General features: G+C 70.3%; 49 protein-coding genes (2 of these 49 cut by a window edge). 29 read left to right on the forward strand and 20 right to left on the reverse strand.

The genetic code is table 11. From position 1 onward, the window contains the following. Positions 1–45, forward strand: partial view of an aminomethyl-transferring glycine dehydrogenase gene (gene gcvP, locus E3O32_RS14800; RefSeq protein WP_134510598.1) — the final stretch only. The gene continues 2,850 nt to the left of window position 1, outside the view; only the last 45 of its 2,895 coding nucleotides appear in the window; the start codon falls outside the window, past its left edge; it ends in the stop codon at positions 43–45. A gap of 99 nt (positions 46–144) precedes the next feature. On the opposite strand, the gene E3O32_RS14805 is transcribed toward gcvP, so the two are convergent. Both E3O32_RS14805 and E3O32_RS14810 read right to left on the reverse strand, forming a co-directional pair. Beyond that, on the reverse strand, positions 145–948 hold the full coding sequence (locus tag E3O32_RS14805) for a CPBP family intramembrane glutamic endopeptidase (protein ID WP_134510599.1): 804 nt from the start codon (positions 946–948) through the stop codon (positions 145–147). Beyond that, entirely contained in the window at positions 945–1,337 is a 393-nt protein-coding gene (locus E3O32_RS14810; protein WP_134510600.1) for a thiol-disulfide oxidoreductase DCC family protein, read from the reverse strand. Before E3O32_RS14810 ends, E3O32_RS14805 begins: the two co-directional genes overlap by 4 nt. A 226-nt stretch (positions 1,338–1,563) precedes the next feature. Here E3O32_RS14810 and E3O32_RS14815 point away from each other — a divergent pair, with 226 nt between their 5' ends. The 12 genes from E3O32_RS14815 (at position 1,564) to E3O32_RS14870 (ending at position 18,259) form a co-directional block, all read left to right on the forward strand. Further along, positions 1,564–3,180 carry a peptide ABC transporter substrate-binding protein gene (locus E3O32_RS14815; protein ID WP_134510601.1) on the forward strand — a complete coding sequence of 539 codons (1,617 nt, stop codon included), beginning with the start codon at positions 1,564–1,566 and terminating at the stop codon, positions 3,178–3,180. Positions 3,181–3,277: 97 nt separating this feature from the next. Continuing rightward, the gene (locus tag E3O32_RS14820) at positions 3,278–4,891 is read left to right on the forward strand and encodes a peptide ABC transporter substrate-binding protein (protein WP_134510602.1); all 1,614 of its coding nucleotides are present in this window, start codon (positions 3,278–3,280) and stop codon (positions 4,889–4,891) included. Positions 4,892–5,089: 198 nt separating this feature from the next. After that, entirely contained in the window at positions 5,090–6,019 is a 930-nt protein-coding gene (locus E3O32_RS14825) for an ABC transporter permease (protein WP_134510603.1), read from the forward strand. Further along, positions 6,009–6,995 carry an ABC transporter permease gene (locus tag E3O32_RS14830; protein ID WP_134510604.1) on the forward strand — a complete coding sequence of 329 codons (987 nt, stop codon included), beginning with the start codon at positions 6,009–6,011 and terminating at the stop codon, positions 6,993–6,995. Before E3O32_RS14825 ends, E3O32_RS14830 begins: the two co-directional genes overlap by 11 nt. After that, on the forward strand, positions 6,992–8,737 hold the full coding sequence (locus E3O32_RS14835; RefSeq protein WP_134510605.1) for a dipeptide ABC transporter ATP-binding protein: 1,746 nt from the start codon (positions 6,992–6,994) through the stop codon (positions 8,735–8,737). The genes E3O32_RS14830 and E3O32_RS14835 overlap by 4 nt, the downstream gene beginning before the upstream one ends. Positions 8,738–8,799: 62 nt before the next feature. Beyond that, on the forward strand, positions 8,800–9,423 hold the full coding sequence (locus E3O32_RS14840) for a PH domain-containing protein (RefSeq protein ID WP_134510606.1): 624 nt from the start codon (positions 8,800–8,802) through the stop codon (positions 9,421–9,423). A 274-nt stretch (positions 9,424–9,697) separates the two neighbouring features. Continuing rightward, positions 9,698–10,681 carry an ABC transporter permease gene (locus E3O32_RS14845; RefSeq protein ID WP_134510607.1) on the forward strand — a complete coding sequence of 328 codons (984 nt, stop codon included), beginning with the start codon at positions 9,698–9,700 and terminating at the stop codon, positions 10,679–10,681. Position 10,682: 1 nt separating this feature from the next. After that, on the forward strand, positions 10,683–11,633 hold the full coding sequence (locus tag E3O32_RS14850; protein WP_134510608.1) for an ABC transporter permease: 951 nt from the start codon (positions 10,683–10,685) through the stop codon (positions 11,631–11,633). Next, positions 11,626–13,809, forward strand: a complete 2,184-nt coding sequence (locus E3O32_RS14855) for an ABC transporter ATP-binding protein (protein WP_134510609.1) — start codon at positions 11,626–11,628, stop codon at positions 13,807–13,809. The genes E3O32_RS14850 and E3O32_RS14855 overlap by 8 nt, the downstream gene beginning before the upstream one ends. Before the next feature lie 98 nt (positions 13,810–13,907). Then, the gene (locus E3O32_RS14860) at positions 13,908–15,572 is read left to right on the forward strand and encodes an ABC transporter family substrate-binding protein (protein WP_134510610.1); all 1,665 of its coding nucleotides are present in this window, start codon (positions 13,908–13,910) and stop codon (positions 15,570–15,572) included. A 201-nt stretch (positions 15,573–15,773) separates the two neighbouring features. Beyond that, positions 15,774–17,684, forward strand: coding sequence for a translational GTPase TypA (gene typA / locus E3O32_RS14865; RefSeq protein WP_134510611.1), 1,911 nt, complete (start codon positions 15,774–15,776; stop codon positions 17,682–17,684). A gap of 113 nt (positions 17,685–17,797) precedes the next feature. Further along, complete coding sequence (locus tag E3O32_RS14870; protein WP_134510612.1) at positions 17,798–18,259, forward strand: hypothetical protein; 462 nt, start codon at positions 17,798–17,800, stop codon at positions 18,257–18,259. A 26-nt stretch (positions 18,260–18,285) separates the two neighbouring features. Here E3O32_RS14870 and efeB read toward each other — a convergent pair whose 3' ends face one another. Genes efeB through efeU form a run of 3 tightly spaced genes read right to left on the reverse strand, consistent with a single transcriptional unit; the run spans position 18,286 to position 21,688 of the window. Further along, a complete protein-coding gene (efeB, locus tag E3O32_RS14875; protein WP_134510646.1) occupies positions 18,286–19,611 on the reverse strand; it encodes an iron uptake transporter deferrochelatase/peroxidase subunit in 1,326 nt (441 codons plus the stop codon). Then, positions 19,611–20,780, reverse strand: coding sequence for an iron uptake system protein EfeO (gene efeO / locus E3O32_RS14880; protein WP_174776523.1), 1,170 nt, complete (start codon positions 20,778–20,780; stop codon positions 19,611–19,613). The genes efeB and efeO overlap by 1 nt, the downstream gene beginning before the upstream one ends. A gap of 50 nt (positions 20,781–20,830) precedes the next feature. Then, positions 20,831–21,688: an iron uptake transporter permease EfeU gene (gene efeU / locus E3O32_RS14885; protein ID WP_134510614.1), complete on the reverse strand. Its 858-nt coding sequence runs from the start codon at positions 21,686–21,688 to the stop codon at positions 20,831–20,833. A gap of 147 nt (positions 21,689–21,835) precedes the next feature. Here efeU and E3O32_RS17660 point away from each other — a divergent pair, with 147 nt between their 5' ends. The 4 genes from E3O32_RS17660 (at position 21,836) to E3O32_RS14905 (ending at position 25,833) form a co-directional block, all read left to right on the forward strand. Further along, positions 21,836–22,843 (forward strand): hypothetical protein, encoded by a 1,008-nt coding sequence (locus E3O32_RS17660; RefSeq protein WP_241974995.1) that lies wholly within the window; start codon positions 21,836–21,838, stop codon positions 22,841–22,843. Positions 22,844–22,879: 36 nt separating this feature from the next. Beyond that, positions 22,880–23,197: a ferredoxin gene (gene fdxA, locus E3O32_RS14895; RefSeq protein ID WP_134510615.1), complete on the forward strand. Its 318-nt coding sequence runs from the start codon at positions 22,880–22,882 to the stop codon at positions 23,195–23,197. A 7-nt stretch (positions 23,198–23,204) separates the two neighbouring features. After that, on the forward strand, positions 23,205–24,308 hold the full coding sequence (gene dapC / locus E3O32_RS14900) for a succinyldiaminopimelate transaminase (protein WP_277612773.1): 1,104 nt from the start codon (positions 23,205–23,207) through the stop codon (positions 24,306–24,308). Positions 24,309–24,522: 214 nt separating this feature from the next. Continuing rightward, on the forward strand, positions 24,523–25,833 hold the full coding sequence (locus tag E3O32_RS14905; protein WP_134510616.1) for a citrate synthase: 1,311 nt from the start codon (positions 24,523–24,525) through the stop codon (positions 25,831–25,833). 50 nt (positions 25,834–25,883) lie between these two features. On the opposite strand, the gene E3O32_RS14910 is transcribed toward E3O32_RS14905, so the two are convergent. After that, on the reverse strand, positions 25,884–28,484 hold the full coding sequence (locus E3O32_RS14910; RefSeq protein ID WP_134510617.1) for a penicillin acylase family protein: 2,601 nt from the start codon (positions 28,482–28,484) through the stop codon (positions 25,884–25,886). A gap of 44 nt (positions 28,485–28,528) precedes the next feature. Next, a complete protein-coding gene (dapD, locus tag E3O32_RS14915; RefSeq protein ID WP_134510618.1) occupies positions 28,529–29,509 on the reverse strand; it encodes a 2,3,4,5-tetrahydropyridine-2,6-dicarboxylate N-succinyltransferase in 981 nt (326 codons plus the stop codon). A 17-nt stretch (positions 29,510–29,526) separates the two neighbouring features. Between dapD and dapE the strand changes: the two genes are divergently transcribed. From dapE to E3O32_RS14930, 3 genes are all read left to right on the forward strand, one after another. Then, positions 29,527–30,621 (forward strand): succinyl-diaminopimelate desuccinylase, encoded by a 1,095-nt coding sequence (gene dapE, locus E3O32_RS14920; RefSeq protein ID WP_134510619.1) that lies wholly within the window; start codon positions 29,527–29,529, stop codon positions 30,619–30,621. Beyond that, positions 30,597–31,835, forward strand: coding sequence for a mannosyltransferase family protein (locus E3O32_RS14925; protein WP_241974996.1), 1,239 nt, complete (start codon positions 30,597–30,599; stop codon positions 31,833–31,835). The genes dapE and E3O32_RS14925 overlap by 25 nt, the downstream gene beginning before the upstream one ends. A gap of 63 nt (positions 31,836–31,898) precedes the next feature. Continuing rightward, complete coding sequence (locus E3O32_RS14930) at positions 31,899–32,075, forward strand: DUF3117 domain-containing protein (protein WP_134510620.1); 177 nt, start codon at positions 31,899–31,901, stop codon at positions 32,073–32,075. A 137-nt stretch (positions 32,076–32,212) separates the two neighbouring features. Here E3O32_RS14930 and E3O32_RS14935 read toward each other — a convergent pair whose 3' ends face one another. Beyond that, positions 32,213–32,845, reverse strand: coding sequence for an O-methyltransferase (locus E3O32_RS14935; protein WP_134510621.1), 633 nt, complete (start codon positions 32,843–32,845; stop codon positions 32,213–32,215). Positions 32,846–32,931: 86 nt separating this feature from the next. Here E3O32_RS14935 and E3O32_RS14940 point away from each other — a divergent pair, with 86 nt between their 5' ends. Further along, complete coding sequence (locus tag E3O32_RS14940) at positions 32,932–33,324, forward strand: twin-arginine translocase TatA/TatE family subunit (protein ID WP_134510622.1); 393 nt, start codon at positions 32,932–32,934, stop codon at positions 33,322–33,324. A 6-nt stretch (positions 33,325–33,330) separates the two neighbouring features. On the opposite strand, the gene E3O32_RS14945 is transcribed toward E3O32_RS14940, so the two are convergent. After that, positions 33,331–34,098 (reverse strand): IclR family transcriptional regulator, encoded by a 768-nt coding sequence (locus E3O32_RS14945; protein WP_134510623.1) that lies wholly within the window; start codon positions 34,096–34,098, stop codon positions 33,331–33,333. A 159-nt stretch (positions 34,099–34,257) separates the two neighbouring features. Here E3O32_RS14945 and ppk2 point away from each other — a divergent pair, with 159 nt between their 5' ends. Beyond that, complete coding sequence (gene ppk2 / locus E3O32_RS14950) at positions 34,258–35,175, forward strand: polyphosphate kinase 2 (protein WP_134510624.1); 918 nt, start codon at positions 34,258–34,260, stop codon at positions 35,173–35,175. Here the strand turns inward: ppk2 and E3O32_RS14955 are convergent. Genes E3O32_RS14955 through E3O32_RS14975 form a run of 5 tightly spaced genes read right to left on the reverse strand, consistent with a single transcriptional unit; the run spans position 35,172 to position 40,864 of the window. Continuing rightward, complete coding sequence (locus E3O32_RS14955) at positions 35,172–36,722, reverse strand: succinic semialdehyde dehydrogenase (RefSeq protein WP_134510625.1); 1,551 nt, start codon at positions 36,720–36,722, stop codon at positions 35,172–35,174. The two genes, ppk2 and E3O32_RS14955, sit on opposite strands and share 4 nt — an antisense overlap. A 21-nt stretch (positions 36,723–36,743) precedes the next feature. Continuing rightward, entirely contained in the window at positions 36,744–37,766 is a 1,023-nt protein-coding gene (locus tag E3O32_RS14960; protein WP_134510626.1) for a hypothetical protein, read from the reverse strand. 3 nt (positions 37,767–37,769) lie between these two features. Then, the gene (locus tag E3O32_RS14965; protein WP_241974997.1) at positions 37,770–38,939 is read right to left on the reverse strand and encodes an Mrp/NBP35 family ATP-binding protein; all 1,170 of its coding nucleotides are present in this window, start codon (positions 38,937–38,939) and stop codon (positions 37,770–37,772) included. Then, complete coding sequence (locus E3O32_RS14970) at positions 38,932–39,546, reverse strand: DUF1003 domain-containing protein (protein ID WP_134510627.1); 615 nt, start codon at positions 39,544–39,546, stop codon at positions 38,932–38,934. Before E3O32_RS14970 ends, E3O32_RS14965 begins: the two co-directional genes overlap by 8 nt. Continuing rightward, positions 39,533–40,864 (reverse strand): magnesium transporter MgtE N-terminal domain-containing protein, encoded by a 1,332-nt coding sequence (locus E3O32_RS14975; protein WP_134510628.1) that lies wholly within the window; start codon positions 40,862–40,864, stop codon positions 39,533–39,535. The genes E3O32_RS14970 and E3O32_RS14975 overlap by 14 nt, the downstream gene beginning before the upstream one ends. Before the next feature lie 54 nt (positions 40,865–40,918). On the opposite strand from E3O32_RS14975, the gene E3O32_RS14980 reads away from it, so the two are divergent. Next, on the forward strand, positions 40,919–41,506 hold the full coding sequence (locus tag E3O32_RS14980; RefSeq protein WP_134510629.1) for a YflT domain-containing protein: 588 nt from the start codon (positions 40,919–40,921) through the stop codon (positions 41,504–41,506). Positions 41,507–41,623: 117 nt separating this feature from the next. Here E3O32_RS14980 and E3O32_RS14985 read toward each other — a convergent pair whose 3' ends face one another. Beyond that, complete coding sequence (locus E3O32_RS14985) at positions 41,624–43,165, reverse strand: aminopeptidase P family protein (RefSeq protein WP_174776524.1); 1,542 nt, start codon at positions 43,163–43,165, stop codon at positions 41,624–41,626. 55 nt (positions 43,166–43,220) lie between these two features. After that, positions 43,221–44,267, reverse strand: coding sequence for an endonuclease/exonuclease/phosphatase family protein (locus E3O32_RS14990; RefSeq protein ID WP_174774779.1), 1,047 nt, complete (start codon positions 44,265–44,267; stop codon positions 43,221–43,223). A 64-nt stretch (positions 44,268–44,331) separates the two neighbouring features. Here E3O32_RS14990 and E3O32_RS14995 point away from each other — a divergent pair, with 64 nt between their 5' ends. Next, positions 44,332–45,201, forward strand: a complete 870-nt coding sequence (locus E3O32_RS14995; protein WP_134510631.1) for a PHP domain-containing protein — start codon at positions 44,332–44,334, stop codon at positions 45,199–45,201. 50 nt (positions 45,202–45,251) lie between these two features. Here E3O32_RS14995 and E3O32_RS15000 read toward each other — a convergent pair whose 3' ends face one another. Continuing rightward, positions 45,252–46,862, reverse strand: a complete 1,611-nt coding sequence (locus E3O32_RS15000) for a DEAD/DEAH box helicase (RefSeq protein ID WP_134510632.1) — start codon at positions 46,860–46,862, stop codon at positions 45,252–45,254. A 162-nt stretch (positions 46,863–47,024) separates the two neighbouring features. On the opposite strand from E3O32_RS15000, the gene E3O32_RS15005 reads away from it, so the two are divergent. Continuing rightward, the gene (locus tag E3O32_RS15005) at positions 47,025–47,795 is read left to right on the forward strand and encodes a ferritin-like fold-containing protein (RefSeq protein ID WP_241974998.1); all 771 of its coding nucleotides are present in this window, start codon (positions 47,025–47,027) and stop codon (positions 47,793–47,795) included. 69 nt (positions 47,796–47,864) lie between these two features. Here the strand turns inward: E3O32_RS15005 and E3O32_RS15010 are convergent, their stop codons facing one another. Together E3O32_RS15010 and E3O32_RS15015 are read right to left on the reverse strand one after the other, a co-directional pair. Next, positions 47,865–48,173 carry a hypothetical protein gene (locus E3O32_RS15010; protein ID WP_134510633.1) on the reverse strand — a complete coding sequence of 103 codons (309 nt, stop codon included), beginning with the start codon at positions 48,171–48,173 and terminating at the stop codon, positions 47,865–47,867. A gap of 6 nt (positions 48,174–48,179) precedes the next feature. Beyond that, entirely contained in the window at positions 48,180–48,404 is a 225-nt protein-coding gene (locus E3O32_RS15015) for a DUF3107 domain-containing protein (protein ID WP_134510634.1), read from the reverse strand. Positions 48,405–48,502: 98 nt separating this feature from the next. Between E3O32_RS15015 and E3O32_RS15020 the strand changes: the two genes are divergently transcribed. After that, on the forward strand, positions 48,503–51,862 hold the full coding sequence (locus E3O32_RS15020; RefSeq protein WP_134510635.1) for an ATP-dependent helicase: 3,360 nt from the start codon (positions 48,503–48,505) through the stop codon (positions 51,860–51,862). Further along, entirely contained in the window at positions 51,859–55,290 is a 3,432-nt protein-coding gene (locus E3O32_RS15025) for an ATP-dependent helicase (protein WP_134510636.1), read from the forward strand. Before E3O32_RS15020 ends, E3O32_RS15025 begins: the two co-directional genes overlap by 4 nt. Here the strand turns inward: E3O32_RS15025 and E3O32_RS15030 are convergent. Continuing rightward, complete coding sequence (locus E3O32_RS15030) at positions 55,230–56,471, reverse strand: phosphotransferase (RefSeq protein ID WP_134510637.1); 1,242 nt, start codon at positions 56,469–56,471, stop codon at positions 55,230–55,232. The two genes, E3O32_RS15025 and E3O32_RS15030, sit on opposite strands and share 61 nt — an antisense overlap. Before the next feature lie 92 nt (positions 56,472–56,563). Here E3O32_RS15030 and nudC point away from each other — a divergent pair, with 92 nt between their 5' ends. Beyond that, the gene (nudC, locus tag E3O32_RS15035) at positions 56,564–57,544 is read left to right on the forward strand and encodes an NAD(+) diphosphatase (RefSeq protein WP_134510638.1); all 981 of its coding nucleotides are present in this window, start codon (positions 56,564–56,566) and stop codon (positions 57,542–57,544) included. Further along, a protein-coding gene (locus tag E3O32_RS15040) for an ATP-dependent helicase (protein ID WP_134510639.1) crosses the window boundary here: on the forward strand, positions 57,535–57,671 show its 5' portion. 1,579 nt of this gene lie beyond the right edge of the window; 137 of the gene's 1,716 nt are visible here — the first part of the coding sequence; it begins with the start codon at positions 57,535–57,537; its stop codon lies off the right edge, out of view. The genes nudC and E3O32_RS15040 overlap by 10 nt, the downstream gene beginning before the upstream one ends.

A 57,671-nucleotide genomic window follows, 5' to 3' on the forward strand; every position in this document is an offset into this window, starting at 1 on the left:
CGTAACCTCGTCTGCGCCTGCCCGCCGCCGGAGGCCTTCGAGTAGCCGGGTCACCTTCGCCGAACTGTGAGCAGAACACCCTTTGCCCCCCCCGAAAACCGGGACACTACTCACAGTTCGGCGGGTGGCCTGGACGTGTGGGGATCAGGCGGCGGGGGCGAGGAGCGCCGGCCACCAGGCGACGGCGAGCGGGTAGCCGACGAAGGAGAGGATGTCCAGGATCGCGTGCGCGATCACCAGCGGCATCGTGCGCCCCCAGCGGGTGTAGCACCAGCCGAACACGACGCCCATCACCGCGTTGCCGACGAACGGGCCGATGCCCTGGTAGAGGTGGTAGCTGCCGCGGAGCAGCGCCGTCGACCCGATGATCGTCCAGGTCGACCAGCCGAGCTCCCGCAGCCGGGTGAACAGGTAGCCCACCACGATGAGTTCCTCGGTCAGCCCGGCCCGCACCGCGGAGAGCACCAGGATCGGGATCGTCCACCAGAACGTGTCGATCGGCTGGGGCACGACCGCGACGGTGATCCCCAGCATCCGCCCGGCCAGGTAGAGGGCCAGGCCGGGGACGCCGATGGCGAGCACGAGGCCGGCGCCGCGGAACAGGTCCCGCCGCTTCTCGGTCAGGTTGAAGCCCAGCCGGCGGAAGGCGCTGCGCCCGGGCTGCCAGAGCAGGAACAGCACCAGGGCGACGCCGAACAGTTGGAAGAACAGGTCGAGGAACTGGTAGCTGAAATCGAGCCACTCCCGCGGCGACTGCGACCCGTTGATGGTGGCCGTCTGCTTCGCCAGCGGGGTCGTGTCGGTCAGCCGGGCGATGATCGCCACGATCGAATAGACGGCGGATGCCCCGAGCGAGAGCCCGAGGACGATCGCCACCTCCCAGTACCGGCCGGCGCGGCCCAGACGACCGGTGTTCGGAGGACCGGAGTCCAGACGGCCCGGGTTCACTCGGCGGGCCGCATCCGGCAGGCGGGCGTGCCGCCCGGAAGCCGGTGCCGGAACCGGGCCACCAGCCGGTAACCGATGCCGGCCGCCCAGGACCAGGGCGGAACCGTGCCCAGCCAGCCGAGCATCCGCCAGCCGGGTGACGGCTGGCGCCGGAGCAGCGCGGCGACCGCGGCGGCGCCGCCGTACTGCCGGCCGCCGTCGACGAGCCAGACCCTCGACCGGGCATCCGCGGTGGTCAGCGCGAACGCAGCCAGGTCCGTCCACTGGTACGGCGCCGCGGCCGGCATGGCCGGGAGGATGCGTCCGAGCCAGCCGACCGAGGTCGTGCAGAACGCGCAGTCGCCGTCGAAGATGAGCAGCGGCGGCCGCGCCGTGGTGTGACTGTCCATGGAGCAATCATCGCATCGCATCGTCCTGTCGCGGATTCCCCGCCGGGGCGCAGAATCCGGCGCAAAAGCACCGGAAGACGAAACAATCGTGCGCGTTGTGTTTCGCATCGGTAACGTTATTGCGTTTCAGTATGCGGAGCGCAGGACGGGTACCTAAGGTCGAACTCATCTGGCGCGTAAGCCTGGCCGCAAGTCAGCCGCGCGCTCACATTGCACAGGAGGAAAATTGAAGATCAACAGACTGGGTATCGCAGCCATCGCCCTGGCCGCGGTGGGGGCCCTCACGCTGTCCGGCTGCGCCGGCGGCGGAGCTGCCACGCCGACGGCGTCGAGCAACGCAAGAGCGATCATCACGACGAACGGGTCAGAGCCGCAGAACCCGTTGGTCCCGACCAACATCAACGAGGTGGGCGGCGGAAAGATCGTCGACGCGGTCTTCGCCGGGCTCGTCTACTACGACGCCAAGGGAGCGCCGATCAATGACGCCGCCGACTCGATCAAGTCGGACGACAACAAGACCTTCACGATCAAGATCAAGTCCGGCCTGAAGTTCACCAACGACGAGCCCGTCACGTCGTCGAGCTTCGTCGACGCCTGGCAGTACGGCGCGCTGCTGAGCAACGCGCAGCTCGGGAGCTACTTCTTCGAGAACATCGAAGGGTTCAGCTATGACGAGGACAGCCCCCTCACCGGCCTGAAGGTCGTCGACGACACCACCTTCACGGTCACCCTGACCGACGCCCTGTCCGACTTCCCGCTGCGCCTGGGCTATTCGGCGTTCTACCCGCTCCCGGCCGCCGCGTTCAAGGACATTGCAGCCTTCGGCGAGAACCCGATCGGCAACGGCCCGTACATGCTGGCCGCCAAGGGTGCCTGGAAGCACAACGAGAAGATCGACCTCGTCGTCAACCCGGCCTACGACGGCGGACGCAAGGCCAAGAACGGCGGCCTGTCCATCATCTTCTACGCCAACCAGGGTGCCGCCTATTCCGACCTGCTCGCGAACAACCTCGACGTGCTCGACGCCATCCCGGACAGCGCATACGGCACCTATGAGAAGGACCTCGGCGACCGCGCCGTGAACCAGCCGTCCGCCGTGTTCCAGTCCTTCACCATCCCGGCCCGACTGGCGCACTTCGACGGCGAAGAGGGCACGCTGCGTCGTGCGGCCATCTCGATGGCGATCAACCGTGACGAGATCACCAAGATCATCTTCTCCGGCACCCGCACCCCGGCCTCCGACTTCACCTCACCGGTGATCGACGGCTGGTCCGACAAGCTCAAGGGCGCGGATGTGCTTGAGTTCAACGCCAAGCAGGCGAAGAAGCTCTGGGCCGAAGCCGACGCGATCTCCCCGTGGACCGGCTCCTTCCAGATCGCGTACAACGCGGACGGCGGCCACCAGGGCTGGGTTGACGCGGCGATGAACAGCATCAAGAACACCCTCGGCATCGACGCGTCCGGCGCGCCGTACCCGACGTTCAAGGAAGCCCGCACGCTGATCACGGACCGCACCATCCAGACCGCGTTCCGCACCGGATGGCAGGCCGACTACCCGGGCCTGTTCAACTTCCTCGGCCCGATCTATGCGACCAAGGCCTCGTCCAACGACGGCGACTACTCGAACCCCAAGTTCGACGCACTGCTGAAGAAGGGCTCCACCGAGAGCGACCTGGCGGCCGCGAACAAGGACTTCCAGGCCGCACAGGAGATCCTGCTCAAGGACCTCCCGGCGATCCCGCTCTGGTACGCCAACGTGACCGGCGGTTACGGCACGAGCGTGGACAACGTGAAGTTCGGCTGGAACTCGGTCCCGATCTACAACGAGATCACCAAGGGCTAGTCTGAACTGAGCACGAGGAAAGGGCGATGACGCACTGTCATCGCCCTTTCTTCATGCCCGGCGCGCAGTGTGCGTTTGCCCGGCACAGGAGGAAAAAGTGAATATCACCAAAATAGGCGTCACCGCCATTACGCTCGCCGCCATCGGAGCTCTCACGCTCTCCGGCTGCGCCGGAGGGGGCGCCGCACCGGCGTCGAAGGCGAACGCGGACGCGATCATCTCGACGAACGGGTCGGAGCCGCAGAACCCGTTGATCCCGACGACGACGACCGAGACCGGCGGCGGCAAGATCGTGAACTCGATCTTCGCGGGATTGGTCTATTACGACGCCACGGGGGCGACCGTGAACGACGTCGCCGAGGCGATCACGACCGACGACAACACGACGTACACCATCAAGATCAAGCCGGGCCTCGCCTTCAGCGACGGCCAGGCGCTCACGTCGAACAGCTTCGTCGACGCGTGGCAGTACGGCGCGCTGCTCAGCAACGGCCAGCTGGGCAGCTCCTTCTTCTCGGACATCGCCGGCTACTCTGTCGAGACGGACAGCCCGCTGACCGGCCTCACCGTCGTCGACGACACCACCTTCACGGTCGCCCTGACCGCCCCTCTGGCCGATTTCCCGCAGCGCCTCGGCTTCGCGGCGTTCTACCCGCTCCCGGCATCCGCGTTCGCGGACATGGCCGCGTTCGGGGAGAGCCCGATCGGCAACGGGCCGTACATGCTCGACGGCCCCAAGGCCTGGAAGCACAACGAGAAGATCGACCTCGTCGTCAACCCCTCCTACGACGGCGGACGGAAGCCGAAGAACGGCGGCCTGTCGATCACGTTCTACGCCAACGAGGGTGCGGCCTACTCCGACCTGCTCGCGAACAACCTCGACGTGCTCGACTCGATCCCGGACAGCGCCTACGGCACGTACGAGAGCGACCTGGGCGACCGGGTCGTCAACCAGCCGGCCGCGATCCTGCAGGCCGTGACGATCCCGGCCCGGTTGCCGCACTTCTCCGGCGAGGAGGGCACCCTGCGCCGCCGGGCGCTCTCGATGGCGATCAACCGGGAGGAGATCACCAAGATCATCTTCTCCGGCACCCGCACCCCGGCATCCGACTTCACCTCGCCCGTGCTCGACGGCTGGTCCGACACCCTCACGGGCGCGGACGTGCTCACGTTCAACGCCAAGCAGGCGAAGAAGCTCTGGGCTGAAGCCGACGCCATCTCGCCGTGGACCGGCAGCTTCCAGATCGCGTACAACGCCGACGGCGGCCACCAGGGCTGGGTCGACGCCGCGTCGAACAGCATCAAGAACACCCTCGGGATCGACGCCTCCGGCGCACCGACACCGACGTTCGCCCAGGCCCGCACCGCGATCGCCGACCGGAGCATCCAGACCGCGTTCCGGTCGGGCTGGCAGGCCGACTACCCGAGCCTGTACAACTTCCTCCAGCCGTCGTATGCGACCAAGGCCGGATCCAACGACGGGGAGTACTCGAACCCCGAATTCGACGCGCTTCTGGCGCGTGGTTCCGCCGAGGCCGACCTGACCGCGGCGAACAGCGACTTCCAGAAGGCGCAGGAGATCCTGCTGCAGGACCTGCCCGCGATCCCGCTCTGGTACGCCAACGTCACGGGCGGTGCCGGGGTCGATGTGCACGGCGTGGTCTTCGGCTGGGACTCGGTTCCGCTCTTCAGCGAGATCACCAAGGGCTAGTCTGAACTAAACGCGCGCGGGGGCGATGGCCGACTCATCGCCCCCGCGCCATGACCGACACGAAAAAACGCTGCACCCGGGCTCGGCTCGGAGTGTGCCGCCTTGCAGGTAACCTGTAAAAACTCCGGTCGCTCGATCACAGATAGGTTCCTCATCCCGTATGACCAATTACATTGATCCGCAAGGCATAGGCGCCTCGTGACCGGATACATCTTCAGACGAATCCTTCAGGCGATCCCGGTGTTCCTGGGCACGACCTTCCTGATCTACTTCATGGTCTTCGCCATGCCGGGTGACCCGATCGTCGCCCTCTTCGGCGACAAGACCCCGAACCCGGCCGTCGTGGCCCAGCTGCGGGCCCAGTATCACCTGGACCAGCCGTTCATCGTGCAGTACCTGATCTACCTCGGCGGCATCTTCCGCGGGGACTTCGGACTGTCCTTCTCCGGTGAGCCTGTCACGGCGATCCTGGCCCGCACCTTCCCCGTCACGGCCCGGCTGGCCATCCTGGCCCTGCTGTTCGAGACGTTCTTCGGCATCCTGGTCGGGCTCGTCTCCGGCCTCCGCAAGGGCAAGCTGTTCGACGCGAGCTCGCTCGCCGTGAGCCTGATCCTGATCTCGCTGCCGATCTTCGTGATCGCGTTCGTCGGCCAGTACGTCTTCGGCGTCTGGCTCGGCTGGGCGCGCACCACGGTGAGCAGCGGCGCCCCCCTGCAGGACCTGATCCTGCCGGCCCTCGTGCTCGCGAGCGTGAGCTTCGCCCAGATCGTGCGCCTCACCCGGGCGTCGGTGATCGAGACCTCCGGGCTCGACTTCGTGCGCACCGCCTACAGCAAGGGGCTCAGCAGCCGCCGGGTCATCCCCGTGCACATCCTGCGCAACTCGCTCATCCCTGTGGTCACCTACCTGGCCACCGACTTCGGCGTGCTCCTCGTCGGCGCCACGATCACGGAGGGCATCTTCAACGTCCCCGGCGTCGGAAACACCCTGTACCAGGCCATCATCCGCGGCGAGGGACCCACCGTGGTCTCCTTCGTCACCGTGATGGTCCTGATCTACCTCGTTGTCAACATCCTGGTGGACCTGTTCTACGGTCTGCTCGACCCAAGGATTCGCTATGTCAAGTAACCCCACCGGCGGGCCCACCGCCGGCACCCCCGTCGGCGGACGCTCCAGCACCCACTACGTCGCCCCCCTCGACGAGACGCCGCTGGTCAGCGTCGACGCCGTCAAGGTGGCCGAGAAGCGCAGCAACCTCTGGATCGACGCCTGGCAGGACGTGCGTCGCCGGCCGATGTTCTGGATCTCCGCGGCCCTGATCGTCATCGTCGCCCTGGTGGCGCTGTTCCCCGGCCTGTTCACCCAGACGCCGCCGAACAACAACTGCATCCTCGGCAACAGCAACGGCGGGCCGGCCGACGGTCACCCGCTCGGATTCACCAAGCAGGGTTGCGACATCTACTCGCGGATCGTGCACGGGACGTCGACGTCGCTGTCGGTCGGTTTCATCGTGATCGTGCTGACGTCGACGCTCGGCATCCTGTTCGGTGCCTTCGCCGGTTTCTACGGCGGCTGGGTCGACGCCGTGCTGTCCCGCCTGGGCGACATCTTCTTCTCCATCCCGTACATCCTCGCCGCGGTCGTCATCATGTCGGTGCTGTCCCAGTACCGGAGCGTGTGGAGCATTTCGCTCGCGATCGGTATCTTCGCCTGGCCGTCCACGGCCCGGGTGCTGAGATCGGAGATCCTCCGGGTGAAGAACGCGGACTTCGTCATGGCGTCCACTGCGCTCGGCCTGTCCCGGTTCAAGATCCTGCTCAAGCACGTGCTGCCGAACTCGATCGCCCCCGTGATCGTGATCACGACCATCTCCCTGGCCGGCGCCATCGTCGCCGAGGCCAGCCTGTCGTTCCTCGGCGTCGGCCTGGGCAGCAACATCATGAGCTGGGGCAACGACATCAACCAGGCCCAGAACGACCTGCGCACCGCCCCGCAGACGCTGATCCTCCCGTCCATCGCTCTCTCCGTTACCGTGTTCGCGTTCATCTCGCTCGGCGAGGTCGTACGCGACGCACTCGACCCGAAGGCGAGGGCGCTTCGATGAGCGAGCCACTTTCCCCCACTGCAGCGGTGAAGCCGCTCCTCGAGATCAAGAACCTCCAGGTCGGCTTCCAGACCCAGAACGGCCTCGTCCCCGCCGTCAACGGCATCGACATCACCCTGATGCCCGGCCAGACCCTCGCCATCGTCGGCGAGAGCGGTTCCGGCAAGTCCACGACCGCGCACGCGATCATCAACCTGCTCCCCGGCTCCGGCCGGATCACGGGCGGCGAGGTGCTCTTCGAAGGCCGCGACCTCACCCGACTCAACGAGAAGCAGCTCGAAGAGGTGCGCGGGCGGATGATCGGCTTCGTGCCCCAGGACCCGATGGCCAACCTCAACCCGGTCTGGAGCATCGGCTTCCAGGTCGAAGAGGCCATCCGGGCCAACGGCATCGCCACCGGCAAAGAGGTCAAGCAGCACGCCATCCGGGTGCTCAAGGAGGCCGGGCTGGCGGATGCCGACAAGCGGCTGCGCCAGTTCCCGCACCAGTTCTCCGGCGGCATGCGCCAGCGCGTCCTGATCGGGATGGGCCTCTCCTCCCGGCCCAAGCTGCTGATCGCCGACGAGCCGACCTCGGCCCTCGACGTCACGGTGCAGCGCGTCATCCTCGACCACCTCGCCACCCTGACCCGGGAAATCGGCACCGCCGTGCTCTTCATCACCCACGACCTGGGCCTCGCCGCCGAACGGGCCGAGCAGCTCGTCGTGATGTACAAGGGCAAGGTCGTCGAGTCCGGGCCGTCGCGGGAGATCCTCGAGAACCCGATCCACCCGTACACGCAGCGCCTCGTCGCCGCGGCGCCGAGCCTCGCCTCCCGGCGAATCCAGTCCTCCAACCGGAACCTGACCGACCTCGGCTACAGCGCCCCGCGCGCCGCCGAGGGCCTCGACCTGGTCGAGGCGGCCGAGGCGCGTGCCGGCAAGCAGGCCGCCACCACGAGCGCCGGCGGGCCGGCGATCAAGGTCGACGCCCTGACCAAGATCTACAGGATCCGCGGCGCGAAGCGGGACGCCCGGGACTTCAAGGCCGTCGACGACGTCTCCTTCACGGTCGAGCGTGGCACCACCATGGCGCTCGTCGGCGAGTCCGGATCGGGCAAGTCCACCGTCGCGAAGCTCCTGCTCCGGCTCGAGGATGCCTCCAGCGGCACGATCGCGATCGGCGGCACTGACACCGCGGCGCTCCGCGGCCGGTCCCTGCTGGACCTCCGGCGCACCATGCAGCCGGTCTTCCAGGACCCGTACGGTTCCCTCGACCCGCTGCGCAACATCGGCAACACGATCGCTGAGCCGTTGCAGGTGCACCGGGTCGGCGACCGGGCGTCACGCCGGGCCAGGGTGGACGAACTGCTCGACCAGGTGGCGCTGCCCTCCGCGCTGGCGACCCGGTACCCGAACGAACTGTCCGGCGGTCAGCGCCAGCGCGTCGCGATCGCCCGGGCGCTCGCGCTCAAGCCGGAGATCGTGATCCTCGACGAGGCGGTGTCGGCGCTCGACGTGCTGGTTCAGGCCCAGATCCTGCGGTTGCTCGCCGACCTGCAGGCCGAACTCGGGCTGACCTACCTGTTCATCACCCACGACCTCGCCGTCGTCCGCGTCATCGCCGACCATGTCTGCGTCATGCAGCGCGGCAAGATCGTGGAATCCTCGACCGTGGACAAGGTCTTCGACAACCCGCAGCAGGAGTACACCAGGGAACTGCTCAACGCGATCCCCGGTGCGAACCTGAAGCTCGGCGTCTAGGACAGCCTGCCGTGCGGGAGGCCGGTCGCCCGTCCTCCCGCCGACTCGCCGGGGGAGGACGGATGGCGACCGGCTCGCCCGCGTTCACGTTCCGCACGTTCACGTTCCGTAGGATCACGTCCCGCACGATCACGTTCCGCGCGAACTCGTCCGGCCTGGTCTTCGCCGCGGTCGTCGTCGCCTGCGCCGTGCTGCTCGGCGATGCCGGTGCCCGGCAGCGCTGGGACGTCGTCGCCGCGGCATCACCCTCGGCGGTACTGGTGCTCTGGGCGGCCTGGCTGGTGTACCTGCGGCCGTGCCTCCGGGTGGGCGACGACGGGCTCACCGTGGTCAACATCCTCCGCACCACCGTGGTGCCCTGGGACCAGGTCGACGAGGTGACGACCCGGTTCCAGACGGTCGTGGTCCTGGTGTCGGGGGAGCGGCTGCGCTGCTGGGGTGCGCCGACGGCGGCCCGGCCGGCGCGGCCGGGACGGGCGAACAGCCGTGCTCTGGCCCCGGGCGGCCGGACACCCGGCTCCCCGGTGCAGGCGCTCGTCGATTCCCGGCTGGCGCGGACCGGTCGACCGGTCGGCCCGTCCGGAGCCGTCCTCCGGCGCTGGGACACCGTTCCGATCGGCGCCGGCCTGGCCCTCGCCCTGGTCGTGGCTGCCCAACTCGCGGCCGCCGGATCGCGCCTTCTCTGACCGGGGTCATCCCGAACCGTCACCGCCTGCAGGAAATTCGAAGAATTATCGTCTTTCCGCGAATGCTGCGACCCACCGGGTGGTGGCGCGCAGTTCCCTCACTCTGGCCTAGGCTCTCGGGTACGCAACGTTGCGTCGGCCTGCACCTGTGTTCTTCCCACGAAGAAGACCGAAGGAGAAAATCGTGGTTTCAACCCGTTTGAGGATTGCCTTCCGGTGCAGTGCGCGGCATTCGCGCCGTCGGTCTGGACCAGCGGTCCTGTAGGCAGCCGGCATGGCCTTCTACATCTTCAGGCGTTTCGTCAACTACTTCATCCTCTCGGCGATCGCGACCTGCCTCGCCTACGTCGTCGCCAGCCTCGCGCTCGACCCGGCGTCCAAGTACTACGGGCGCAACCCGCAGCCGTCCCAGCAGACGATCACGAACATCCTCAACGGCCTGGGCGTGAACCCCGACGTGCCGGTGCTCGAGCGACTCTGGAACTGGATCGTCAACCTCGTCGTGCACGGCTCGCTCGGCAACACGGTCGGCGGCACCTCGGTCGTCGACCAGATCGTCTCCCGGTCCGGGGTGAGCCTGCGGCTGCTCCTGATCGGTTCCGTGATCGGCGCCATCGTCGGTGTGACCCTGGGCGTCTGGGGTGCCGTGCGCCAATACAAGTTCAGCGACCAGGTCGTCACCTACGGTTCCTACCTCGTCTTCGCCACCCCCACCTTCGTGATCGGCGTGCTGCTGATGATCGGCGCGACCGCGCTGAACGGGGCGGCCGGGATGCAGCTGATCAACTTCACCGGGGAATACTCGGCCGGGCTCAGCGGCTCCTGGTGGGATCTCACCGCCGACCGTGCGGTCCACCTCCTGCTCCCGACCGTCGCGCTCGTGCTGATCGGCGCGGCCGGGTACTCGCGCTACCAGCGCAGCGTCATGCTCGACGTGCTCTCGGCCGACTACATCCGCACGGCCAGGGCGAAGGGCCGCTCTCGCAACGCCGCCCTCGTGCGCCACGGCGTGCGGGTCGCCCTGATCCCGATGTCCACCTTCTTCGCCTACAGCTTCGGCACCCTCGTCTCCGGGTCGATCATGCTGGAGATCGTGTTCTCCTTCCACGGGATGGGGGAGTTCACCCTCAACGCGATCACCCAGAGCGACATCAACGCCGTCGCCGGGTCGACCCTGTTCCTGGCGGTGCTCGTGCTGTTCTCCTCGACCCTCTCCGAGGTCCTCTACGCCGCACTCGACCCGAGGGTGAGGAACTGACATGTCCCTGCTGGAAGAAACCAACGCCGCCGGCGGCACCCCCGTCGCCACCCCGGCGCCCGGCCCGGCCACCCCCGACGTCATCCGCTCGGCCAAACCGCTCTCCCGCGGCCGCCTGATCTGGCGCCGGCTCACCCAGACCTCACGGTTCTGGGCAGGGGCGATCGCCATCGCGGTCATCCTGCTCTGGGCCATCCTCGGCCCGCTGCTCTATCCCTACGACGCGACCGGCCGCGACCCGCTCAACATGGGTCTCGGCCCGACCCAGCTGCACTGGTTCGGCACCAACAACATCGGCCAGGACCTGTACGCGCAAACCCTGGTCGGGCTTCAGAAGTCCATCGTGATCGGCCTGATCGCCGGCCCGCTCGGCACTCTGATCGCGGCCGTCGTCGGCTCGGTCGCCGGCTACCTGGGCGGCGTCGTCGACCGGGTGCTGGTCTGGTGCATCAACCTGCTGCTGGTGCTGCCGTCGTTCATTCTGCTCGTCATCCTCAGCCCGCTGTTCAAGGGGCTGTCCTGGGTGTTCCTGACCATCTTCATCGCCGGGTTCAGCTGGATGATCATGGCCCAGGTGGTGAGGTCCCAGACCAGGTCGCTGCGCGACCGCGACTTCGTCAAGGCCGCCCGCTACATGGGCGTGCCGATGCCCACCATCCTCGGCCGGCACATCATACCCAACATCGCCTCCCTCCTGATCATCGACGCGACCCTCGGGGTGGTGGCGTCGATCCTCGCCGAGACCGGCCTCAGCTACTTCGGCTTCGGCATCCGAGCCCCGGATGTCTCCCTCGGTACCCTGCTGGCCGAGGGCACCAGCGCGGCCGTGACCCGGCCGTGGCTGTTCGTGTTCCCGGCCGGGGTGCTCATCCTCACCCTGTTCGCCGTCAGCCTGATCGGGGACGCCCTGCGCGACGCCGTCGACCCGACCTCGGGAGTCAACCGTGACTGATCTTGTGAGCGCCCATGGACCGTCGGCGCCGGCCCGGGCCGGGGCGCCGCTGCTGGAGGTCACCGACCTGTCGGTCACCTTCCCTCAGCGCGGCGGACCCGACGTCAACGCGGTGCGCGGCATCAGCTACCAGGTGCACAAGGGCGAGTTCCTGGGCATCGTCGGCGAGTCCGGCTCCGGCAAGTCGGTGTCGTCGCTGGCGCTGATGGGCCTGCTGCCGAGCTCCGCCCGGGTCACCGGCAGCATCCGCTTCGGCGGCCGCTCACTGCTCGACCTGAACGACCGCCAGCTGTCCGGCATCCGCGGCCGGGAGATCTCGATGATCTTCCAGGACCCGCTCTCCGCCCTCACCCCGGTCTACACGGTCGGCGACCAGATCGCGGAGGCACTGCTCCTGCACGACTCGGCGCTGGGCAAACGGGCGGCGCAGGCCAGGGCCGTCGAACTGCTCAAGGTGGTCGGCATCCCCGCGCCGGAACGCCGGGCGAAGGCCTTCCCGCATGAGTTCTCCGGCGGGATGCGCCAGCGGGCCATGATCGCCATGGCGATCGCCAACGACCCGCAGCTGATCATCGCCGATGAGCCGACGACGGCCCTCGACGTGACGATCCAGGCGCAGATCCTCGAGGTGCTCGAAAAGGCCAAGGAGCTCACCGGCGCGGCAGTGGTGCTGATCACCCACGACCTCGGCGTCGTCGCCGGTCACGCCGACCGGATCGCCGTGATGTACGCGGGCAAGCTGGTGGAGAACGGCACCACCACCGAGGTCTTCGCGGCGCCGCACATGCCGTACACGATCGGCCTGCTCCGTTCGGTCCCGAACATGCAGACCGCCGGGACGGAGCGGCTGGTGCCGCTCGAGGGCCGGCCGCCGTCGCTGACCGCGCTGCCCCGCGGCTGCCCGTTCGCCGCCCGCTGCCCGATCGCCATCGACGTCTGCCGGGAGACCGAGCCGGGTCTGCTCGTGCACGGTCTCACGCTCTCGGACGAACTCGCGGCCGAACTCGCGGCCGAACACGTCGCCGCCTGCCACCGCTCGGACGAGATCGCGAGCGGCCTGCTCACCCGCGCCGACGTCTTCCCTCGCCCGGCCCCGCTCGCCGTGCAGCACAGCGAGGCCCGCGCCGACGCCGAGCCCGTGCTGCGCGTCACCGGCCTTGTCCGCCACTTCCCGCTCACCAAGGGCGGGGTGTTCTCCCGGCAGATCGGCACCGTGCGCGCCGTCGACGGGGTGTCTTTTTCGATCCAGGCCGGGCAGACCCTCGGGCTGGTCGGCGAATCCGGGTGCGGCAAATCCACCACCATCCTCGAGGTCCTGGAGATGACCAGGCCTCAGGCCGGCGGGATCCTGATCGACGGCAAGGACGTCGCGGGCCTCGGCCGGGCCGAACTGCTCCGGCTGCGCAGAGACGTGCAGATCGTCTTCCAGGACCCGATGGCCGCCCTCGACCCGCGGCTGCCGATCGGCGACATCATCGGCGAACCGCTGACCGTGCACGGGGTGAAGCCGGACGCCCGGCAGGGCCGCGTCGCCGAACTGCTCGACCTGGTCGGGCTCGACCCGCAGATGGCCGACCGCTACCCGCACGAATTCTCCGGCGGCCAGCGCCAGCGGATCGGCATCGCCCGCGCCCTGGCCACCAATCCGAGGCTCGTCGTCCTCGACGAACCGGTGTCGGCCCTGGACGTGTCGATCCAGGCCGGGGTGATCAACCTGCTCGAGGACCTCAAGGAGAAGCTCAACCTCTCCTACCTGTTCGTGGCGCACGACCTCGCAATCGTCCGGCAGATCGCCGACACGGTCGCCGTCATGTACCTCGGCCGGATCGTCGAATACGGGCCGGTGGCGGAGGTCTTCGCCCGGCCACGGCATCCGTACACCCAGGCGCTGATCTCCGCGGCGCCGATCCCCGACCCGGTGATCGAACGCAGCCGAAAGCGAGTGCTGCTCGAGGGTGACCTGCCCAGCCCGACCGAGCAGATCGACGGTTGCAACTTCCGCAGCCGTTGCCCGCTGTACAGCCTGCTCGCCGACACGGACAAGGCGCTCTGCGAAACCGTGGACCCCGTGCTCCGGGCGCACGGCCAGGTCGAGACCGCTTGCCACCACGTGGAGCGGAACGACCTGGCCATCTCGGCCTCCCTCGCCGGCCGCGAGGACGAGCTCGCTCCGTGAGCCTCCGGCCCCCACCAGACCTACCTTCCGCACCAGGAAAAGTACCCACCAAGAGAAGGAGAATCACAATGAGACGGACAACTACTGTATTCACAGCAGTGGCCGTTCTGAGTGCGTCTGCCCTGTTCCTCACGGCATGCGCTCCCGGAAACACAGCACAGGACAGCCCCGCACAATCGAGCAGCAAGGCCCTCCCTTCCACAGCCTGGGAGAGCGCCGCCGCCGCCGATGTGCAGGACGGCGGAACCCTGAACCTCGCCATCAACGCCCTGCCCGCCAACTGGAACACCTACGAGGTCGACGGCAACGAGGTCGACACGGTCAACACCATCGCCCCCACCACCGGTGGCCCGATCCGGATCACGGAGGACGGCACCACCAGCGTCGACCCGAACTACGCCTCCAGCGTCGAGGTGACCAGCGACGACCCACAGGTCGTCGAGATCAAGCTCAACCCGAAGGCGGTCTGGGAAGACGGTACTCCGATCACCTACAAGGACTACGAAGCCACCTGGAAGGCGATGAACGGCAGCAACGAGGCCTACTCGTCCGCCTCGACGGCAATCTGGGACCAGATCGAGTCGATCGAGTCGGCCGGCACCGACTTCGACATGAAGGTGACCTTCAGCGAGGTCAACGCAGACTGGGCCTCGATTCTCGTCGGCGTCCAGGGTGTGCTGCCCGCGGCGATCGCCTCCGACCCTGAGGTCTTCAACACGGGCTACGTGTCGAAGGCGCTGCCCTCCTCCGGCCCGTTCATGATCTCGAATATCGATACCACCGGCCAGGTCGTCACCCTGGTCCGCAACCCGAAGTGGTGGGGTGAGACCCCCAAGCTCGACACCGTCATCGTCAAGGTCGTCAGCGGATCCTCGCAGGGCACGGCATTCGGCAACTCGGAGACGGATGTGCTCTACATCTCCTCCAACGCCGACGCCTACCAGACCGCCAAGAAGCGGGCGGATGCCGAGATCCAGGCATCCGGAGGGCTCACCTGGACGCACGTCACCATGAACGGCGCCAAGGGGCCGCTCGCCGACGTCAAGCTGCGGCGCGCCATCGGCCACGCGATCAACCGCCAGCTGATCTCGGAGTCGGCCAACACCCCGGTCGGCGTCGACGCGACCACCCAGGGCTCCTACATCTTCATGCCGGGCCAGAAGGGCTTCGAAGACAACGTGGGCGCCGCGATCGGCTTCAACGTGGAGACCGCGAAGAAACTGCTCGACGAGGCAGGCTACACCGCCGGCAGCAACGGGGTGCGCGAGAAGGACGGCAAGCCGCTCACGCTCTCGATCACCGTTCCGGCCGAAACCCCCACCAACAAGCAGCGCGCCGTGCAGGTGCAGGCCGACCTCAAGGATGTCGGCATCACCGTCGAGCTCAACGAGGTCCCGTCGGCCAAGTACTTCTCCGACTACATCATTCCGGGCGACTTCGAGCTGACCAGCTTCTCCTGGCAGGGCACCGCGTTCCCGATCTCCTCGAGCGAAGCCCTGTTCTCGCCCGTGAAGAGCGAGTCCAACTTCACCGGAATCACCGACAAGAAGCTGGCCCCACTGTTCAAGGAGGCGAACAAGGAACTCGACGCCGACAAGCGCCTGGTGATCGCCGACAAGATCGACAAGGTGCTCGCCGCCTACGTGCCGATCATCCCGCTGGCGCCGCTGCCGAACGTGTACGCGGTGAAGAAGGGGCTCGTCAACTACGGCGCGACCCAGTTCCAGACCGTCGACTGGACCGTCGTCGGCTGGAAGAAGTAGGCACCAGCCCTCGGGCATGACGGCGGGGCGGGGACTTCGGTTCCCGCCCCGCTTCGGCGTTTCCGGCCGCACCTGGCGCTCTCAGGCTCCGGGCAGGGAGAGTGCGGTAGGATTATCCGTTGGGTCGGACTTTGCCCACACACATCCATTCTTCGTCGCATGCGGTACTCTGCGACATCATTCTTCGTAAGGATTTACTTCATGGCGATTGCCACGCGCAATAACCTCCGAAATGTCGCAATCGTCGCCCACGTCGACCACGGCAAGACCACGCTGGTAGACGCGATGCTCCAGCAGACCAACTCGTTCGCCGACCACTCACACGTGGAAGAACGCGCCATGGACTCCAACGAGCTCGAGCGCGAAAAGGGCATCACGATCCTCGCCAAGAACACGGCGGTCTCGTACAAGGGCATCCACGCCACCGACGGACCGATCACGATCAACGTGATCGACACCCCCGGCCACGCCGACTTCGGTGGCGAGGTCGAGCGCGGCCTGTCCATGGTCGACGGTGTCGTGCTGCTCGTCGACGCCAGTGAGGGCCCGCTGCCGCAGACCCGTTTCGTGCTGCGCAAGGCACTCGAGGCGCACCTGCCCGTCATCCTGCTGGTCAACAAGACCGACCGTCCCGACGCTCGCATCGTCGAGGTCGTCGAGGAAAGCCAGGACCTGCTGATCGGCCTGGCCAGCGACATGGCGGACGACTACCCCGACCTCGACCTCGACGCGATCCTCGACGTCCCCGTCGTCTACGCCTCCGGCCGCAACGGCGCCGCGAGCCGCAACCAGCCCGAGAACGGCCAGCTGCCCGACAACGACGACCTCGAGCCCCTCTTCGAAGCGATCCTCGAGCACATCCCGGCCCCGGTCTACGACGACGAGCACCCGCTGCAGGCGCACGTGACCAACCTGGACGCGTCGCCGTTCCTCGGCCGTCTCGCCCTGCTCCGCATCTTCCACGGCACCATCCGCAAGGGCCAGACCGTGGCCTGGATCAAGTACGACGGTTCCGTGCACAACGTGCGCGTCACCGAGCTGCTGATCACCAAGGCCCTCGACCGCTACCCGACCGAGAGCGCCGGCCCCGGCGACATCGTCGCCGTCGCCGGCTTCGAGGACATCACCATCGGTGAGACCCTCGCCGACCCCGACGACCCCCGCGCGCTGCCGACCATCACGGTCGATGAGCCCGCCATCTCGATGACGATCGGCACCAACACCTCGCCCATCATGGGCAAGGTCAAGGGCCACAAGCTCACCGCCCGCATGGTCAAGGACCGCCTCGACCGCGAGCTCATCGGTAACGTCTCGCTCAAGGTCGTCGACATCGGACGCCCCGACGCCTGGGAGGTCCAGGGCCGTGGCGAACTCGCCCTCGCCATCCTGGTCGAGCAGATGCGTCGCGAGGGCTTCGAGCTCACCGTCGGCAAGCCGCAGGTCGTCGTGCGCCGCGTCGACGGCAAGATCCACGAGCCGTACGAGCACCTCACCATCGACTCGCCCGAGGAATACCTCGGCGCGATCACCCAGCTCCTGGCCGCCCGCAAGGGCCGGATGGAGAACATGGCGAACCACGGCACCGGCTGGGTCCGGATGGAATTCATCGTTCCGTCCCGCGGCCTGATCGGCTTCCGCACCCAGTTCCTCACCGACACCCGCGGCACCGGTATCGCCAACGCGATCTTCCACGGCTACGAGGCCTGGGCCGGCAACATCGTCACCCGTAACAACGGCTCGATCGTCGCCGACCGCTCCGGCGTGGTCACCCCGTTCGCCATCATCGCCCTGCAGGAGCGGATGTCGTTCTTCGTCAACCCGACCGAAGAGGTCTACGAGGGCATGGTCATCGGCGAGAACTCGCGCGCCGACGACATGGACGTCAACATCACCAAGGAGAAGAAACTGACCAACATGCGTCAGTCCACCTCCGACACCTTCGAGTCGATGACCCCGTCCAAGCAGATGACGCTCGAGGAATGCCTCGAATTCGCCCGCGAAGACGAGTGCGTCGAGGTCACCCCGGCGATGGTGCGCATCCGCAAGGTCGAGCTCGCGGCATCCGCCCGCCAGCGCCAGACCTCGCGCCTGAAGAAGCAGGACGCGAACTAGCCCTCGCTCCTCTCGTCGCCGGTGGCGTCGTCCTGGATTCGTCCGGGGCGGCGCCACCGGCGTTTTCGCGCCCGGGTTGGGAGGCGAGGCGGCGCGTGACGTAGCATCGCCTCATGAGCACCGCACTGAAACCGACCACCTCCCGACTCCGAATCATCGCGGCGGTGGCCGCGGCCGTGCTCGCCGGACCGCTGCTGGCCGGCTGCTCGGCCGACGCGGTCGGCGGCGCGGTCAACGGCGCCGTGCAGGGGGCGACCGGCGGTGACGTGAGCCTGGCCGGGCAGCTGCCGTCCGGCTGGCCGGCCGAGGTGCCGGTGGTCGACGGGAAGCTGCTCTTCGGCGCCACGAAGACAGAGAACGGCAAGCGGACCTGGGTGGTCACCGTGAAGTCCGACGCCGCCGATCCGCTGGCCGAGGTGAAGACGACGCTGACGGATGCGGGGTTCGTGCTCGATGAGTCGCCGTCGGCATCCGTCGGCACCGCCGGGGTCGTGGCGATGAAGAACGCGAACGTCACCGTGGTCGTCGTCGGCAACACCGACGGCCTCCTCTACACGGTCACCCCCGTCGCCTGACCTCTCCCTCACTCTCGCCGAGTGGATCAGGCGAAGAGGGCGGCCCCGATGTGGCTGCCGCGGCGGGCGCCCGGCGGCACGGCGAAGAGCGCGCTGCCGACGTGGCGGGTGTACTCGTTCAGGGCGTCGTGGCGGGCCAGGCTGAGCTGCACCCGGCTGAACTGCTCGGGTGAGCGCTGGAAGCTGATGAAGAACAGTCCGGCGTCGAGGCGGCCGAGCGCGTCGTTGCCGTCGACGAAGTTGTAGCCGCGGCGCAGCATCCGCGCCCCGCCGTTCTGCTGGGGGTGGGCGAGCCGAACATGGGCGGCCGCGTCGATCAGGGGCGCGTCGCCCCGTCCGGCCAGGGAGAAGTCCGGCTCGGTGAACTCGGTGCCGCCCGACAGGGGCGCCCCCTCGCCCTTGGTGCGGCCGAACACCGCCTCCTGCTCGCGCAGGATCGTGCGGTCCCAGGCCTCGATCGTCATCCGGATGCGCCGCGCGACCAGGTAGGAGCCGCCGGCCAGCCAGGCCGGCCCGTCGGCGGCCGGCACCCAGACCTGCTCGTCGACCACTGCGGGCTCCTCGGCCTTGATGTTCGCGGTGCCGTCCTTGAACCCGAACAGGTTGCGCGGGGTGGCCTGGCTGATGCTGGTCGACGAGGTGCGGCCGAACCCGAGCTGGGACCAGCGGAGGGAGGCCCGGCCGAACGCGATCCTGGACAGGTTGCGGATGGCGTGCACGGCCACCTGCGGGTCGTCGGCGCAGGCCTGGATGCAGAGGTCCCCGCCGTTGCGGCCCTCCTCGAGCAGGTCCCCCGGGAAGTGCGGCAGGTCCACGAGCAGGGGCGGGCGGCGGGAGGCCAGACCGAACCGGTCGGCGCCGGCCGCCGTCTCGAACAGGGTGGGGCCGAAGCCGAACGTGATGGTCAGGCCGGAGGCGGGCAACCCCTGCGCCTCGCCGGTGTCCTCCGGCGGGGCGTCGTACGACCCGGAGGCGGCACCGAACTCGCCGATCGCCGCCCCCGCGGTGAGGGAGGCCGCCGCGGCGGTCCAGTCCCGCAGCAGGGAGATGAGATCGGCGCGCGTCGCGTCCGGTGCGAGGTCGAACGCGGCGAAGTGCAGGCGGTCCTGGGCGGGGGTGACGATGCCGGCCTGGTGAGCGCCGTAGAACGGGTAGGCGGCGGCCGGGCTCGCGACGGCGACCGCAGCCTGCACCGCCCGGTCGCCGCCGACGCCGAGCCCGAGCCCGGCCACGCCCGCCCCGGCCAGGCCGAGCAGGCCTCGGCGGGACAGCCCGCGCGGCTCCGGCCGGGCGACGGGGTCGGCCCCCGGAGCGGTGGGTTCGGGGGCGGCCCCAGGGTCGGTGCGGGTCATCACAGCACCAGGGTGGCGGTGAGCTGGTTCAGCGGCTCGCCGAGGGCGTTGACCTGGTCGGCCAGCGCCCGGATCTCGGCGGGGGACAGCTCGGTGTAAAGCCGGAACCCGTCCCCGGCGCGCTGGGCGTCCAGGAGCTCCTGCAGTGCCGCGAACTCCCGGTCGAGCCGCTCGGCGAGTGTCGCGTCCTTCTCGACGAGGATGTCCCGCACCCCGGCATAGAGCACGGATGCGCCGTCGACGTTGGCCTGGAAGTCGGAGAGGTCGGTGTGCGACCAGAATTCCTCCTCGCCGGTGACTTTGCCGGTCGAGACCTCGTCGAGCAGCCCGATCGCCCCGTTCGTCTGCTGGGCCAGGGTGAAGTGGAGGTCCTGCACCTTGTCGTTCAGGGTGGCGGTGTCGGCGACGAGGAGACCGGCCAGGCGCTGCCGCTCGTCCGGGCTGTACGCGGTGAAGCCGGCCTCGGCATCCGCCGGCCAGAGGTCCTTCTCGATCGCGTGCCAGCCGGTCCAGTCCTGCCCCTCCTCGAGGTCGGCCTCGCGCAGGTCGAGCTTCGGGTCCAGGTCGCCGAACGACTCGGCGATGGTCTCGACCCGTTCCCAGTGGGCTCGGGTCGGGGCGTACAGGGCGCGGGCGGCGTCCGCGTCGCCGGTCGTGTACGCGGCGGCGAACGCAGCGGTGCCGGTGACCAGCTGGGCGACCTGGTCCCTGACGTAGGAGGCGTAGTTGGTGTTGGCCGTCTCGATCCGGGCGGCCAGATCGACGCTGGCTCCGGCCGCGCCCTCCGATTCCGTCACCGTGAACTCGGCCTTGCCGATCCCGTCGCCGGTCATGCCCGGCTTGCAGGCCGTGAAATAGCTGCCGGCGGGCAGCTGCACGACCAGGTCGCGGCTGAGGCCCGGCCCGATGTTCTCCGCCTCGCCGACGATGCGGAGCCCGTCGTCGGCCAGCAGGTAGAACTCGGTGACCTGGTCGCCGGAGTTGGCGACCGTGAATCGCACGTTGCCGGCGGGGGCCTCGTCGGCGGAGACGGTGCACGCGGTGGCGCTGCTGTCCACGGTCAGGGCGGCGTGGGACGAACCGGGGGCGCCGGCGTTGGGCACGCAGCCGGTGAGTGCGAGGAGGCCGGCCGCCGAGGCGAGTCCGAGCAGGGGGAAGCGAGCACGCATGAGGGAGATCCTTGCTGGGGAGGGAACGGGGGAGTAGGGGATGCCGCCGGTCAGCGGGCGGGCACGGTGGCCGGTGCCGACCGGCGGGGTGCGGGGCGCACCCGGCGCTGGTCTCGGCTCGCCCGGATGAACAGGGTGAGGCAGGTCGCCGTGTACCCCGTCCAGACGGCCAGTTCGAGCCAGGTCGTCACCGGGGAGAAGTTGAGGGTGCCCTTGAGCAGGGTTCCGTACCAGCTGTCGGGCGGGATCGCCGCGCTCACGTCGAAGGCGAGGCTGTGCAGCCCGGGCAGCACCCCCGCCTCCTGCAGGTCGTGCACCCCGTAGGAGAGCACCCCGGCGGCGACGACGATGAGGATGCCGCCGGTCCAGGTGAAGAACTTCGCCAGGTTGATCCGCAGCATCCCCGAATACACCAGCCAGCCCAGGCCGACCGCGGTCACGATGCCCAGGGCGGCGCCGAGCAGGGGCAGCGCGGTCTCCCCGGTGGCCTGCACGGCCGCCCAGATGAACAGGGCGGTCTCGATGCCCTCCCGGCCGACGGCGACGAACGCGACCACGACGAGGCCGAGCCCGGTGCCGAGCAGGGACCGGTCGATGCTGCCGCGGAGGTGGCCGGACAGGTCGCGGGCGGTGCGCAACATCCAGAACACCATCCAGGTGACCAGGCCGGTGGCGGCGATCGACAGGATGCCGCCGATCGTCTCCTGGGCGGCGAAGGAGAGCCCGTAGGTGCCGAAGGTGAGGGCGGCGCCGATCGCGAGGGCAAGGAGTACCGCCAGGCCGACGCCGAGCCAGATCCGGCGCAGCACGTCACGGCGGTCGATCTTGACCACGTAGGCCACGAGGATGGTCACGATCAGCGCCGCTTCGAGGCCTTCACGGAGGCCGATCAGATAATTTGCGAGCACGGGACTTCCTGGTCGGGGTCGGGGAGCAGCGAGCACGGGATGGTTAGGCTTACCTAACTAAGGCTACTCTAACTTCGCCGGGACCGCCGTGTCCAGCTAGTGTTCTTCCGTGGGTGTCTGCCCGTCAGCTACCTAGTGGAGCCCAGCATGGTCATGTCCGGCAGCGGAGAGAGCGTCCTCTTCGTGCACGACCGCCCCGGTGACGAGGCGCTGCTCACCGGCGGCACCATCGCCCGCCTCCGCTCCGACGGCGCCGAGGTCGTGGTGCTGTTCGGCGCCAGGACCCACGGCGACACGGGCGACGACACCGCCGACAGCGCCGACGTGCGGGCCGCCCTGGGCGGGCTCGGGGTGAGCGACTGGCGGATGCTGGCCCGCCCGGCCGCAGGCCATGACCCCGACGCCCTGACCGCCCAGGTGGCCGACGTGCTGCTCGAGGTGGAGGCCACCGCGCTCGTGCTCGGCACCGACGACGCCCGGCTGCAGGCCGCGGCGACCGATGCCGCCCACGCGGCGGGCATCCCCGTCTTCCAGAGCAAGCGCGTCTCCGGCGCGATCGGCCAGCGCCTCATCGCGATCGACGTGAGCGACCAGGTGGAGCGGAAGCTCGCAGCCATCTCCGCCTATCCGGGGCGCTGGAGTGTGACCGGCCACACCGTCGTCCCCGTGACACCGCCGGCCGGCGCCGCCGCCGCGGGTGCAGGCACGGTCGTCGGCGGAACCGAGACCTACCTGCGCCTTCCGCCGCCGCAGGCGCAGCACGCCGCGGAGGTCCCTCCCGGCCCGGGCGCCCGGGCGCTGGCTGGCCTGCTCGCCTTCGTGGTGGGGGTTGCCTTCGGCGTCCTCGGCACGATCGCGCACCAGGCGACGATCGTGCTCGGCCCGGTCACCATCCCGATCGGCCTGGTCCTCGCGCTCGCCGGAGTGACCGCCCTGCTGGCCGGCCTGCGCCTGGTCGTGGGGGACCGGCTGGTCGTGCTGCTCGCCGCGATCGGCCTGCTCGGCACGATCTTCCTGCTGTCGCTGCGCAGCGAGGGCGGCTCCGTGCTGGTGCCGCAGGGGCTGCCCGGCACCCTCTGGACGGTGGGTCCGACCCTGGTCGCCACCATCGTGCTCGCCTGGCCGCGGATTCCGGGCCGCCGCGGTACGGCATAGAATTGCAGTTCCGCTCGTGAAGGGAGCTCGTCACCCGTGACCTACGTCATTGCCCTGCCGTGCGTGGACGTGAAGGATCGCGCCTGCGTGGACGAATGCCCCGTCGACTGCATCTACGAGGGCGACCGTTCGCTCTACATCCACCCCGACGAATGCGTCGACTGCGGCGCCTGCGAACCGGTCTGCCCGGTCGAGGCGATCTACTACGAGGACGACGTGCCCGAACAGTGGGCCGAGTACTACAAGGCGAACGTCGAGTTCTTCGACGACGTCGGATCTCCCGGCGGAGCGGCCAAGGTCGGCGTGATCCACAAGGACCACCCGATCATCGCCGTCCTTCCCCCGCAGGTCTAGCCGGCCCGTGCTGAGGCCGCTGCCCGACTACCCGTGGGACCAGATGGTCCCCTTCGCCGAGCGCGCCCGCGCGCACCCCGGCGGCATCGTCGACCTGTCGATCGGTTCGCCGGTCGACCCGACACCCGCGGTCATCCGGCAGGCCCTGGCCGACGCCACCGACGCGCACGCCTACCCGCAGACCGCGGGCACCCCGCAGCTGCAGCGGGCGATCATCGACTGGTACGCCCGCCGCCGCGGCGTGGCCGGCCTCACCGAGGCCAATGTGCTGCCCACCATCGGGTCGAAGGAGCTGGTGGCCCTGCTGCCGTTCATGCTCGGCCTCGGCGAGGGCGACACCGTCGTGCACCCGGTCGCGGCCTACCCCACCTACGCGATCGGCGCGGCCATGGCCGGGGCGGATGCCGTGGCCTCCGACGACCCGGCCGGCTGGCCGGCCACGACGAAGCTGGTCTGGCTGAACAGCCCGGGCAACCCCGACGGGCACGTGCTGACGGTCGCCGAACTGCGCCGGGCGGTCGAACGGGCCAGGGCGCTCGGCGCCGTGATCGTCTCCGACGAGTGCTACGCGGAACTGGGCTGGGCCGGGCAGTGGGCGAACGAGCCGATCCCCAGCATCCTCGACCCCCGCGTGATCGGCACCGACCGCCGCGACGTGCTCGCCATCTACTCCCTCAGCAAGCAGTCGAACATGGCCGGCTACCGCGGTGCGTTCGCCGCCGGCTGCGCCACCGTTCTCGGCCGGTTGCTCACTGTGCGCAAGCACGCGGGCCTGATGCTCCCGGCCCCGCTCCAGGCCGCCATGGTCGCCGCCCTCGGCGACGACTCCCACGTGGCCGATCAGAAGGAACGGTACCGGGCCCGGAGGATGCTGCTGCTGCCGGCGCTCGAGACGGCCGGCTTCCGGATCAGCCGCAGCGAGGCCGGGCTGTACCTCTGGGCGACCGAGGGGCGCGGCGCCTGGGATTCGATCGGGCGGCTCGCCGACCTCGGCATCCTGGCCGGCCCCGGCCCGTTCTACGGCGCCGGTTCCGCGCAATACGTGCGCTTCAGCCTCACCGCCACCGATGAGCGGATAGCCGCCGCCGCGAGCCGCCTCGGCGCCGGATGAGCGCGCGCCGCGCGGCTCCGGGGGTGCCAACCCGGGGCTTGTGGACAATCACCAACGAAACCCGGGCATTCCTATCGGATGCAACAGTAGGCGGTCGGGCCGATTAGGCTGTATCAGCGTTGACGTCTCCAGCCACACCGGTGTGCTGTGTAGAAGACCGCGCGCCGAGAGGCAGTGATACTCAGTGACACTCAGTGATACCCAGGGAGCCGCCGTGAGCGAGACCGCACAGCGAACGCCGTCCATCGATCCGCAAAAGGCCAGGCTGACCTTCCCCGGAGGGTCGGCGGACTTCCCGATCGTGCGCGGCACGGCCGGCGCGTCCAGCCTGGACATCTCGAGCCTCACCCGCCAGACCGGCCTGATCACCCTCGACTCCGGGTTCGTGAACACCGCGGCCACGCGGTCGGCGATCACGTTCATCGACGGCGAAAAGGGCATCCTCCGCTATCGCGGCTACCCGATCGAACAGATCGCCCAGAACTCCAACTTCCTCGAGACGGCCTGGCTGCTGATCTATGGCGCACTGCCCAGTGCGAGCGAGCTCGCCGCCTTCGACCAGCGGATCCGCCGGCACACCCTGCTGCACGAAGACCTGCGCCGACTCTTCGATGTGCTGCCGTACAACGCGCACCCGATGTCGGTGCTGTCGTCGGGCACTTCCGCCCTCGCGGCGTACTACCAGGACGCGCTCGACCCGAAGGACCCGATCCAGGTCGAGCTGGCCACGGTGCACCTGCTGGCCAAGCTTCCGGTGATGGCGGCCTACGCGTACAAGAAGAGCATCGGCCAGGCCTTCCTCTACCCCGACAACTCGCTCGGCTACGTCGACAACTTCCTTCGGCTGATCTTCGGCACCCTGGCCGAGCCCTACGAGGTGAACCCGGTCGTGAGCAAGGCGCTCGAGCGCCTCCTGATGCTGCACGAGGACCACGAGCAGAACGCCTCGACCTCGACCGTGCGCCTCGTCGGGTCGACCGAGGCGAACCTGTTCGCGTCGGTGTCCGCCGGGATCAACGCCCTCTCCGGGCCCCTGCACGGCGGCGCGAACGAGGCCGTGCTCAAGATGCTCGGCGAGATCAAGGCCTCCGGCGAGGGCGTGGAGAAGTTCGTCGAACGGGTCAAGAACAAGGAACAGGGCGTGCGCCTGATGGGCTTCGGCCACCGGGTCTACAAGAACTACGACCCGCGGGCCACCCTGGTCAAGGAGAGCGCCGACGAGGTCCTCGCCGCGCTCGGCGTCAAGGACGACCTGCTCGACATCGCCAAGGAACTCGAGCAGATCGCGTTGAACGACGACTACTTCCGGGAACGCAAGCTGTACCCGAACGTGGACTTCTACACCGGCGTCATCTACAAGGCGATGGGATTCCCGACGAGCATGTTCACCGTGCTCTTCGCCATCGGCCGCCTGCCCGGCTGGGTCGCGCACTGGCGTGAGATGAACGAGGACCCGACGACCAAGATCGGCCGTCCCCAGCAGCTGTACATCGGCTCGCCGGAGCGCGACTTCCCGACGCGCTGATCGTTCCGCGGCGCTGAGTCGTTCCGAAACGCTGAGTCGTTCCGGGCGGGCTACCGGCCCGCCCGGAGTTTCAGGGTGTCCGTCGCCGCCGCGCGCACGGCGGCGAGGGAGAACAGCCAGGGCCTGGTCTCCTGGTGCTGCCACAGCGCCGTCTGGTCGGCGTAGTTCGGGTGGAATGCGTGACCTGAACTGCCGGTCAGGTTCAGCCAGGTCGAGTCGTCCCAGGCGGCCAGGCTGACCACCTCGCGCATCGAGGGCACCCAGTCGACCGTGTAGCCGGCCGTGGCGTCCCAGCCGACCGCATCGATGACGGATGATCCGCCGGCCAGTTCGTACGGGCCCCGGTTGAACAGCCACTCCAGTGGGGCCACGCCCGACTTGCCGAAGCTGGCGTTGGTGACCTCGAGGGTGTGGATGCTGCCCCAACGCCAGGTGGTGGCATCCGGCCCCATCAGCCGCTCGCCCTCGACGGCGGCCTGCTTGAGCACCCGCTGGAGCATGCTGTCCCGTCCGGCCGAGCCGACCCTGGCGTTCTTCCACCAGGGCGAGTCGGGCTCGTCGAGCAGGGCGATCACGACCGCGTAGGCCCGGTCGCCGCCGGTGAGCCAGGTGGACTCGGGCAGTTTCGTGTTGAACAGGTCGACCAGCAGGTTCCGCCAGACGATGTTGAAGTACGCGGCGGCGGCGCTGTCGCCCTCCAGCCGGTAGTCCCAGCCGTCGAACAGGGCCAGGGCGGCCCGGGTCTGTTCGGTCTGCCCGGTCGGCTTGAGCGCCTGCAGCACCGGCACCAGCCGGGCGGCGAGCGGGCTGAACGTGTCGGCCTGGATCTCGCTCATCATGGCCGGGGTCATCGGCGTGCCGTGGTCGATCAGCGCCTGCAGCCGGGCGGTGATCTCGGTCGCCCGGTAGCCGAGGTCCCAATCCCTGGTGATCAGGTACGGGTAGTCGGCTCCGACCGGGGCGTTGTTGGCCGTGACGATGAATCCGCTGGCCGGGTTCAGCGTCTGGGGCAGCGCGTCGAATGGGATGTACCCGTCCCAGCCGTACTGGCTGGTCCAGCCGGGCACCGGGACCGTGCCGTCGCCGGCCCGGCGGATCGGGATGAGGCCGGGCGCCTGGTAGCCGATGTTGCCGTCGACGTCGGCGTAGACCAGGTTCTGCGACGGCACGTCGAACAGGGAGGCCGCCTGCCGGAAGCTCGCCCAGTCGGTGGCGGCGCCGAGCGCGAAGATGGCGGCGGCGGTGCGCCCGGGGGTCAGGGCCGTCCACTGCAGTGACAGCTGGTAGCCCGTCTCCGCGGTGGCCGGCGGCAGGTCGACCGCCTCCGGGTAGTCGGCGGCGATGGAGGGGAAGGCGCTGCCCTCCAGATCGCTGACGATCGGGCCGTGTTCGGTCGACCGGATCCGGATCTTCACCGCGGGGCCGCCGGCGACCCTGATCTTCTCGGTGCGCACCTGGATCGGCTTGGCGGCCCCGTCGTACTCGTAGCTGTCCCCGGTGACCTTCTCGAGGTAGAGGTCGGCGACATCCGGGCCCAGGTTGGTGAAGCCCCAGGCGATCCTCGCGTTGTGGCCGATGATGATGCCGGGCAGCCCGGAGAAGCCGTAGCCGGCCAGGTCGAACGGGCAGTCCGCGGTGACGGACTCGCAGCGCAGCCCCACCTGGTACCAGACCGACGGCATCACGGCGCCCAGATGCGGGTCGTTGGCGAGGATCGGCTTGCCGGTCGCGGTGTGCGCCCCCGACACGACCCAGGAGTTGGAGCCGATCTCCCCGCCGGCCGGCCCGAGCAGCTCGGGCACGGCCGTGAGCGTGTCGTGCAGGCGGCTCAGCGACGACGCCAATGCTTCCTCCGCGCCGGCCGTCACGGGAGCCACCGGCACGGGCGGCGGGGTGACGGATGCCGCAACGGCCCCCGCGGCGCCGGCCGGCATCCCGCCGACGATGGTCGGGTGCGCGGTGTACGGGTAGTCCGGATGCAGCCGGGCGACCTCCGTGGGGCTCAGGCTGCCGGCCAGCATGGCCCGGTCGATCTCGTCGTCGAGGTTGGAGCGCAGGTCCCAGGCCATCGCCTTGAGCCAGGCCACGGAGTCGGCCGGCGTCCACGGCTCCGGGGTGTAGCCCGGGTTCTGCAGGGCGAGCACCGCGTATTCGACGGAGAGGTCGGCGCCGCGGTGCCCGGCCAGGTAGGCGTTCACCCCGTCGGCGTAGGACTGGTAGTAGCCGAGGGTGACCGGGTCGAGCAGCGCCACCTCCTGCTCGGCCACGGCACGCCAGCCGAGGGTGCGGATGAAGGTGTCTGTGCCGACCTGGCTCTTGCCGAACAGCTCGGAGAGCCGCCCGCTCGTCACGTGCCGGCGGAAGTCCATCTCCCAGAACCGGTCCTGGGCGTGCACATAGCCCTCCGCCATGAACAGGTCGCCGGCGCTGCGGGCCAGGATCTGCGGGATGCCGGCCTGGTCGCGGTACACGGTCACGTCGGCGCTGAGCCCCGGCAGCGTGGCCTGCCCGGAGAGGGCGGGGAACGAGCGGACGACCGTCCACACGCCCAGGCCGGTGCCGACCAGGGCGAGGCTGAGCGCGACGGCGAGCACGGCGAGGGCGGCCCTGATCCTGCGGTGGCGCCTGCTGCGCGGTGCGTCGGTTCCCACATCACTCCTTTGTGACTGGCAGCGTACTCCCGGGCCGGGGCCGGTCAGGCGTGCAGTTGCTCGTTCAGCAGGATGCCGGTTCCGCTGCGCTGGAGCACCTCGACCGCCCCGGAGACAGAGTTGCGGCGGAAGAGCAGGTTCGGCACCCCGGAGAGTTCGACGGCCTTCATCGTGCGGGCCTTGCCGTCCGCGGTGCGCGGCTGGTCGGGCAGCGTGACCTTGGTGCCGGCGGTCACGTACAGCCCGGCCTCGACCACGGTGTCGTCGCCGATCGAGATGCCGACACCGGAGTTGGCGCCGAGCAGCGCACGCTCGCCGATCGACACCCGCTCGGTGCCGCCGCCGGACAGCGTTCCCATGATCGACGCGCCACCGCCGATATCGGCGCCGTCGCCGACGACGACACCCTGGGAGATCCGGCCCTCGACCATCGACGTGCCGAGCGTGCCGGCGTTGAAGTTGACGAAGCCCTCGTGCATGACCGTGGTGCCCGGGGAGAGGTAGGCGCCCAGGCGCACCCGGGACGCGTCGGCGATCCGCACCCGGTCAGGCGTGACGTAGTTCAGCAGCGGCGGGAACTTGTCGATCCCGGTGGCCTGGATGCCGGCGCGCTGCAGCGCGGGGCGGAGCCGGGCGAAGTCGGCGGGCAGCATCGGGCCGGCAGTGGTCCAGGCCACGGTGGGGAGGTGTCCGAAGATGCCGTCGAGGTTGATGCTGTTGGGACGCACGAGGAGGTGGGAGAGCAGGTGCAGGCGGAGGTAGGCGTCCGAGGTGCCGGCCGGGGCCGCGGCCAGGTCGATCTCGACGGTGACGGCCTCGATCCGCACGGCCCGTCGGGCGTCGTCGCCGGCGAACTCCTCCAGCTCGGACGGCACGATCCAGCGGTCGCGCCCCGGCGGCAGTGTGCCGAGGCTGGGGGCCGGGAACCAGGTGTCCAGCACCGTGCCGTCACCGGCGACGGTGGCCAGGCCGTACCCCCAGGCGTTGGCGGGGACGGTGGACTGCGGGGACACTGCGGTGATCATGGCTCTAGATTAGTAGGGTGCCTCTCAACCTCGTGACTCTGGACCTGTCCGCCTCCTCGATCGACGTCACCCGGGCGATCTGCGATATCGAGTCGGTGTCCGGCAATGAAACGGTGCTGGCCGACGCCATCGAACACGCCCTCGCCGGGCTCGGTCACCTCGAGGTCATCCGGGACGGCGACACCGTCGTGGCCCGCACGAACCTCGGCCGGGCGCAGCGGGTGGTCATCGCCGGCCACATCGACACCGTCCCGTTGAACGGGAACCTGCCGACCAGGTTCGAGACCCTGGACGGGGTGGACTACCTCTGGGGCCGCGGCACGGTCGACATGAAGGCGGGCGTCGCCGTGCAGCTCAAGCTGGCCGCCGAGCTCACCGACCCTGCCGTCGACGTGACCTGGATGTGGTACGACCACGAGGAGGTCTCGGACGACCTCAACGGCCTCGGCCGGCTCGCCCGGAACCGCCCCGACCTGTTCGCCGGCGACTTCGCCATCCTCGGCGAGCCGACCAATAGCCAGGTCGAGGGCGGCTGCAACGGCAACGTGCGGATCGAGATCCGCACCTTCGGGCTGCGCTCGCACTCGGCTCGCAGCTGGGTCGGCGACAACGCGATCCACAAGGTCGCACCGATCCTCGACGTGCTCGCCGGATACCAGGCCCGCGAGGTCGAGGTCGAGGGACTCGTCTACCGCGAGGGCCTGAACGCCGTCGGCATCAGCGGCGGCATCGCCGGCAACATCATCCCCGACGAATGCATGGTGCACGTCAACTACCGGTTCGCTCCGAGCCGGTCGGGCGCCGAAGCGCTCGCGCACCTCACCGAGCTGTTCGGCGACTACGAGATCACGGTCGTCGACCTGGCCGAGGGGGCCCGGCCCGGCCTCGACGCGGTCCTGGCCCAGGACTTCCTCGTCGCCGTCGGCGGGACGGCGCGGCCCAAGTACGGCTGGACGGATGTCGCGCGGTTCTCCGCGCTCGGAATCCCCGCGGTGAACTACGGCCCCGGCGACCCGCTGAAGGCCCACGCGGACGACGAACGCGTCGCCCTGCACCAGATCACGGAGTGCGAGGACGGCCTGCGTTCGTGGCTGACCGCATCCGCCGGCTGACGCCCGGCGCACCGGCCCGTCCGGCCCGGCCCGGCCCGCTGACGGCCCGGTTGCGCCCGGTTCCGTGGTGGGCCAGGGTCGCGATGATCTGGGCGGCCTCCCGGGTCGTGACGACGACGCTGGTGCTGCTGCTCGCCCGGGTGCAGGGTGCGAACCCGTGGACGGCCGCGAGCCCGGGGTACGCCGACTTCGCGAACATCTGGGACGGACGCTGGTACAACATCGTCGCCGTCGCCGGCTACCCGTCCGTGCTCCCGGTCACGATCGACGGGCACGTCGCGGAGAACGCCTGGGCGTTCATGCCGGGTTACCCGGCCGTGGTGCGCCTGCTGATGATCGTGCTCGACCAGCCGTGGGCGCCGATGGCCGTGCTCGTCTCGCTCGGCTTCAGCCTCGGCAGCGCCCTGCTGTTCTACCGGCTGATGCTGCGGGTGCTGGACGCGCCGGCGGCGCTGTTCGCGGCCGTGCTGTTCTGCGTCGCGCCGCTGTCGCCGATCCTGCAGTTCGGCTACGCCGAGTCGATGTACCTGTTCTTCCTCACCCTTGCCCTGCTCCTGCTGCTCGAGCGGCGGTATGTGCTGTTGTTCCCGGTGATCCTCGTGATGGCGTTCACCCGGCCGAGCGGGCTCGCCTTCGCCCTGGCCATGGGACTGCACCTGGTTCAGCGCTGGCTTGGCCGGCAGCGGGACCCGTTCCCGGTCCGGGAGCGGGTGGTCGCGGCATCCGTCGCCGGGTTCAGCGCGGCCAGCGGGCTGGCCTGGCCGCTCATCGCCTGGGCGGCGACCGGGTCGGTCACGGCGTACACCGACACCGAGCTGGCCTGGCGGTCGGCGTACATCGGCTACCAGGAGCTGGTGCCCTTCACCGCGTGGTTCCAGAGCGGCGTGTGGTGGCTGGGGACGCCGCTGGGCATCTCCGTCGTCGTCGCCCTGATCGTCGGCTTCACGGCGCTGTTGTTCTCGCCGCCGGTGCGCCGCCTGGGCGTCGACCTGCGGTTCTGGCTGGCGGCCTACGGGCTGTACCTGCTCGCGGTGTTCTTCCCGCAGTCGAGCACGTTCCGGTTGCTGATGCCGCTGTTCCCGCTGCTGGGCGCCGCCGCCGTGCCGAAGAACCCTGTCTACCGGGTGGCGCTCGTGCTGCTCGCCATCGCTGGCCAGTGGGGCTGGCTCCTGCTCTGCTGGGGGGTCGACGGAGCGGACTGGACACCACCCTAATTACTGTCTGGGGCGGTAATGGTCGATAATGGAAGTTCAGACGAATGAATGGAAGGGGAGTTCATGGCGGCCATGAAGCCACGGACCGGAGACGGGCCAATGGAGGCTGTAAAGGAGGGGCGCCTCATCATCGTGCGTGTTCCGCTCGAAGGTGGAGGCCGACTTGTCGTCTCTGTGAACGACGCCGAGGCCAGAGAGCTTCACGACGCCCTTGCCGGCGTGGTCCAGTCGACCGTATAGCCTTATCGATCGGCCGTGCAGCAGCGCTGCGCGGCCGATTTTTATTGCCCGGACGAGCGGAGCGCGAGCGGCTGGGTTGGCCCGGACGCGTTGGCCCGGACTCGTTGGCCCAGTCGGGTTGGCCCGGACGCGGCCGGTCAGGCCCGGATCTTGGTGATCTGGAGCAGGCCGTCGCCCACGGGCGAGAGGGCGCTGATCACCGCGGTGGAACCGGCGATCTCGGCCAGGAGCGTGCGGAAGCCGGTGGCGACATCGTCGCGCTGCGCCGGGTTGGCGACCCGTCCGCGCCAGAGGGCGTGGGCGACGAGCACCGTTCCTCCCGGGCGGGCCAGGCGCAGGCCGTGCTCGACGTACTCGATCACCGATTGCGGGTCGGCGTCGACGAAGACGATGTCGTAGGAGTTCTCGTTCATCCGTGGCAGCACCTCGGCGGCCTTGCCGGTGATCAGGCGCACCCGGTTCGAGCGGATGCCGGCCTCGGCGAAGCTGGCACGCGCGTGCTGCTGGTGGTCGACCTCGGTGTCGATCGAGGTGAGGGTGGCGCCGGGCGCGCCGGTGAGCAGCCAGATCCCGGAGACGCCGGCCCCGGTGCCGACCTCGAGGATGCTGCGGGCCCCCGTCGCGGCCGCGATCACGGCCGACTGCGCGCCGACGGCAGGGGAGATCGCGTCGATTCCCAGCTCGAGGGACTGCTGCCTGGCCCGGGCCACAGCGTCGGACTCGACGACGGAATCGTCGGAGAACTTCCAGTTCAGATCTTTGTCAGACAAGCGCAACTCCAGTTGATGATTGGGTCCAGCCTAAGGCCGGGTCCGCTCTGGTCGGGGGAGGCCTCGCCGGGGGTTATTCTGAGGGAATGTTTGGTCTGACGTTCGAGAAGATCCTCCTGATCGGGATCGTCGCCGTCTTCCTGCTCGGACCGGAGAAGCTCCCGCACTACGCGGCCCAGCTGGCGCGCCTGGTGAAGCAACTCCGCGACATGGCGAACGGGGCCAAGGAGCGCATGCGCGACGAGATGGGCCCCGAGTTCGACGACGTCGACTGGAAGAAACTCGACCCGCGACAGTACGACCCGCGCCGCATCATCCGTGAGGCACTGATCGACGACGACGGAGCGGTGAAGGACCAGTCGGCGACGGTGACCCGGGCCGGCCCGAACCCAGACGGCGCGTACCTGCAGCGCAAGCGCGCCCGCGAGGCGGCCCTCGCCGCGGCGCAGCCCGCACCGTTCGACTCCGAAGCCACCTGACCTCGGCTATGCGCTGAACGTGGTCCGGGCCCCGGCGCCGAGCTGATGCGCGAGGGCGGTCGCGGCATCCCGGAGTTGGTGGGTGATCGCCTCCAGCCCGGAGTCGAGGCGGTCGCCGGAGACGGTGACGGCCAGGGCAGCGATCACGCCGGGCGCGCGCACCGGAACGGCGACACAGGAATGCCTCAGCCGGTACGCTTCCCGGTCGACGGTGGATTCGGCTCCGCGCTGGAGATGGTTCAGCACGACGCGCCGGCTGGAGCCCAGGCGCGGGGTGAACCGCACCTGCGGGTGCCGGGTGAGGTACTCGGCCCGCTGTTCGCGGCTCAGCTGGGCCAGGATCTGCCTGCCGAGGGCGGTCGCGTGGGCGCCGTCGGCCAGCCCGGACCAGAGTTCCGGCCGGGGAACCCCGGTCTGGTCGACGATGTCGATCAGCCTCACATCTCCGCCGCTGAACCGGGCCAGGTACGCCGTCGCATCCTGTTCCTCCGCGACGCGCCGCAGGGTCTGCCGCACCCGGGCCAGGAAGACCCCGGCGTGGTCCGCGCCGCGCAGGCTCGGGAAGCGATGGCCGAGCACCAGCCCGTCGGGCTCGGCGGCCAGGTAGCCCTCGTGCACCAGGGTGCGGGTGAGGTTGTAGGCCGTGCCGAGGCTGAGCCCCGCCGCGTTCGCGACGGCCTTGACCGGCAGCGGCCGGGCGGCGGTGGCGACGATGTCGACCAGCTTCAACGCGCGCTGCACGGAGGAAATGAGGGTCTGGCGATCCTGTGGCATCTGGCTCCCGCACGGGTGACTATTCGAAACAGGATAGACAGGGGGATCAGAACCGGATAGGGGTTGCGTGGGAGGAATCCCGGGTACGCCTGGCCGCGGTCACACATCTCCACCGCGGTGGAATCCCGGGGCGCTACGCTGAAGCCAGGGAAGGTGCCGATGACGAACAAACCCGTGAAGGTCAAGCGCATGAAAAAGGCGCTGTACGAGGCGGAGCTCCGCCGCCTGCAAACCGACCTGGTGTCGATGCAGCAGTGGGTCAAGGAATCGGGGGCCCGGGTCGTGGTGATCTTCGAGGGCCGGGACGCGGCCGGCAAGGGTTCCGCGATCAAACGGGTCACCGAGTACCTCAACCCGCGCAGCGCCCGGATCGTGGCCCTGCCGATCCCGACCGAGCGGCAGCGCGGCCAGTGGTATTTCCAGCGGTACGTGGAGCACCTGCCGTCCACGGGCGAGATCGTGCTGATGGACCGGTCCTGGTACAACCGCGCCGGGGTCGAACGCGTGATGAGTTACTGCACGCCCGACGAGTACCGCCGGTTCCTGCACCAGGCGCCCCTGTTCGAACGGATGCTGGTCGAGGACGGCATCCTGCTGGTCAAGTACTGGTTCTCGGTGTCCGACCATGAGCAGGAGGCTCGGTTCCGGTCGCGGCAGAAGGACCCGATGCGCCGGTGGAAGCTGTCCGAGACCGACCTGCTGTCGATCACGAAATGGGTCGACTACTCCAAGGCGAAGGATGAGATGTTCGTGCACACCGACATTCCCGAGGCGCCGTGGTGGGTGATCGAGAGCGACGACAAGCGCGCAGCCCGCCTGAACATGATCAACCACCTGCTGTCGATCGTGCCGTACGAGCACCGAGAGCCGCCGGCCGTGAAGATCCCGCACCGGCCGACCGGGTCGGACTACGAGCGGCCGCCGCGCGAGCTGAACCGCCCGGTGCGGGACCATGCGGCGGACGTCGCCGTCGCCGCCGGACAGCCGAAGCCGCATGGGCAGCCGAAGGTCCCCAAGGCTCCCACGGAGTCCACGGAGTCCAAGGAATCCACGGAGTCGACGGACGCGACGCCCTAACGCCGGCGGAGGGTCTTCAGCGCGCGGGCCAGGACCAGCATCGGGCCGGTCAGAGCCTCGAACTCGCGCCCGGTCCGGGGCAGCTGGAGCAGGCCGGTCGCCCGGGAGATGGTGATCGCGTCCACGAACCGGAGCAGGCCCTCCGGGCCGTTCCTCCGTCCGAGACCGGACTGTTTGAGCCCGCCCATCGGCGCGGCGACCGAGGAGAACGACCCGCGGTAGCCCTCGTTCACGTTCACGCTGCCGGCCTCGATCGCCCCGGCCAGTCGCAGGCCGCGCCGGGCCGAGCCGGAGAACACGGAGGCGTTGAGGCCGAACTCGCTGTCGTTGGCGGCGAGGATCGCCTCCTGCTCCGTGTCGAAGACCGAGACCGCGACCACCGGTCCGAACGTCTCTGAGGCGAAGCAGTCCATCGCCGCGGTGACGCCGGTGAGCACGGTCGGTTCGAAGAAGAACGGTCCGAGGTCGGGACGCGCCCGACCGCCCGCCTCGATCGACGCTCCCTTCGCGACGGCGTCCTCGACGTGCGCCCGCACGCGCTCCAGCTGGGCAGGGGAGGTGAGCGAACCGACATCCGCGGAATGGTCGAAGCCGGCGCCGAGGCGGAGGGCGCCTGTGACCCGGCTGAACTCGCGCAGGAACTCCGCGGCGACGCCGCGCTGCACGTAGATGCGCTCGATCGACACGCAGAGCTGGCCCATCGCCGAGAAGCAGGCATTGGCGGCGTCGGCGGCGGCGCGGGCCGGGTCGACGTCGTCGAGCACGATCAGCGGGTTGTTCCCGCCGAGTTCCAGCGACACCCCGGTCAGCTTGCCGGCCGCCTGGACGGCGACCCGGCGCCCGGTCGCGGTCGACCCGGTGAAGCAGACGTAGTCGGCCTCCTCGGTGACGGCGGTGCCGATGACGGCACCCTCGCCGGTGACGACGGCCCACAGCCCGGCCGGGACTCCGGCGTCGATGAACGCCCGGCGGAGGGTGAGGATGCTCAGCGCGCCCTGGTCGTCGGCCTTCTGCACCACGCCGCAGCCGGCGGCGAGGGCGGGGACGACGTCCATCGCGGCGAGGCTGAGCGGGTAGTTCCACGGCGTGATCACCCCGGCCACCCCCTTGGGCCGGTAGCGCACCCGGGTGGTCACCATGAGAGGCAGGGCCGAGTGGCGGCGGCCCCCGCGGAGCACCCCTCGGGCGGCGAGGGCGTTGAACCGGGTGACCCCGGCGGCCTGGAAGACCTCCTCGAACGCCTGGCCGCGGGTCTTGCCGGTCTCCGACTGCACCGCGTCCTGGAGCAGCCCGGCGCGGTCGAGCAGCAGGTCGTGGGCGCGCAGCAGCACCCGGCGGCGGTGCGCGAACCCGGCGCGCGACCAGGCGAGCTGGGCCAGCCGGGAGCGGGCGTAGGCATCCTGCACGTCCCGGGGGCTGCTCCGCGGCAGCTCGTGCAGCACCTCACCGGTGAACGGCATGGTCACCGGCACGGTGGTTCCGGTGCTGGCGATGATGTCGCGGTGGGCGTCGGCGATGAACGACGGGGACAGCGGGGAGGCGGACATCCGGCCAGTCTAGGCCGGCACTCAGTAGCTGCAGCGGTCGGCGATCCAGGCGTAGAGCCGGGCCCGCAGCACGTCATCGACGGTCAGGTCCCAGTCTCCGGCGCGCTCCGGGGAGCCGGGCCCGGCCGTGACGCGCACCGTGAGCGGGAACACGGTGCCGCGTTTGTCCTCGGCGACGGCGTGCGGGTCGCAGCGGGTCGGGCGCAGGCCCAGCGCGACCCGGGTTGGCGGCGTGGCCGCGTCCACGGTCAGGCCGAGCGGCCAGTCGAGCCCGTCGGCGGAGGCGAGGAGCGGCGTCGAGCCTGCCCGGTCGACGGTGACGGCGCCCGGCGCGCCGGTCGGGGTGAGCGTGAGGTCGAGCCAGGCGGCGGCGGTCGGCCCCGCGCCGTCGACGCGGAGCTCCGGGGCCACATCGATGCGGAGCAGCCGGGTCAGCGCGCCGGCCAGGCAGTCCTCGCCCTCGATCCGGTCGAGGGCCCCGGTGTCGTCCGTCGCGGGCACCGTCGCTGTGCTGGTGCTGGTGCTGGTGCCGGCGCCGGCACCCGGCTCGGCCCAGGCGAGGGTGACCGTGTCCGTCGGTGTCGGCATCAGTGCCGGTGGCATCAGTGTCGGTGTCGGTGTCGGTGTCGGTGTCGGTGTCGGTGACGTCGCTGCCGGCGACGGCGCGCAGACGGCGGCGGCCAGGCGCACCCGCAGATCGCGGGTCAGTCCCGGTTCGAGCCGCAGCCCGCCGGACCAGCCTGCTGCGGCGGTGAACCGGCTGGAATCGAAACGGGCGGAGCGCAGGTCGAGCGGCGCCCGGCCGGCGTTGCTGACGCTGAGCTCGAGCACCCGGTCGGCGTAATCGAACCGGGTCTGGTAGATCCGCACGGTCACACCGGGCGGCAGGCCGGCCGGGGCGGCAACCGGGGTTGTACCCGTGATGGTCGGCGTTCCGGGCCGGTCGGGCGCGCTCACGCAACCGGACGTGCCGGCGAGGAGGCCGGCGAGCAGCAGCACCACCGGCATCCGGGTGGACACCAGGGGCCGACGGCGCGCTGGCACGGGCTACCTCGGGGAGATGCCCAGGCTGCGGCCGGACAACCCGCGGGCGCGGGTGGCGAGCCGGTCGGCGACGGCCTGGATGGCGATGGCCGCCGGGTCGAGCGGATCGCCCAGCACGACCGGCAGCCCGGTGTCGCCGCCGCTGCGCAACGGCACGCTGAGCGGCACCTGGGCGAGCAGCGGCACGGGGGTCTCCTGGCCCGCGCCGAGCCGGCGGGCCACCTCGGCGCCGCCGCCGGAGCCGAAGATGTCCAGGACGGTGCCGTCGGGCTGCACGATCCCGGCCATGTTCTCGATCACGCCGTAGATCGTCTGCCCGGTCTGCCTGGCCACCACGCCGCTGCGTTCGGCGATGTCGGCGGCGGCCGGCTGCGGGGTGGTCACGACGATGACGTCGGCCTGGGGGAGCAGCTGGCCGACCGAGATGGCCACGTCGCCGGTGCCCGGCGGCAGGTCGAGCAGCAGGATGTCGAGGTCGCCGAAGTACACCTCGGTGAGGAACTGGTTGATCGTGCGGTGCAGCATCGGGCCTCGCCAGGCGACGGCCACGGAGGAGTCGTCGACGAACATGCCGATCGAGATGACCTTCACGTCGAAGGCGATCGGCGGCAGGATCATGTCGCCGACCTGGGTGGGCTTGACCGCGGTGCCCTTCTCGCTGCCGGGAGCCGGCGGCCCGACCAGGCCGAGCAGCCCGGGGATGGAGAACCCGTAGACATCCGCGTCGACGACGCCGACCCGGAGTCCCCGCGCCGCGAGCGCGACGGCGAGGTTCGCGGTGATGGTGGACTTGCCGACGCCGCCCTTGCCGCTGGTGATGGCGTAGACCCGGGTCAGCGAGTCAGGCCCGAACTGGCTGGTGCGCGCGCCCTGGCCGCCGCGAAGCTTCTCGGTCATGGCGCGGCGCTGCTCGCGGGTCATCACGGTGACGTCCACGCTCACCCGGCCGGGCCCGGCGACGGACTCGGCCGCCTCACGCACGTCGCGTTCGATCTGCCGTGCGGCCGGGCAGCCGGCGATGGTCAGCCGGAGGCCGACCGTGGTGTGGCCGGCGGCATCCACCTCGACCCCCGCGACCATGTCGAGCTCGGTGATCGGGCGGCGGATCTCGGGGTCGATCACCCGGACGAGGGCGGCGAGCACCCCGTCGCGGGTGCGCTGGGCGTCACTCACTCCGGGGACGCTCCTCACGGCGGCGTTCGGACACCGGGTCGTGGTCGTGGTCGCGCTCACCCTTGCGGGCGCGCTTGCGTTCGCGCTTGTCCTGGTCTTCGCGTTCCTCGAGGTTCTCGAGCAGCGACCGCAACTCGGCGCGGAGGAAGTCCCTGGAGGCCAGGTCCTTCATACCCAGGCGCAGCGCGACGACCTCGCGGGCGAGGTATTCGGTGTCGGCCAGGTTGCGTTCGGCGCGCTGCCGGTCCTGCTCGAACTGCACCCGGTCGCGGTCGTCCTGCCGGTTCTGCGCGAGCAGGATCATCGGCGCCGCGTAGGACGCCTGCATCGACAGGACCAGGGTCAGTGCGATGAATCCGAGCGACACCGAGTCGAAGCGCCAGGCCGCGGGAGCCAGTGTGTTCCAGGCGATCCAGCCGACGGCGAAGAAGGTCAGGCCGAGCAGGAACCACGGGGTGCCCATGCCCCGGGCGATGGCCTCGGTGAACCGGCCGAACCGGTCGCTGCTCGGTCGGTTGCGGTCGCGGGTGCGCTTTCGGCCCAGGGCGGCCGTGCGCAGGCCCTTGGGCGAGTCGAGGCGGAGATCCGATCGGTTAGCTCGGGCCATTGCCGGTCCTCCGTCCGTGGTGCAGCGGGATGCTTCCCGTGGTCAGTTCGGTGCGGGCCGCGGCCCGGCGGCGCACGTCGTCGTTCCCGTCGTGACTTCGCCAGTCGTCGGGCAACAGATAGTCGAGGACATCGTCAATCGTCACCACCCCGACGAGTCGGTGGTTGTCGTCGACGACCGGCACGGAGACGAGGTCGTAGCTGGCGAGGATGCGGGTGACCTCCGCGGCCGAGGTGTCCGCGGTGACGGGGTCGAGACCCTGGTCGAGCAGCGTGCCCAGGCGTTCGTGGGGCGGGTAGCGCAGCATCCGCTGGAAGTGCACCATGCCCAGGAAGCGGCCGGTCGGCGGCTCGTAGGGTGGCAGGGTCACGCAGATCGCCGCGCCGAGGGCGGGGGCCAGGTCGTGGCGGCGGATCAGGGCGAGGCCCTCGGCGACCGTGGCGTCGGCGGAGACGATGATCGGCTCCGTCGTCATCAGGCCGCCGGCGGTGTCGGGGGCGTAGGTGAGCAGGAAGCGCACATCGTCGGCCTCCTCCGGCTCCATCAGGTCGAGCAGCTGCTCGCCGTGCTCCTCCGGCAGCTGCGCGATCAGGTCGGCGGCGTCGTCGGGCTGCATGTGATCGAGCACGTCGGCCGCGCGGGCGTCGCCGAGCCGGGTGAGGATTCCCACCTGCTCGCGCTCGGGCATCTCCTCGAGCACGTCGGCGAGGCGGCCGTCGGGCAGTTCCCCTGCCACCTCGTACATGCGCTCCTGCGGCAGGTCGAGCAGGGTGTTGGCGAGGTCGGCGGGCTTGAGGTCGGAGTAGGTGGCGATGAGCTGCTCGGCGGACTGGGCCTGGCCGACCGTGGCGTGCTCGCGCACCTCACCCCAGGCGGCGAACGCCGTGGCGCCCTTCGCGAACAGGGACAGGCTCGTCTTGGGCCGGCGCACGAAGAGCTGGCTGATCGCCCAGCCGCCCTGGGCGGACTCCTCGATCGAGACGTCCTCGACGGTGGCCTCGCCGGAGCCGTCGTTGAAGACCACGGTGCGGCCGAGCATCTCGGCGATCACCCGCACCTCGCCGCCGCGCTGCTCGAACCGGCGCACGTTGATCAGGCCGGTGGTGATGATCTGGCCGGAGCCGATGCTGGTCACCCGGCTTATCGACACGAACACGCGTCGTTTGCCCGGGATCTCCACGATCAGGCCGACCACGAGGGGCGGGTCGTTTTTTCGGTAGACCACCAACACGTCGCGAACCTTGCCGACGCGGTCGCCCGCGGGGTCGAAGACGGTACACCCGGCCAAACGGGCAACGAAGACTCTGGTGGCACTCACAGTACAAATCTAGGCCACCTTCAGGGGATAACGGTGCTGTGGGAGAATGGCGGCATGAGCAACCAGAGCCCCTTCGGCGCCCGAGGCCCCGCACTCTTCCCCGTTCTGCCCAAGGGCGAGGTGCTCGCGACGTACGAAACCTACTTCGAGGCGCAGGCCGCGGTGGACACGCTCGCGAAGGCGGACTTCCCGGTCAAGAAGCTTTCCATCGTCGGAAACGACCTGAAAAGCGTCGAGCGGGTGACCGGCAAGCTCACCTGGGGCCGGGTCGCGCTCGCCGGGGCGGCCTCCGGCGCCTGGCTCGGGGTCTTCTTCGGGCTGCTCTTCTTCATCTTCTCGCCCGCCGGTGCCGGCCTGCCGTTCGTGCTCGCCGCGGTGCTGATCGGCGCCGGATTCGGCATGCTGTTCGGGGTCGTCAGCTACGCGCTCAACCGCCGCCGCCGCGACTTCACCTCGACCATGCAGGTCATCGCGAGCAACTACCAGGTGATCGTGGATGCGGCGCTGGTCAACCGGGGACGCAACCTGCTCGCCGGGTATGCCGAGGCAGGCGCCGAGGCGCCGGCCGCGCCGCATCCGTCGGAGCCCCCGCGCAGCGCCGACCCGGTGACCCCGCCCGCGCCGCCGGCCCCCGAGATCTAACCGCCCCCGCCCTTCGGCAACTGTTGCCGGGGCGGACAGTTGTGGCCCGCACACCGGCAGCAGTTGTGCGCACCGGCAACATTTCTGACCGGGGCGGGGCGGTGAGGAGGGCGGTCCTCAGACGGTGAGGGCGGCGATCCAGGCCTCGACGTCGGCCGAGGTGCGCGGGATGCCCGCGGACAGGTTCTCGGGGCCGTCGACGGTGATCAGGATGTCGTCTTCGATCCGCACGCCGATGCCGCGGAACTCGGCCGGCACGGTGAGGTCGTCGGGCTGGAAGTACAGTCCCGGCTCGATCGTGAACACCATGCCGGGTTCGATGACGCCGTCCATGTACATGTCGCGGCGGGCCTGGGCGCAGTCGTGCACGTCGAGACCGAGGTGGTGGCTGGTGCCGTGGACCATGTAGCGGCGGTGGTGGCCGTTGTCGGGCAGCAGCGCCTCCTCGGCGGAGACAGGCAGCATGCCCCACTCCGCGGTGCGACGGGCGATCACGACCATGGCCGCGGCGTGCACGTCGCGGAACACCGCGCCGGGCCGGGCGACGGCGAACGCGGCATCCGCTGCCTCGCGCACGGCGTCGTAGACCATGCGCTGCACGGGCGTGAACGTGCCGTCGACCGGGAGGGTGCGGGTGATGTCGGCCGTGTAGTAGCTGTCGACCTCGACCCCGGCGTCGAGCAGGATCAGGTCACCCGGGGTGACCGGCCCGTCGTTGCGGGTCCAGTGCAGGATGCAGGCGTGGGCACCGGACGCCGCGATGGTGTCATAGCCGACCGCGTTGCCGTCGGAGCGGGCACGGGTGTTGAACACGCCCTCGACGAGGCGTTCGCCGCGGAGGTGGGAGCTGGACCGGGGAAGGTCGCGGATGACGTCGTCGAAGCCGTGCGCGGTGGCCGCCACGGCGAGGCGCATCTGGGCGATCTCGTAGGAATCCTTGACCAGGCGCAACTCGGAGAGGTCCCGGGCGAAGTGGTCGTCCGGTTCGTGCTCGGCGTTGATCTCCAGGCTGAACGGGGAGTCTGACGCGTTGGTGGTGAGCACCTTCTCGGCGGCGAAACGCAGCCGGGATTCGTCGACCTCGTCGGTGAAGAACGGGTCCGCCTCGCGCACGACGACGGTCTCGCTGTCCACGGCCTCGAGCACGGCGGACAGGCCGGCGATGCCGCGCACCCGCAGGGCGAGGTCGGCGGCGACCTGGGCGATCGACGGGCGCGGGCCGATCCAGAACTCGCCGATGTCGGGGTTGGCGTAGAACTCGTCGGAGTCGCGCCCGGCGCGCTCCCGGAAGTAGAGCGTGGCGTCGTGGCCTGCCTCGGTCGGTTCGAAGACCAGCACGGCGCCCGGCTCGGAGTCGCTGCCCCAGCCGGTGAGGTGCGCGAAGGCGGAATGCGCGCGGAACGCGTAGTCGGTGTCGTTGGAGCGCTGCTTGAGCCGGCCGGCCGGGATGATCAGCCGGGTTCCCGGGTACATCGCGGAGAGCCTGGCCCGGCGGGCGGCCGCGAACGGGGCCTGCTCCCGGGCGGGCGGCAGTTCGGCGGTGCGCTCGGCCCAGGAACTGGAGATATAGGCCTTGAAACCGGCCGACCCGGGCGTCGTGGACCGGTTCTCGTTCGATCGGGGGGCAGGGGTGATCGCGGATTCGTTGGGGTTGGCCATGCGCCCATTGTCCCATTCCCGGCCGGGCGCGCGCTGTGGGCTGTCCGGGGGGAGGTCAGCGGGGCGAAAGGGTCGCGACGATCGGGCGGTGATCGCTGCCCGCGGCATCCTCTGACTCGATCACGCTCATGCTGTCGGTCTGCCAGTTCGGCGTCGAGAGCACATGGTCGATCGGGCTGCCGAGCAGGGGAGGAACGAACGTCGGCCAGGTGCCCACCGCCCCGGACCCGGCGGCCAGCGCCGCGTCCCGGCAGTCACCGAGCACGGCCGAGCCGGAAGATTCCCGTCCGGACATATGGTCGACCGTGGAGTTGAAGTCCCCGGCCATGATCACATTCTCAGCCGTGCACTGGCGGGCCAGCCAGTCGAGGTCCGAGCGCCAGTTCGACATCTCCCAGTTGATCGGGGCGACGGCGTGCACCGCGATGATGGTGGGCCTGGAGGCATCGACGGGCCGGGCGACGACGGTCGGAAGCACATTGGTGTTGCCGGGAGGGCCGGAACCCGCGGCGCTGCTCACGGTGTAATCACCGAGGTCGGGGCTGATCAGCAGGGTGGTCGACCGTGCCTTGGAGACCAGGTCGAACGCGATGGTGTGCACCCACATCGGCCGTCCGGCCTCCCGCATCGCCTCGGCGACCTTCACTCCGGTGGCCTCGGTCGTCTCCGGGAGGGTGACGATGTCGGCGCCGCGGTCGATCGCGAGCCGGGCGATCGCCGCCGCCCCCGGTTCGTCACCGAGGGTGTTCCAGCTGAGCACGGTGACGTCGCCGGTGGTGCCGGCGGATGCCGGGGGCCGCTCGGCCGCCGACGCCGGCTGCACGCCGATCCCCCTGGCGGCAAGCACGGCGGCGTTGCCGACCCCGAAGAGGAGCAGCAGCACGGCGAGGGACCCGGCCAGGCGTCGCAGCGGCCGGATCGCGGCGAGCAGGGCCAGCACGACCATTCCGGCAGCGGCGACGGCCACGCCCAGTCCGCGCAGGGACACGGCGTGGGCGAAGACCCAGCTGTTCTGCAGGCCGAACGACTGCGGCCAGCCGACGGCGAACAACGCGAGGGCGGAGCCGCCGAGGACGAGGGCGGTGAGGATTCTGGGCAGCATGGAGTGACCATGGTAGGCGACCCGGCTGGGCGACGCCTCTGCCCGGCCCAACTAGCATGGGGGAATGGCAGGCGAACGGCGATTCAGGGGTCCCATCGACCTGCACACCCACTCGAGCGTGTCCGACGGCACCGAGACCCCGGCCCAACTCGTGCGGGCCGCGGCCGATGCGGGGATCGGCACGATGGCCCTGACCGATCACGACTCGACCGCGGGCTGGTTCGAGGCGGCGGCGACGGCGCGCACGATGGGGATAAACCTCATTCCGGGAATGGAATTCAGCACCAGGGTTTCCTTCGCCAGCGTGCACCTGCTCGCCTACCTGTTCGACCCGTCCGACGCCGGCATCGTCGCCGAGACCTCCCGGGTGCGACAGGCCCGCCTCGTGCGCGCCGAACAGATGGTGGAGAGGATCGGGGCAGACTACGCGCTGACCTGGGAGGACGTGCTCGCCCAGACCACCCCGGATGCGACCGTCGGCCGTCCGCACATCGCCGACGCCCTGGTGGCGCGCGGCCTCGCGCTCACCCGGAGCGAGGCGTTCGCCGGGATCCTGCACTGGGATGCGGGTTACTACCAGCCGCACTACGCTCCGGACCCGCTGCGCGCGATCGAGCTGGTGCGCGCGGCCGGGGGAGTGCCGGTCATCGCACATCCGGCGACCCGGGGCGTCCAGGACGTGATCCCGGAGGCCCGGCTGAAACGACTCGTCGAGGCCGGACTGTTCGGGCTGGAGCTGGAGCACCGGGAGAACAAACCGGCCGCGAAGGCCCGGCTCTACGAGCTCGCCGCGAAGTACGGTTTGTTCGTCACGGGTTCGAGCGACTACCACGGCGCGGGCAAGCCCAACCGGCTGGGGGAGAACACGACGGCGCCGGAGGTGCTGGAGGCGTTGATCGCCCAGGGCACCGGCTCGGAGCCGGTCTTCGGTTAGCCCGCCGGGGTCGAACTCGTCCACGGGGGACGGGCTCGACCACCGGGGGTTCAGCTGGCGGTGCCGGACTGCGGTGCGCTGCGGCGGGTGCGGCTGCGACGCCGCGGGGCGCTGTTGCCGTCGTGGTGCTCGGCGCCGCCGCCGTCGTGGGTGCCGGCCGCGGGGGTGGCGGCCGGGGCATCCGGGTTCGTGGACTGGCCGACCCGGGTGCGATTGCGTCCGCGACCGGCGCGGTCGCCGCCCTGGTCACCCGCACCGGAGCTCGCACCGGCGCTCGCGCCGGCACTCGCACCGGCACTGACGCCGGCGCCGACGGATGCCGGGCGACCCGAGCCGGAGCGGCCGGAATCGGAGCGGCCGGCGCCCGAACGTCCGGAGTCGGAGCGACCGGAGCCCGAACGGCCCGAGTCCGACCGGCCGGAGCCGGAGCGACCCGAGTCGGAACGGCCGGCACCGGCCGGCGCCTCGCGGACCGGCGACGCGCGGAGGCGACCCTTCGACCCGGTCGGGATGTTCAGGTCGGTGAAGAGGTGCGGCGACGAGGAATACGTCTCCATCGGCACGGGCGTGCCGAAGTCGAGCGCGTTGTTGATCAGCGTCCACTTGTGCATGTCGTCCCAGTCGACGAAGGTGACGGCGATGCCGGTCTTGCCCGCGCGCCCGGTGCGGCCGACGCGGTGCAGGTACGCCTTCTCGTCCTCGGGGATGGTGTGGTTGATCACGTGGGTGACGTCCTCGACGTCGATGCCGCGAGCGGCGACATCCGTGGCGATCAGGATGTCCTTCTTGCCGGCCTTGAACGCGGCCATCGCGCGTTCGCGCTGTTCCTGGTTGAGGTCGCCGTGCACGGCGGTGGCGTTGAAGCCGCGGTCGCCGAGTTCCTCGACGAGTTTTGCGGCGGCGCGCTTGGTGCGGGTGAAGATCACGGTCTTGCCGCGGCCCTCGGCCATCAGGATCCGGCCGATCACCTCGTCCTTGTCCATGTTGTGCGCGCGGTAGACGAGGTGCTCGATGTTGGCCTGCATCAGGCCCTCGTCGGGGTCGCTCGCCCGGATGTGGATCGGCCGGTTCATGAACCGGCGGGCGAGGGCCACGATCGGGCCGGGCATCGTCGCCGAGAACAGCATCGTGTGGCGGGTCGAGGGGGTCTGCGAGAACAGCTTCTCGATGTCGGCGAGGAAGCCGAGGTCGAGCATCTTGTCGGCCTCGTCGAGCACCATCTCGCTCACGTTGGCGAGGCTGAGCAGGCGTTGGCTGGCAAGGTCGAGTAGACGGCCGGGGGTGCCGACCACGATCTGGGCGCCGGCCTTGAGCTGTTCGATCTGGCCCTCGTAGGCCTTGCCGCCGTAAATGGAGACGATCTTCGTGTCGCGGTTGCGGGCGGCGAGTTCGAGGTCTTCGCTGACCTGCACGCACAGCTCGCGGGTCGGCACGACGACGAGCGCCTGCACTCCCGGTGCGGGGTTGAGGCCGAGGCGCTGGATCAGTGGGAGGCCGAAGCCGAAGGTCTTCCCGGTTCCCGTCTTGGCCTGGCCGATGATGTCCTGGCCGCTAAGGGCGAGGGGGATGGTCTGGACCTGGATGGGGAAGGGCTCGAGGATGCCTTTATCGGCGAGGGCCTGGACCATGTCCTGGTCAATATTAAGTTCGGAGAAAGTCACGAATGTTTGCCTGTCATTAGCTGGATGCGTCGAATGCGCCCGTTTTCTGCCTCGGGCACCGGCCACCGATCCATGCCGATGGCGTGGTCCAACCTTACCGGGCGGCCCCTGTGAACTCGATGAGGCGCTCCGCGGGGACCCGCACTGTCCTATGCTGGGCGTGTGATCTCGTGGCTCGATCGGCGCGCGAAGCGTGTGGAGATCCCTCGTCCGTCGACCAGGGGAGCACGTCTGTCGACCACCAAGGTGGACATCGCCGACCTGACCCCCGAGTTGCTGCCCTACCTCGGCCAGGCGGCATATTTCGAACTGGGAATGTTCGAGAACCTCGCCCAGGCGATCAGGCTCGCCCCCGACCTTGATTCCAAGGAGGGGCTGAGCGCGGCCGCAGGCCGGGCGCTCGCCAAGCACCAGGGTCTCGTCGCCGAGATCCGGCGGCGCGGCGGGGAACCCGCCGAGGTGATGGCGCCGTTCGCGCCCGCCCTCGACGACTTCCGGGCGAAGACCATGGGGGCAGACTGGCACGAGCTGCTGCTCAGCTGTTACCTTGCCGGCGGCCTGCTCGACGACTTCTTCATCCGGCTGTCCGACGGATTGCCCGGCGACGTCGGCCCGCGGGTCGCCCATCTGCTCGGCCAGGGCGCGGGCACCGACGTGCTCGTGAAGCACTTGAAAACCGCCATCGACGGCAGCCCCGGACTCGGCTCGCACCTGGCACTGTGGGGGCGCCGCCTGGTCGGCGACACCCTGCTCGTGGCGCGGTCTGCCATCCCGGCCGCCGTGCCGGCGGACGGTGCGTCGGTGCCCGCTCACGGCCCGGCACCCGCTCACGGCCCGGCATCCGCTCACGGTGAGGCGCAGATCGAACCTGTCTTCACCGAACTCATCGCGGCGCACACGCGCCGGATGGACGGGCTCGGCCTCACCGCCTGACCGGCGACACCGAGCGGTCGCCCTACAGGGTCAGGCGTGCCAGACAGGGTCAGGCGTGCCCGAACAGGGTCAGACGTGCCCGGGGTGCCCGGTCTTCATCAGCGTGTGCAGCATCCGCCGGTCGCCCTGCGAGCGCGAGCGGCCCAGCTGGAGGTCGGCGGCAACGGATGCGAGCGCGGCGAGGCCGAGGGACACCCACCAGATCCAGCCGCCGTCCCACGCCCAGCCGAGCCAGGTCAGCGCCACCCAGGCGACCGACGCGACGGCCGTGCCGACGGCCGGCACCAGCACGGAACCGTGACTGTGCCGCCCGGGCAGCAGGTATCGGGCCGCGAGCCCGAGCAGCGCGCCGCCCAGGGCGACGAAGAGGAGCTCCATGGCTGGTTAGGCCACGAAACCGACGCGGCGGGAGGTCTCGGCGCCCAGCTCGACATACGCCAGCCCGATCGTGGGGACGATGTAGACCCGGCCCTTGCTGTCGGAGAGCTTGAGGTAACCGGTCTGCCCGGCGAGGGCGGCAGCGACCGTTTCCTCGATCTCGTTCGCGGGCTGCGAGGTCTCGAAGCCAATCTCCCGGGGAGAGTTGAAGATGCCAATGCGGATATCCACCAGATGCGCCTTTCGTTGCCTAAGCGCCCAGATTACGACAGAACGACCCACCCTCCCGACATCGTTCACTGTCGGCGCAACCGGCTAGCTTTGAAAACGTGACAACCCTGGGATTCGCGCAGCGCACCGACACCGATTCCGCCGCCGATGGAGCCGCGAACCCGGCCGGGTCCGGCCCGTTCAGCCGGGAATCCGGGCCGAACCCGGTCGGCCTCGACGAGGCGCAGCGCGCCGTGGTCTCCCTCGCCGACGGCGTCTCGGCGGCCGTGATCGGCGCGCCGGGCACCGGCAAGACCACGGCCCTGGTCGAACTCGTCGCCGACCGGGTGCTGCAGCGCGGCTACTCGCCGAGCGAGGTGCTCGTGCTGGTGCCCACCCGCACCGGGGCCACCGCCCTGCGTGACCGCCTCGCCCTGCGGCTGGGGGTGCCCACCAACGGCCCTCTCGCCCGCACCGCCAACTCGGTGGCGTTCCAGATCGTGCGGGACGCCGTGGCCCGCGCCGGCGGCCCCGCCCCGACCCTGCTCACCGGTGGCGAGCAGGACCAGATCATCGCCGAGCTCCTCGAGGGTCACCGGCTGGACCGGTCCGGCCCCGACTGGCCGGCCACCCTGGGCGCCGACGTGCGCGCCCTGCGCGGTTTCCGCACGGAGCTGCGCGACCTGATGATGCGCGCCGTCGAATACGGCGTGACCGCGGACGCCCTGGCCGGGCTCGGCCGCAGCAACGACCGGCCGGAGTGGATGGCCGCCGCCGAGTTCATCCGCGGCTACGAAGATGTGAAGGACCAGTCCAGGCCCGGCCAGTACGACTCGACCGAGCTGGCGCAGTTCGCCGCCGCCGTGGTGGCGGAGGCCCCGGCCGGACCGGCCGGGGCCGCCGCGATCGGCGCGCTCGCCGGGCTGCGCCTGATCGTGCTCGACGACGCCCAGGAGCTCACCCAGGGCGTCCTGACCCTGATCCGCCAGTTCGCGGCCCGCGGGGTGGCCATCGTCGCCGCCGGCGACCCCGACATCAGCACCGGGTCCTTCCACGGCGCCCACCCGGATGCCCTCGGCCGGCTCTCGACCTACCTGGGCGGCATCCCGGTGACCACCCTGGTCCTCGGCACGGTCTACCGGCACGGCGACGCCATCCGCCAGGTGGTGCGCGGGATCAGCCACCGGATCGGCGCCGCGGCCGCCGGCATCCAGCGCGCAGCGGCCGTACCGGGCGTCGCGGCGGCAGGGGAGGAGCCCGACGCGCCCGCCGTGCAGGCGATCCTCGCGACCAGCCCGGCCGATCAGCTCGCGGTCGTCGCCCGCCGCCTCCGCGAAAGGCACCTGCTCGGCGGCATCCCGTGGGGCCGGATGGCGGTCATCGCTCGCAGCGGCTCCCTGGTGCCGTCGCTGTCCCGCGGCCTCGCCGCGCTCGAGGTGCCGACCCAGGTGTCGAGCGCGCAGACCGCGCTGCGCGACGAATACGCGGTGCGTGCGTTCATCCTCGCCCTCGAGATCACCCTGGGACGCAAGACCCTCGACGCCACGACGGCAGTCGACCTGCTCCGCGGCCCGCTCGGCGGCCTCGACCCGATCACGCTGCGCCGTCTCAAAGCGGCACTGCGCCAACAGGACCTGCGCCAACAGGACCTGCGCCAACAGGAACTCAGCCAACAGGAACTCAGCCAACAGGAACTCAGCCAACAGGAACGCAGCCAACAGGAACGCAGCCGGGACGACCTGCCCGCCGGCGGCCCGCGCAGCGCGGACGAACTGCTCGTCGACGCCCTGGCCGACCCCGGGCTGCTGGGCGGAATCGACAACCGCACCGCCCGCCGGGCGGCGAGCTGCGGCGAAAGCCTGCGCGCGGCGGCCGTCGAATACGACGCCGGCGCCACGATCGAGGAACTCCTCTGGGGACTCTGGCAGCGCAGCGGCCTGGCCAGAGAATGGCACGACCAGGCCGCCGGCACCGGCATCGTGGCCGACGAGGCCAACCACAACCTCGACGCCGTGGTCGCGCTGTTCTCCGCCGCCCAGCGCTACGTGGAGCGCACCCCGGCCGCCCCGCCGGTCTTATTCCTCGAACACCTCGTCGACACCGACGTGCCCGAGGACACCCTGGCTCCGCGCGCGCTCGGCGACGCGGTCGTCGTCTCCACCCCGAGCGGCCTGATCGGCCGCGACTTCGACCTCGTCGTCATCGCCGGGGTGCAGGCGAACGTCTGGCCCGACCTGCGCATCCGCGGCTCGCTGCTGGGCGCCGGCGACCTGGCGGCGCTCGCCGCCGGCCTCGTGCCTCAGCCGGGCGGGGAGCGCACCGCCGTGTTGCACGACGAACTGCGGATGTTCGCCCAGTCCGCCAGCCGCGCCCGCACCGAGCTGCTCGTCACCGCCGTCGACAACGAGGACAACGAGCCGTCGGTGTTCCTGCGGCTGCTGCCGGACGCCGTTTCGACCGGCGACCTCGACTCCGGCGACGCCGGCCGCTACCCGTTGTCGCTGCGCGGCCTGGTCGGCCGGCTCCGCCGCGACCTCACCCGGTTCGGCGGCGTTTCCGGGCCGGGCGACGAAGCCACGGACCGGGCAACGGAGGCCGCGGCCACCCTCGCCCGGCTCGCCCGGGAGGGGGTGGCCGGTGCGGCCCCCGGCGAGTGGTACGGCCTCACCGATCCGAGCACCGTGCGCCCGCTCAACGACCCGGAGGCCGGCGACGGGCCGGTACGGGTCTCGCCGTCCCGGATGGCCGCGTTCGAAACCTGTCCGCTGCACTGGGTGATCGGGCAGGTCGGCGGCGGCACGTCGAACACCGCCGCCAACCTCGGAACGATCATCCACAAGGTGCTGGAGGAATCCACCGACCGGAGCCCCGACGCCCTCTGGCAGGCCGTCGACGCCCGCTGGAACGAACTGCACTTCGACGCCGACTGGCAGTCACGGCTGCAGAAGGTCGAGGCGCGGGTGCTCACCGACCGGCTCGCCTCGTACCTGCTCGACTTCGAGCACACCGGCGGTGCCCTGCTCAGCGCCGAGGGCACCTTCGCGCTCGACGTGGACGGCGCGGTGCTCTCCGGCACGGTCGACCGGGTGGAACGGCTCCGCGACGGGCGGGCCGTGATCGTCGACCTGAAGACCGGCCGCGGCGACCCCATCAGCGACGCCGGCGTGGCGGAGCATCCGCAGCTCGGCGCCTACCAGCTGGCCTTCACCGAGGGCGCCATCGACGGCATCCCGCCCGGCACTCCGCTGGCCGGCGCGCGCCTGGTGATCGTCTCCTCCGGCACGGTCAAGCAGAACTACCGCAACCCGACCCAGCCGGCCTTCACCCCCGACGAGCTGGGCGCCTTCCGCCGCCGGGTCGGTGAGGACGCCGCCGGGATGGGCGCGGCCACCTTCGTCGCCGAAATCAGTTCCCACTGCCTCGACCCGCGCTCGCACGGGTCCTGCCGAATCCACGTCATCAAGCAGGTCAGCTCATGAACGCACCCCTTTCCACCGCGCGGAACCCCGCCGACTGGAGCCCCGCCGCCACAGCCCCGGTCACCCGGATCTCGGCCGTCCAGATCGCCGAAGCGCTGGAGATGTTCCCGCCGACCGTCGAGCAGCAGGCCGTGATCGAGGCCCCGCTCGCCCCCACCCTCGTCGTGGCGGGCGCGGGCAGCGGCAAGACCGAGACGATGGCGAACCGGGTGCTCTGGCTGCTCGCCAACGGGCACGCCAGGCCCGACCAGATCCTCGGCCTCACCTTCACCCGCAAGGCGGCCGGCGAACTGGCCGAACGCATCGGCAAGCGGATCGACCAGCTCGACGCGAAGGGCCTGCTGCCGCGGGGCGGACCGGCCCGGCCCGACGGGCCGCCCGCTGACTCGCCGCCGACTGACTCGCCGCCGACTGACTCGCCGCCGACAGACTCGCCGCCGACAGACTCCACCGACCTGTTCAACAGCCCCACCGTCTCCACCTACAACTCGTTCGCCAGCCGCCTGTTCACCGACAATGCCCTGCTCCTCGGCCGGGAACCCGAATCGGTGCTGCTCAGCGAGACCAGCGCGTGGCTGCTCGCCCGGCGGGTCGTGGTCGAACACGGCGACCACCGGCTCGTCCCGTTCGGCAAGAGCGTCGACGCGGTGACGGATGCCGTGCTCGCGTTCAGCCGGGCCCTCGCCGAAAACCCGCCCCCGGTCATCCCGGGCCGGCCGGCCGCCGGCCACGACCTCGCCGGACTGGCCGACGGTTTCGCCTACCTGCGCGACCTGCCCTTCGGCAACCCGCGCAAGAAGATCCCCTACGCCTCGGTCGACGAGTCGCTGGCCACCGTCGGGCCGCTGCCGGTGCTGTTCGAACTGGCCGAACGGTACCGCAGCGAAAAACGCCGGCTCGGACTGATCGAGTTCTCCGACCAGGTGGCGCTCGCGCTGCAGGTCTGCCAGAAGGTGGAGAAGGTCGTCACCCGCTACCGCGACCAGTACCGGGTGGTGCTGCTCGACGAATACCAGGACACCTCCGTGCTGCAGACCGAGCTGCTGCACACCCTGTTCGCGCGTCATCCGGTGATGGCCGTCGGCGACCCGCACCAGTCCATCTACGGCTGGCGCGGGGCCAGTTCGGCCAACCTGCTCGGCTTCTCGCAGAGCTTCGCGGGCCTCTCCAACGCCGAGGCCCCGACGATGTCGCTCTCCTACACCTGGCGCAACCCGGTGACGGTGCTGGGCGCGGCCAACGCGCTCGTGGCGCCGCTGAGCGACGCGCTGCGAGCCCGGCCCGACGGCATCCAGGTGGACACGCTCAAGGTGCCGGCCGGCAAGGAGACCGGCACGGTCGAGGCCGGGATGAGCGAGACCATCGCCGAGGAGGCCCGCACCGTCGCCCGCTGGTTCGCCCAACGGCTCACCCCGGGCGGGGACCACTCCGGGGCCATGCTGTTCCGGGCCCGCCGGGAGATGGAGTTCTTCGCGGAGGTGCTGCGGGAGAACGGGGTGCGCGCGCACGTGCTCGGCCTCGGCGGGCTGCTGTCCACGCCCGAGGTCACCGATGTCGTCAGCGTGCTGCGCGTCGTGGCCGACCCGGCGTCCGGCAGCGAACTCGTGCGGCTGCTCAGCGGCGGCCGCTACCGGGTGGGCCCGCGCGACCTGCAGCAGCTCGCCGCGGTGGCGCGCTGGCTGGCCGCCCACGACTGGGCCCAGCAGGCGGTCACCGACGAGCTCAAGGCCAGGATGCGGGCATCCGTCGCCGTCGACGAGGGTGCCTCCCTCGTCGACGCCCTCGACTTCGTGGCGGCGGCGCCCGACCGGCACGGGCAGCTCGCGGGTTTCAGCGAGCCGGGCCTGGCCCGGCTGCGCGCCGCCGGCCGCCAGCTCGCCTGGCTCCGCTCCCGGGCCGGCCTGCCCCTGCTCGACTTCGTGCGGCTGATCGAACAGGAGACCCTGCTCGACGTCGAACTGGTCGCCAACGAGGCGAACGGCCTGGGCCTGGCCAACCTGTACGCCTTCCATGACACCGTGTCCGCGTTCCTCGCCAGCGACGAGATCGGCAGCCTGGCCGGCTTCCTGCGCTGGCTGGCGCGCGCGGAACGTGCCGACGACCTGGGCCCCCGGGTCGAGCCGTCGGAGAAGGGAACCGTGCAACTGCTCACCGTGCACGGCGCCAAGGGACTCGAATGGGACTACGTCGCCATCCCCAACCTCACCGAGAAGAGCCTGCCGGCCCAGACCCGGGAGGGCGCAGGCTGGCTGCGCTTCGGCGAACTGCCCTACCCGTTCCGCGGCGACCGCGCAGAACTCCCCGAGCTGCACTGGCACGGGCACGAGACCCAGCTGTCGTTCGACCTGGAATTCACGGCCTACAAGGAGCAGCTCGCCGCCCGCCACGACGATGAGGAACGCCGGCTGATCTACGTCGCGACCACCCGGGCCCAGCGCGAGCTGCTGCTCACCGGGTCGTTCTGGGGCAGCGGCAGCACCATGCGCAAGCCGAGTCGCTACCTGCTGGAGCTCGCCGCCGCAGGCCTGATCGGCCCGGTCCCGCTGGTCAGCGACGCGTCGGAGAAGCCCGACGCCGGCCTCGACCAGGCGGAACGGTGGCCGTTCGATCCACTCGGCACCAGGCGCGCCGTCGTCGAGGCTGCGGCCGCCCGGGTCGACCGGGCCGCGGAGGCAGCCGAGGCGGGCACCGACCTGGCGACCCGCTGGTCGCACCCCGTGACCCTGCTGCTCGAGGAACGGGCGCAGCGCCTGGCCGGCTCCGGCCTGATGCCGCTGCCCACCCGCATCTCGGCCTCACGGTTCAAGGACTTCGTCGACGACCCGGCCGGCACCCTGGCCCGCCTGCGCCGCCCGATGCCCGAGCGCCCGTACCGGGCCACCCGGCTGGGCACCCTGTTCCACTCCTGGGTGGAGCGCCGCGCCGGCGGCGCCAGCGCCGGGGACGTCATCGACGCGGACCTGGGTGAGCTCGACCTCGGCGACCTGGACCCCGACGCGTTCGACCTGGACCTCGACCAGGACCAGCCGCTCGAACAGGCGCAACTCGAACGGCTGCAGCGCACCTTCGAACGCTCCCCGTGGGGCAGCCTCGCGCCCGAGGAGGTGGAGATCGAGATCCACCACGTGCTCGCCGGGCAGGTCTTCGTCTGCAAGCTCGACGCCGTGTACCGCACCGACACGGGCTACCAGGTCGTGGACTGGAAAACCGGCCGGGCGCCGAAGAATGCGGCGGACCTGGAGCTCAAGCAGACCCAGCTTGCGCTCTACCGCCTGGCCTACGCGCGCTGGAAGGGCATCGACCCGGCCATCGTCGACGCCGTGTTCTACTTCGTCGCCGACGACACGGTCGTCGCCCCCGACCGGCTCTACTCGGAGGAGGACCTGGTCGCGGCCTGGTCGTCGGTCGCCGGCCCGGCGTCGATCTGAACCGTGCCGATCGGCCCGGTCGCGTCGTCCGCGAACGGGCCGGCCGTGGTGTCCGCCGCGGCCCCGCCGGCGGAGTCGGCCGAGCCGGCAGAGTCATCGTCGAACTCGCTCGGCCCGAACTCGGAGAGGTTGTAGGCATCCGTGTGCATCGACGAGCCCAGGTCGCGGCGGGGAATGCCGCGCGGCGTGGCGGCGAGCATGTTCTCCACGTCGGTGACGTCGAGGATGGGCCCGGTCTTCGGCGACAACGGATGCATGGTGTTCGTGTGCACGCTGTCGACCAGGCCGTCGAGCATGGCCACGGCGTCGTCGACGATCGACTGGTTGCGGGTGTCGGTGCCGTGCAGCAGCCAGCGGGCCAGCTCCAGTTCGGCGTAGAGCATGGCGCGCTGGGTGATCCGGGGGTCGTTGCCCTGGCGAGCGGCGGCGTACGACGCGACGGCCGTCTCGCCGGCCGCGCCACGCGACGCCAGCAGCCAGTTCAGGTCGCGGGCCGGGTCGCCCACGCTGAGCGCCGACCAGCCGAGCACGCCGGAGACGGCATCGTCGCTGATCAGGAACGACTCGGCCGACATCGACCCGTGCACGACGCAGGGGGCGAACTGCCAGAGCGAGTCGTCGTCGGTGGCCAGCTCCCACCGGCGGAGCAGCGCCGCGGGAAGGTAGCCTGTCGCCGCGGCGCGGTCGATCAGCTCGATCGTGGACGTGCGGCACTCCTCCGCGCTCTGCTGGGGGAGACCGGCGGTGCCGACGAACGCCGTCGGCAGGCCGTGGATCGCGGCGATGGCACGCCCGATCGAACCGGACACCCCCGCGTGGCCGGTCAGGGCATCCGCGTCGAAGGAATCGCCGGGCAGCAGCTCATAGACGACCGCGCGGGTGCCGCTGAGCGGAGCCTGGCCGACGAACTCGGGCACGTCGAACGGCAGCCGGCTTCGGGTGCCGGTCGTCAGCGCGCGCAGCGCCACGAGATCGGCGGATTGCTCGGTCTCGGCGGCCTGGCTGGCCGGCACGCGGATGATCAGCGTGCGGCCATCGCTGTCGATGAGCAGGGCAGAGTCGAAGGCGCCGTGGGCGCCTGGGGTGCGCGCGCTGGACCCGTGCAGCCGAGCCTGGACCACGTCGAGGCCCGGGACAGCGGAGGTGGCCAGCGCGGCTAGAGTGAGGTGGGATCTGGCCATGCCTACTAGGTTAGGTCGACTTCCCCCCGGCGCGGTTGTCCGCCACGCCCCACACCTACTCGGCTGTCACGCCAGAGCCCGAAGGGGTCACCATGTCGTTCTCGTTCACGGCCCGGTTGCCGCTGTCCCGTCACGCGGTCGACCGCGACCATGAGACCCGGTCACGGCCGGGCCTGTTCGACGAGTTGTGGGCGGATGCCGGCACCCGCGTGCTGGTGCTCTGGCGCGGCTCCGTGCTGTTGGCGCCCGCCGCCGGCAGCGCTGACGCCCCGCGGATCCTCCTGCTCGAGCCGCAGACGGTGCCGGAGTCGACCGTTCAGGTCTACCTCGGCCGGTCGCTGGCCGAGGACGCCGCCGAACCGGTGGGCACCCGGCTGGTGGCCGCCGTGCTCGGCGACGAGGCCGCGCACGCGCTCGAACCGCGCCCGGAGGCGTGGGCGTCGCTGCGCACCCTGGCCACCGAGCTGTCCGACCGTGACGCCGGCCTCTTCACCGAGGCCCTCGGCCTGGCCAACTGGCATGTCTCGCACCCGCACTGCCCGCGCTGCGGCGCCGCGACCACGGTCGAGTCCGCCGGCTGGAGCCGGCTCTGCCCCGTGGACGGCGGCCAGGTCTTCCCGCGCACCGACCCCGCGGTGATCGTGCTGATCACCGACGCCGACGACCGCATCCTGCTCGGCTCGAACGCGCTCTGGGAGAACAACCGGTATTCGCTGCTGGCCGGCTTCGTCGAACCGGGCGAGTCGCTCGAAGCCGCGGTGATCCGGGAGATGTTCGAGGAATCCGGGCTCCGGGTCACCGACCCGGTCTACCTTGGTTCCCAGCCCTGGCCGTTCCCGGCCTCGATCATGTTCGGCTTCACCGCCAGGCTCGCCGACGGGCAGTCGCCGGGCGGGCTGCTGCCCGACGGGGAGGAGATCCTCGACCTGCGCTGGTTCAGCCGCGACGAACTCCGCGCGTCGGGGGCGAGCATCATCCTGCCGGGACGCTCGTCGATCGCCCGGGCGATCATCGAAGCCTGGCTGGGCGAACCGATCGACTTCGGACCGGACCAGGTGCACGGATGGCGCTGACCGGCGACGAGCTCCTGGCCGGCCTCGACGACCAGCAGAGGGTCGCCGCCGAGGCCCTCGTCGGGCCCGTCTGCATGCTTGCCGGCGCGGGCACCGGGAAGACCCGGGCGATCACCCACCGGATCGC

It is taken from the genome of Cryobacterium mannosilyticum (assembly GCF_004402705.1).
GTDB classification, from domain to species: domain Bacteria; phylum Actinomycetota; class Actinomycetes; order Actinomycetales; family Microbacteriaceae; genus Cryobacterium; species Cryobacterium mannosilyticum.

Coding starts and splice junctions, on each gene's coding strand:
- E3O32_RS14810 (WP_134510600.1), bottom strand. CDS start 1,337: ATGGACAGTCACACCACGGCGCGGCCGCCGCTGCTCATCTTCGACGGC.
- E3O32_RS14830 (WP_134510604.1), top strand. CDS start 6,009: ATGTCAAGTAACCCCACCGGCGGGCCCACCGCCGGCACCCCCGTCGGC.
- E3O32_RS14835 (WP_134510605.1), top strand. CDS start 6,992: ATGAGCGAGCCACTTTCCCCCACTGCAGCGGTGAAGCCGCTCCTCGAG.
- E3O32_RS14840 (WP_134510606.1), top strand. CDS start 8,800: ATGGCGACCGGCTCGCCCGCGTTCACGTTCCGCACGTTCACGTTCCGT.
- E3O32_RS14845 (WP_134510607.1), top strand. CDS start 9,698: ATGGCCTTCTACATCTTCAGGCGTTTCGTCAACTACTTCATCCTCTCG.
- E3O32_RS14850 (WP_134510608.1), top strand. CDS start 10,683: ATGTCCCTGCTGGAAGAAACCAACGCCGCCGGCGGCACCCCCGTCGCC.
- typA (WP_134510611.1), top strand. CDS start 15,774: ATGGCGATTGCCACGCGCAATAACCTCCGAAATGTCGCAATCGTCGCC.
- E3O32_RS14870 (WP_134510612.1), top strand. CDS start 17,798: ATGAGCACCGCACTGAAACCGACCACCTCCCGACTCCGAATCATCGCG.
- efeB (WP_134510646.1), bottom strand. CDS start 19,611: ATGACCCGCACCGACCCTGGGGCCGCCCCCGAACCCACCGCTCCGGGG.
- efeO (WP_174776523.1), bottom strand. CDS start 20,780: ATGCGTGCTCGCTTCCCCCTGCTCGGACTCGCCTCGGCGGCCGGCCTC.
- E3O32_RS17660 (WP_241974995.1), top strand. CDS start 21,836: ATGGTCATGTCCGGCAGCGGAGAGAGCGTCCTCTTCGTGCACGACCGC.
- dapD (WP_134510618.1), bottom strand. CDS start 29,509: ATGATCACCGCAGTGTCCCCGCAGTCCACCGTCCCCGCCAACGCCTGG.
- E3O32_RS14930 (WP_134510620.1), top strand. CDS start 31,899: ATGGCGGCCATGAAGCCACGGACCGGAGACGGGCCAATGGAGGCTGTA.
- E3O32_RS14940 (WP_134510622.1), top strand. CDS start 32,932: ATGTTTGGTCTGACGTTCGAGAAGATCCTCCTGATCGGGATCGTCGCC.
- E3O32_RS14945 (WP_134510623.1), bottom strand. CDS start 34,098: ATGCCACAGGATCGCCAGACCCTCATTTCCTCCGTGCAGCGCGCGTTG.
- ppk2 (WP_134510624.1), top strand. CDS start 34,258: ATGACGAACAAACCCGTGAAGGTCAAGCGCATGAAAAAGGCGCTGTAC.
- E3O32_RS14955 (WP_134510625.1), bottom strand. CDS start 36,722: ATGTCCGCCTCCCCGCTGTCCCCGTCGTTCATCGCCGACGCCCACCGC.
- E3O32_RS14970 (WP_134510627.1), bottom strand. CDS start 39,546: ATGGCCCGAGCTAACCGATCGGATCTCCGCCTCGACTCGCCCAAGGGC.
- E3O32_RS14980 (WP_134510629.1), top strand. CDS start 40,919: ATGAGCAACCAGAGCCCCTTCGGCGCCCGAGGCCCCGCACTCTTCCCC.
- E3O32_RS14985 (WP_174776524.1), bottom strand. CDS start 43,165: ATGGCCAACCCCAACGAATCCGCGATCACCCCTGCCCCCCGATCGAAC.
- E3O32_RS14990 (WP_174774779.1), bottom strand. CDS start 44,267: ATGCTGCCCAGAATCCTCACCGCCCTCGTCCTCGGCGGCTCCGCCCTC.
- E3O32_RS14995 (WP_134510631.1), top strand. CDS start 44,332: ATGGCAGGCGAACGGCGATTCAGGGGTCCCATCGACCTGCACACCCAC.
- E3O32_RS15010 (WP_134510633.1), bottom strand. CDS start 48,173: ATGGAGCTCCTCTTCGTCGCCCTGGGCGGCGCGCTGCTCGGGCTCGCG.
- E3O32_RS15025 (WP_134510636.1), top strand. CDS start 51,859: ATGAACGCACCCCTTTCCACCGCGCGGAACCCCGCCGACTGGAGCCCC.
- E3O32_RS15030 (WP_134510637.1), bottom strand. CDS start 56,471: ATGGCCAGATCCCACCTCACTCTAGCCGCGCTGGCCACCTCCGCTGTC.
- nudC (WP_134510638.1), top strand. CDS start 56,564: ATGTCGTTCTCGTTCACGGCCCGGTTGCCGCTGTCCCGTCACGCGGTC.